The sequence below is a fragment of the Thiocapsa bogorovii genome (assembly GCF_021228795.1).
GTDB classification, from domain to species: Bacteria; Pseudomonadota; Gammaproteobacteria; order Chromatiales; family Chromatiaceae; genus Thiocapsa; species Thiocapsa bogorovii.
In genome coordinates, this window is the sequence record NZ_CP089309.1 from 3328607 (window position 1) to 3386277 (window position 57671).

General features: G+C 63.8%; 47 protein-coding genes and 2 pseudogenes (1 of these 49 cut by a window edge). 26 read left to right on the top strand and 23 right to left on the bottom strand.

The genetic code is table 11. The features are described from left to right. The 5 genes and pseudogenes from LT988_RS14995 to LT988_RS15015 form a co-directional block, all read left to right on the top strand. A pseudogene (locus LT988_RS14995) lies at positions 1-1304 on the top strand (IS1380-like element ISTro1 family transposase) (its annotated part extends 85 nt beyond the left edge of the window); the annotation flags it as partial. 255 nt (positions 1305-1559) lie between these two features. Next, positions 1560-1961 carry a hypothetical protein gene (locus tag LT988_RS15000; RefSeq protein WP_232406360.1) on the top strand — a complete coding sequence of 134 codons (402 nt, stop codon included), beginning with the start codon at positions 1560-1562 and terminating at the stop codon, positions 1959-1961. Continuing rightward, positions 1962-2255: a hypothetical protein gene (locus LT988_RS15005; protein ID WP_232406361.1), complete on the top strand. Its 294-nt coding sequence runs from the start codon at positions 1962-1964 to the stop codon at positions 2253-2255. It begins immediately after the preceding gene. Positions 2256-2374: 119 nt separating this feature from the next. Then, positions 2375-5998, top strand: coding sequence for an NACHT domain-containing protein (locus LT988_RS15010; protein ID WP_232406362.1), 3624 nt, complete (start codon positions 2375-2377; stop codon positions 5996-5998). A 61-nt stretch (positions 5999-6059) separates the two neighbouring features. Next, positions 6060-6743, top strand: coding sequence for an AAA family ATPase (locus tag LT988_RS15015; protein ID WP_232406363.1), 684 nt, complete (start codon positions 6060-6062; stop codon positions 6741-6743). Here LT988_RS15015 and LT988_RS25580 read toward each other — a convergent pair. The 5 genes from LT988_RS25580 to LT988_RS15035 all read right to left on the bottom strand — a co-directional run bounded on the left by LT988_RS25580 (position 6677) and on the right by LT988_RS15035 (position 10579). Beyond that, on the bottom strand, positions 6677-7051 hold the full coding sequence (locus LT988_RS25580; protein WP_408648007.1) for a group II intron maturase-specific domain-containing protein: 375 nt from the start codon (positions 7049-7051) through the stop codon (positions 6677-6679). The genes LT988_RS15015 and LT988_RS25580 overlap by 67 nt on opposite strands. Positions 7052-7638: 587 nt before the next feature. After that, the gene (locus LT988_RS15020) at positions 7639-8652 is read right to left on the bottom strand and encodes a tyrosine-type recombinase/integrase (protein ID WP_232406354.1); all 1014 of its coding nucleotides are present in this window, start codon (positions 8650-8652) and stop codon (positions 7639-7641) included. Beyond that, positions 8645-9619 (bottom strand): tyrosine-type recombinase/integrase, encoded by a 975-nt coding sequence (locus LT988_RS15025; RefSeq protein WP_232406353.1) that lies wholly within the window; start codon positions 9617-9619, stop codon positions 8645-8647. The genes LT988_RS15020 and LT988_RS15025 overlap by 8 nt, the downstream gene beginning before the upstream one ends. Beyond that, on the bottom strand, positions 9616-10032 hold the full coding sequence (locus LT988_RS15030) for a tyrosine-type recombinase/integrase (RefSeq protein WP_232410596.1): 417 nt from the start codon (positions 10030-10032) through the stop codon (positions 9616-9618). Before LT988_RS15030 ends, LT988_RS15025 begins: the two co-directional genes overlap by 4 nt. Beyond that, positions 9920-10579, bottom strand: coding sequence for a tyrosine-type recombinase/integrase (locus LT988_RS15035; RefSeq protein WP_232410675.1), 660 nt, complete (start codon positions 10577-10579; stop codon positions 9920-9922). Before LT988_RS15035 ends, LT988_RS15030 begins: the two co-directional genes overlap by 113 nt. A gap of 187 nt (positions 10580-10766) precedes the next feature. Between LT988_RS15035 and LT988_RS15040 the strand changes: the two genes are divergently transcribed. Continuing rightward, positions 10767-12334, top strand: a protein-coding gene (locus LT988_RS15040) for an IS3 family transposase (RefSeq protein WP_408648008.1) whose coding sequence is annotated in 2 segments (ribosomal slippage) — positions 10767-11214 and positions 11214-12334 — 1569 coding nt in all. Because the reading frame shifts where the segments join, the coding sequence is not laid out codon by codon here. Positions 12335-12786: 452 nt separating this feature from the next. On the opposite strand, the gene LT988_RS15045 is transcribed toward LT988_RS15040, so the two are convergent. Together LT988_RS15045 and LT988_RS15050 are read right to left on the bottom strand one after the other, a co-directional pair. Beyond that, positions 12787-13281 (bottom strand): anthrone oxygenase family protein, encoded by a 495-nt coding sequence (locus LT988_RS15045; protein ID WP_232406365.1) that lies wholly within the window; start codon positions 13279-13281, stop codon positions 12787-12789. Positions 13282-13372: 91 nt separating this feature from the next. Next, entirely contained in the window at positions 13373-14227 is an 855-nt protein-coding gene (locus tag LT988_RS15050; protein WP_232406366.1) for an NmrA family NAD(P)-binding protein, read from the bottom strand. Positions 14228-14399: 172 nt separating this feature from the next. Between LT988_RS15050 and LT988_RS15055 the strand changes: the two genes are divergently transcribed. Continuing rightward, positions 14400-15419, top strand: coding sequence for an AraC family transcriptional regulator (locus tag LT988_RS15055; protein WP_232406367.1), 1020 nt, complete (start codon positions 14400-14402; stop codon positions 15417-15419). A gap of 527 nt (positions 15420-15946) precedes the next feature. Here the strand turns inward: LT988_RS15055 and LT988_RS15060 are convergent. Continuing rightward, positions 15947-16657: a Crp/Fnr family transcriptional regulator gene (locus LT988_RS15060; RefSeq protein ID WP_232406368.1), complete on the bottom strand. Its 711-nt coding sequence runs from the start codon at positions 16655-16657 to the stop codon at positions 15947-15949. A gap of 390 nt (positions 16658-17047) precedes the next feature. Here LT988_RS15060 and LT988_RS15065 point away from each other — a divergent pair, with 390 nt between their 5' ends. The 6 genes and pseudogenes from LT988_RS15065 to LT988_RS15090 all read left to right on the top strand — a co-directional run bounded on the left by LT988_RS15065 (position 17048) and on the right by LT988_RS15090 (position 28210). Beyond that, on the top strand, positions 17048-17236 hold the full coding sequence (locus LT988_RS15065) for a Thivi_2564 family membrane protein (RefSeq protein WP_007192470.1): 189 nt from the start codon (positions 17048-17050) through the stop codon (positions 17234-17236). A 40-nt stretch (positions 17237-17276) separates the two neighbouring features. After that, complete coding sequence (locus LT988_RS15070) at positions 17277-17495, top strand: hypothetical protein (RefSeq protein WP_232406369.1); 219 nt, start codon at positions 17277-17279, stop codon at positions 17493-17495. Positions 17496-17600: 105 nt separating this feature from the next. Further along, the gene (locus tag LT988_RS15075; RefSeq protein WP_232406370.1) at positions 17601-18188 is read left to right on the top strand and encodes a carboxypeptidase-like regulatory domain-containing protein; all 588 of its coding nucleotides are present in this window, start codon (positions 17601-17603) and stop codon (positions 18186-18188) included. Between the two features lie 440 nt (positions 18189-18628). After that, positions 18629-18886, top strand: coding sequence for a sll1863 family stress response protein (locus LT988_RS15080; protein WP_232406371.1), 258 nt, complete (start codon positions 18629-18631; stop codon positions 18884-18886). Between the two features lie 232 nt (positions 18887-19118). Further along, positions 19119-27835, top strand: a pseudogene (locus LT988_RS15085) (GH36-type glycosyl hydrolase domain-containing protein). A gap of 117 nt (positions 27836-27952) precedes the next feature. Then, entirely contained in the window at positions 27953-28210 is a 258-nt protein-coding gene (locus tag LT988_RS15090) for a hypothetical protein (protein WP_232406372.1), read from the top strand. Between the two features lie 40 nt (positions 28211-28250). Here LT988_RS15090 and LT988_RS15095 read toward each other — a convergent pair whose 3' ends face one another. The 6 genes from LT988_RS15095 to LT988_RS15120 form a co-directional block, all read right to left on the bottom strand. Further along, positions 28251-29324 (bottom strand): DUF2333 family protein, encoded by a 1074-nt coding sequence (locus tag LT988_RS15095; RefSeq protein ID WP_232406373.1) that lies wholly within the window; start codon positions 29322-29324, stop codon positions 28251-28253. Between the two features lie 95 nt (positions 29325-29419). After that, a complete protein-coding gene (locus LT988_RS15100) occupies positions 29420-29866 on the bottom strand; it encodes a BON domain-containing protein (protein ID WP_232406374.1) in 447 nt (148 codons plus the stop codon). Positions 29867-30111: 245 nt separating this feature from the next. Further along, complete coding sequence (locus LT988_RS15105) at positions 30112-30270, bottom strand: DUF3309 family protein (protein WP_232406375.1); 159 nt, start codon at positions 30268-30270, stop codon at positions 30112-30114. Between the two features lie 74 nt (positions 30271-30344). After that, complete coding sequence (locus LT988_RS15110; RefSeq protein ID WP_232406376.1) at positions 30345-30572, bottom strand: CsbD family protein; 228 nt, start codon at positions 30570-30572, stop codon at positions 30345-30347. A gap of 546 nt (positions 30573-31118) precedes the next feature. Next, entirely contained in the window at positions 31119-33488 is a 2370-nt protein-coding gene (locus tag LT988_RS15115) for a putative bifunctional diguanylate cyclase/phosphodiesterase (protein ID WP_232406377.1), read from the bottom strand. Further along, complete coding sequence (locus LT988_RS15120; RefSeq protein WP_232406378.1) at positions 33485-36685, bottom strand: chemotaxis protein CheB; 3201 nt, start codon at positions 36683-36685, stop codon at positions 33485-33487. Before LT988_RS15120 ends, LT988_RS15115 begins: the two co-directional genes overlap by 4 nt. A 231-nt stretch (positions 36686-36916) precedes the next feature. Between LT988_RS15120 and LT988_RS15125 the strand changes: the two genes are divergently transcribed. Beyond that, entirely contained in the window at positions 36917-37654 is a 738-nt protein-coding gene (locus tag LT988_RS15125; protein ID WP_232406379.1) for a Crp/Fnr family transcriptional regulator, read from the top strand. 34 nt (positions 37655-37688) lie between these two features. Here the strand turns inward: LT988_RS15125 and pdxA are convergent, their stop codons facing one another. From pdxA to lptD, 3 genes are read right to left on the bottom strand one after another with little or no spacing between them, the layout of a single operon-like run. Further along, complete coding sequence (pdxA, locus tag LT988_RS15130) at positions 37689-38741, bottom strand: 4-hydroxythreonine-4-phosphate dehydrogenase PdxA (protein WP_408648009.1); 1053 nt, start codon at positions 38739-38741, stop codon at positions 37689-37691. Then, the gene (locus tag LT988_RS15135) at positions 38675-40030 is read right to left on the bottom strand and encodes a peptidylprolyl isomerase (protein ID WP_232406381.1); all 1356 of its coding nucleotides are present in this window, start codon (positions 40028-40030) and stop codon (positions 38675-38677) included. The genes pdxA and LT988_RS15135 overlap by 67 nt, the downstream gene beginning before the upstream one ends. After that, positions 40011-42602, bottom strand: coding sequence for an LPS assembly protein LptD (gene lptD / locus LT988_RS15140; protein ID WP_232406382.1), 2592 nt, complete (start codon positions 42600-42602; stop codon positions 40011-40013). Before lptD ends, LT988_RS15135 begins: the two co-directional genes overlap by 20 nt. A 169-nt stretch (positions 42603-42771) precedes the next feature. Here lptD and LT988_RS15145 point away from each other — a divergent pair, with 169 nt between their 5' ends. Then, positions 42772-43788, top strand: coding sequence for an aminoglycoside phosphotransferase family protein (locus LT988_RS15145; RefSeq protein ID WP_232406383.1), 1017 nt, complete (start codon positions 42772-42774; stop codon positions 43786-43788). Between the two features lie 46 nt (positions 43789-43834). Here the strand turns inward: LT988_RS15145 and LT988_RS15150 are convergent, their stop codons facing one another. Then, positions 43835-44959, bottom strand: a complete 1125-nt coding sequence (locus tag LT988_RS15150; protein ID WP_232406384.1) for a S1C family serine protease — start codon at positions 44957-44959, stop codon at positions 43835-43837. Positions 44960-45049: 90 nt separating this feature from the next. Here LT988_RS15150 and LT988_RS15155 point away from each other — a divergent pair, with 90 nt between their 5' ends. The 6 genes from LT988_RS15155 to LT988_RS15180 all read left to right on the top strand — a co-directional run bounded on the left by LT988_RS15155 (position 45050) and on the right by LT988_RS15180 (position 49912). Beyond that, on the top strand, positions 45050-45802 hold the full coding sequence (locus LT988_RS15155) for a Nif3-like dinuclear metal center hexameric protein (protein ID WP_232406385.1): 753 nt from the start codon (positions 45050-45052) through the stop codon (positions 45800-45802). A 180-nt stretch (positions 45803-45982) separates the two neighbouring features. Further along, the gene (petA, locus tag LT988_RS15160) at positions 45983-46576 is read left to right on the top strand and encodes a ubiquinol-cytochrome c reductase iron-sulfur subunit (protein WP_232406386.1); all 594 of its coding nucleotides are present in this window, start codon (positions 45983-45985) and stop codon (positions 46574-46576) included. Further along, on the top strand, positions 46576-47820 hold the full coding sequence (locus LT988_RS15165; protein WP_232406387.1) for a cytochrome b: 1245 nt from the start codon (positions 46576-46578) through the stop codon (positions 47818-47820). The genes petA and LT988_RS15165 overlap by 1 nt, the downstream gene beginning before the upstream one ends. Next, positions 47817-48545: a cytochrome c1 gene (locus tag LT988_RS15170; RefSeq protein ID WP_232406388.1), complete on the top strand. Its 729-nt coding sequence runs from the start codon at positions 47817-47819 to the stop codon at positions 48543-48545. The genes LT988_RS15165 and LT988_RS15170 overlap by 4 nt, the downstream gene beginning before the upstream one ends. A 213-nt stretch (positions 48546-48758) precedes the next feature. Continuing rightward, the gene (gene sspA / locus LT988_RS15175) at positions 48759-49394 is read left to right on the top strand and encodes a stringent starvation protein SspA (RefSeq protein ID WP_232406389.1); all 636 of its coding nucleotides are present in this window, start codon (positions 48759-48761) and stop codon (positions 49392-49394) included. 11 nt (positions 49395-49405) lie between these two features. After that, on the top strand, positions 49406-49912 hold the full coding sequence (locus LT988_RS15180) for a ClpXP protease specificity-enhancing factor (RefSeq protein WP_232406390.1): 507 nt from the start codon (positions 49406-49408) through the stop codon (positions 49910-49912). A gap of 175 nt (positions 49913-50087) precedes the next feature. Here LT988_RS15180 and LT988_RS15185 read toward each other — a convergent pair whose 3' ends face one another. Further along, positions 50088-50402 (bottom strand): DUF3301 domain-containing protein, encoded by a 315-nt coding sequence (locus tag LT988_RS15185; RefSeq protein ID WP_232406391.1) that lies wholly within the window; start codon positions 50400-50402, stop codon positions 50088-50090. Between the two features lie 224 nt (positions 50403-50626). On the opposite strand from LT988_RS15185, the gene LT988_RS15190 reads away from it, so the two are divergent. Together LT988_RS15190 and LT988_RS15195 are read left to right on the top strand one after the other, a co-directional pair. Further along, positions 50627-51049 carry a hypothetical protein gene (locus tag LT988_RS15190; RefSeq protein ID WP_232406392.1) on the top strand — a complete coding sequence of 141 codons (423 nt, stop codon included), beginning with the start codon at positions 50627-50629 and terminating at the stop codon, positions 51047-51049. Between the two features lie 191 nt (positions 51050-51240). Next, a complete protein-coding gene (locus LT988_RS15195) occupies positions 51241-51567 on the top strand; it encodes a DMT family transporter (RefSeq protein WP_232406393.1) in 327 nt (108 codons plus the stop codon). A 25-nt stretch (positions 51568-51592) separates the two neighbouring features. Here LT988_RS15195 and LT988_RS15200 read toward each other — a convergent pair whose 3' ends face one another. Together LT988_RS15200 and LT988_RS15205 are read right to left on the bottom strand one after the other, a co-directional pair. Continuing rightward, entirely contained in the window at positions 51593-52660 is a 1068-nt protein-coding gene (locus tag LT988_RS15200; protein WP_232406394.1) for an AI-2E family transporter, read from the bottom strand. Between the two features lie 8 nt (positions 52661-52668). Further along, positions 52669-53106 (bottom strand): hypothetical protein, encoded by a 438-nt coding sequence (locus LT988_RS15205; protein WP_232406395.1) that lies wholly within the window; start codon positions 53104-53106, stop codon positions 52669-52671. A gap of 303 nt (positions 53107-53409) precedes the next feature. Between LT988_RS15205 and LT988_RS15210 the strand changes: the two genes are divergently transcribed. Continuing rightward, on the top strand, positions 53410-54615 hold the full coding sequence (locus LT988_RS15210; protein WP_232406396.1) for a TraB/GumN family protein: 1206 nt from the start codon (positions 53410-53412) through the stop codon (positions 54613-54615). A 38-nt stretch (positions 54616-54653) separates the two neighbouring features. Here the strand turns inward: LT988_RS15210 and LT988_RS15215 are convergent, their stop codons facing one another. Further along, positions 54654-55247, bottom strand: coding sequence for a YqiA/YcfP family alpha/beta fold hydrolase (locus tag LT988_RS15215; RefSeq protein ID WP_232406397.1), 594 nt, complete (start codon positions 55245-55247; stop codon positions 54654-54656). A gap of 53 nt (positions 55248-55300) precedes the next feature. Continuing rightward, on the bottom strand, positions 55301-56278 hold the full coding sequence (locus tag LT988_RS15220; protein ID WP_232406398.1) for a hypothetical protein: 978 nt from the start codon (positions 56276-56278) through the stop codon (positions 55301-55303). Positions 56279-56601: 323 nt separating this feature from the next. On the opposite strand from LT988_RS15220, the gene LT988_RS15225 reads away from it, so the two are divergent. Next, entirely contained in the window at positions 56602-57345 is a 744-nt protein-coding gene (locus LT988_RS15225) for a spermidine synthase (RefSeq protein ID WP_332460486.1), read from the top strand. A 137-nt stretch (positions 57346-57482) separates the two neighbouring features. Beyond that, positions 57483-57617: a hypothetical protein gene (locus LT988_RS25280; RefSeq protein ID WP_269752050.1), complete on the top strand. Its 135-nt coding sequence runs from the start codon at positions 57483-57485 to the stop codon at positions 57615-57617. Positions 57618-57671: the final 54 nt, after the last annotated feature.

The following is a 57671-nucleotide window of genomic DNA, read 5'->3' on the forward strand; positions in this document are numbered from 1 at the left end:
CGTCTGACTTTGGCCCCATGATTCTGCGCGGGGTTGATCGGCAGATCGGCCTGACCGAGCGGTTGAGCGCAGCGATCGATGATTGGCGCCATCCGTCCTACACCACCCATCCGATGCGTGAGCTGATCGCGCAACGGGTCTACCAGATCGCCTGTGCTTACGAAGACGGCAACGACGCCAATGCGCTGCGCCGTGATGCGCTGTTCAAGCTGGGGCTGGAGCGCAAGCCGCTGGATGCGACGACGGACCTGGCCAGCGGGCCGACCTTCTCGCGTTTGGAGAATGGGGTCGGCGCGCGCGACCTCTACCGCATGGCGCAGGCCTTCGTCGAGGCCTTCATCGCCAGCTACCCGAAGGCGCCGCAGGTGATCGTGCTCGATATGGACCACTCCGAAGACGCCACCCATGGCCAGCAGGAGTTCGCGTTCTACAATCATCACTACGGCAACCATTGCTACTTGCCGCTGTTTCTCTTCGAGGGCCTCTCGGGGAAGTTCATCACCGCGGTGCTGCGTCCCGGCAAGCGCCCCACCGGCGCCGAGAACGCGATGATCCTCAAGCGCGTGCTCAAGCGGCTGCGGGCCGCGTGGCCACGCACACGCATCATCCTGCGCGGCGACGGACACTTCTCCAACCCCGAGTTGATGGCCTTGGCGATGGCCGATCCGTTGACGGATTTCATCTTCGGCCTGGCGGGTAACCGGGCTCTCACGCCACGGGCCGAGCCGTTCTTGGCCGACGCCCGCAAGCTCCATGCGCTGCGCATCGAGAACGCCCGGCGCGCCGACGCCGACGTACCCGAGCGGACCCGCACCTACCACGAGGTTGACTACCGTGCCGGTTCCTGGCCCGGCGCGTGTCGGACCATCCTCAAAGTCGAGGTGACGGCGCGCGGCGACAACCTCCGCTTCGTCGTCACCTCCTTGGACTTGCCCAGTCCCGAGTGCGTCTACCGCGATCTGTACTGCGCGCGCGGCCAGGACGAGAACTTCATCAAAATGATCAAGAACGATCTGGCCAGCGATCGCACTTCCGACAGCACCTTCTTGGCCAATCAGATGCGCTTGTTCTTCTCCTGCGCCGCTTACGTCTTGCACCAAACGCTGCGCACCGAGGTCCTCGTCGGCACGGAACTGGCCAACGCCCAGCCTGCCACCGTGATCATCAAACTGTTCAAGCTCGCCGTGCGCGTGGTGCAGTACAAAGACCGCGTGCGCCTGCACCTGCCCTCGAGCTGTCCGGTCAAGACGCTGTTGCAGCAGGTCACCGAGAGGCTCTTCAACGCGCAGCCCCGGCGGCGCCCGCCTAGACGCACATACATCCCCGCACGGGGATTTCAGCACGCGCACGACGACTATGCCCACCTCGGGCAGGGCATCGTACGCCTGCGCGGCGACAAAACTACTCGTGCCCCGTTGATCAAGCCCGTTGCCGCTCGGTATTTCCACCATTCAACCCCCGCGGCGTCCCGGTCATCGCCCTCGGTGACGCCCAGCGCCGCGCAAATCCGCGAGGCCAGTGTCGGCTGTGTCGGTTTATGAAACATCCGGGTTAGATCTTTGCTCGACTCTGACGAGCACAAGGAGCAGAAGCGCAGCATCCTGAAAGCCACGCTCTATGATCTGCTCGCCTCCGAAACCGATCCCGACCGGCGATTCCGACGGCTCTTGCGCAATCTGCCCGATCTCGCCCGAGAGTTTCGCGAGCGCTATCAGCTCTTCGTTTGCGAGTTCGATTTTGAGGAAGTCCGAGAGGAGTTGGAGGAGAAGCGCCGCGACTATCTCGTGCGCCTGAACGCCGCGTTCCACGACATGGGCGCGAAACTGCTGAGCGTCCCGGTCGCTTTCTACATTGCCGTCTCGAAGATGGCGCCACTAACGAGCACTGCTAGCACGTTCGAAACGCTAGTGCTCAATACGGTCGTCGCGCTCGCCGTGGTTATCGTAAGTCTCTACATCTGAATGCTCCTGAACAGCCACAGACAAACCCTGGACGCAACCGGCGAAGAGTACACGGCCCTGTTGAACCGTTGGCAGTCCCGCTTGCGGTTCGCTGAGCAGAAAGGGGAGGTCGAGGAAACGCGCCAGACCCTCGACAAACGTCGACGCAGACTGCTCGGTTACTTTCGCATCACCTCGTTGACGGTGGTCGGAACGGTCGGAATTACGCTCGGACTCTATCTGATGCGCCTGTTTCGATGGGAAACGGCCATTTGGGACGCGCTCAGGTCCTTGAAGACAACGCTGTTTCCCTAAGCGCCGACCTCATGATAGACGGCGCCGCAACCTTTCGACTGCGATAGTCGCCTCGGAGACTTCGGAATGTTTCGGCGCGCCGTGGCAGCATCGCGATACCGACGCAAGGAACTTCCCCCATGAGCCATATCCCGGAAACCCGCACGCTCTACGAAATCCTGCCAGCGAAGAGCCCTGCCAGCGGCAGGGAGTTTGCCCGCATCGTCAATCTGCTGCTGTTTCACGATGCCCGCCGCCGCGGCGAGAGCCTGACCTTGTTCGATGACCGTGCCGGCGACTTCCGTGGGCTCGATGCCTTTCAGCAAGGGGCCGCCTGTATCGCCGTGGGCTATCAGCACAAGTTCTATCCCACCCCACTGAGCAACGCCCATCGCAAGGAGATTGAGGAGTCGCTGCTCAAGACACGCGATCAGCTCCTGAAAAAAAAGACCGAGATCGAGAAGTGGGTTCTGGTCACCCCCCAAGACCCGGTGGAGTCAGCCACCCGCAAGACTGGGGGTGACGTCGCTTGGTTCGCCGGGCTGCGCGAGAAGCACGCAATCGATTTCGAGCTCGAGCATTGGGGCCACACCCAGCTCCAGTCCCTCTTCGTCGAAACCCCCGCCATCGGTCTCTATTACTACCCGGAGCTGTTTTCCGACGGCACGCTGCGCCGCAGGACCATCCAGGAGCAGCGCATCCGCTACGACAAGGCGATCCGGAACGAGCACGGGCGCATCGAGTTCGTCGGCATGTCCGTCTACAAACAGGAAGCGGCACGGACGGTGCCGATGGAGCACATCTTCATCCCCCTCGCCGTGGTCCCCGAGGGCGCGGAGGACGAAGATCGTGCCGACGTCCGCCATGATCCGAAGGGGCTCATCGCCGGTCATGGCCGCCACGTCATCCTCGGTGATCCAGGCTCGGGCAAAACGACATTGCTGCGATTTCTCGCCCTGGTTGGCCGTTCCGAGGCGCTGCAGAGGCGCTACCGGTCCCACGAACAGGGTTCGGCCTTCACCTTCGAGGAAGACGAGCGCCTGCCTGTCCTGATCACTCTACGCCGTTACGCCGATGCCCTGAAGCAGGACGACAACCTTTCGCTGCTCGACTACATCCGGGCCAACATCGCCGCGGACTTCTCCATCGCTGATCTATCGGCTGAGTTTCTGGACTACCACCTGGAGTCGGGCAAGGCCATCCTGCTCTTCGATGGGCTGGATGAGCTGCCCAACCCCGCGTTCAAGCGCAAGGTACGCAACCGGGTGCAGAACCTGGCCGAGGGCTATCCCGGCAACTGTCTCCTGGTCACCTCACGCGTCTACGGCTATGACGGCGCCTTCCGCTTCGACGACTCGGCTTGGCAACATCACCGGGTCGCCAGGCTCGGCATGGCCGAGATCGAGCGCTTCGTCGACGACTGGTATCGGGTGCGGGTGGAGCGTCCAAAGGACCGTCAGGACTACCAGCAGAGTCTCCTCGCCATCCTGCGCAACGAGGAGCACAAGGCGATCCGCGAGCTGGCGCGCAATCCGCTTCTGCTCACCATCATGGTCCTGGTCCACCGCATCGACGCGGTGCTTCCGGACGAGCGTCACGTGCTCTACCAGAAGTGCACCGAGACACTGCTCAACACCTGGCACACCTGGAAGTTCCACGAGATGGACCGGCTGCATCGCGCCAAGGTGGATCGGCTGAACATGCAGCGCATGCAGGCGATCGCCTGGTGGATGCAGCGGCGCATGGGCGAGACTGAAGCCGGTCGTCAGGCCGTCGTACCCTACTTGGATCTGCATGGTGAGCTCAGTCGGCACATCGCCGATGAGAAGCCGCCGAACCCGGACTATGCCCCAGAGGACATCGCGACCGCCTTCATCGAGTTCGTCCAGGATCGGGCCGGGCTGCTGGTGGAGATCGGCGACCGCCAGTTCAGCTTCGTCCATCTCACCTTTCAGGAATACCTCACCGCCGGTCACATCAGGACCCTGACCGAGCCACTCTCGCTGCGCGAGGCCTGGGAGCAGGAGATCGCCCCCTATTGCACGGATCCGCGTTGGCGCGAGGTGATCCGCCTGCTAGTGGCCAGCTATGGCGCCAATCGCAGCCAAGAAATGATCCTGGATTGGATGCTCGAGCTACCGCCCGATCCTCATCTCAGCCTGTTGCTGGGTGGACTCTACCTGGATGGGGTGGCGGCGGCTCAGATGGAGCTGGAGCAGGTGCTCGGGCGCTTGCTGGAGACCAGTATCGGAACGGATGAGCCCAAGCTGCTTGCAGACCAAGTGCGTCATCTCCGTGCTTGCCTTGACCGAAACGAAGGGTGCACCGACACCTTGATTAGGTCTGCCCGTTCCGTTCGTGGTTCGCTAGACGAGGATGGTCTGACGCGACTGCGGCTCGCCTTGGCGGCATGCGGCGTTGTACCGGATGGCATCGCGGATATCTGCGGAGCTGGCGCGCCTAAGGAGCAGGCATTCATTGCGCTCTTTTTCGGAGATGGACTGGATCCAGGTCTCCAAAATGAGATAGCCGATGATTTTGAATGGCTGTTAACCGCTAATGATGCAACATTGCTCCAAGATGCAGGCGGCAGCTTTCTTGCGGCAATTGGCTGGAGTCTTCTGGATCGAGCCGGCTACCAGCCTTTCAAAAAGGTGTTCAGGACACTGCTTGCTTGCCTCTCCTACTCGCCATCGGGCGGTCCCTTGCCCTTCCTAATCAGCTATTGCGGGATGTCATCGCGGTTACAAGAGATCAGGCATTTCTGTACTGCGATGACTCGGGCTCGGGCTCGGGCTCGGGATCGGGATCGGGATCGGGATCGGGATCGGGATCGGGATCGGGATCGGGATCGGGATCGGGATCGGGATCGGGATCGGGATCGGGATCGGGATCGGGCTCGGGATCGGGCTCTGGATCTGGATCGGGCTCTGGAGCGGGCTCGGGATCGGGATCGGGCTCGGCATCGGGCTCGGGATCGGGCTCTGGATCTGGATCGGGCTCGGGAGCGGGCTCTGGATCTGGATCGGGCTCGGGCTCGGGCTCGGGCTCTGGATCTGGGTTTGTGGAATCTTATCGACGGGCTCTTGTCTCGCTCCCCGCTTCCCTTTCTTCCGGAAGTGTTTCGCGATTACCTGTGGCGCGAATCGTATGTGCTGGAAGCTACTGCGGAGCATTTGGCCGTCGCCCTCGACCTTAGGCCTCGTCCGATCTGGCTGGAAGCCTTAAAGGTTTCGCGGTTGCGCACGCTCCCCGACGGACAGCCACTCATGGATCCTGATCAATGGCGCTCAACCCTCGGGACCATCAGTACCGGCACTGCGAACGATCAGGCGGTCTGGTGGGCAGCCTCCCAGCTTTTCCTTGACGGTGCACTCTTCATGATGGGGTTCCACCAGCCGGACAAAGCCTGGTTGGGCGAAATGGGATATTCGGACGACATGATCAAGGCGCATTTGGCGTCCGCTGCCGAAACGCAATCCCTGTTCGCCGAGCTAGCCGAAAAGACCCGCGACCGTTCCGATCCTCCGCTGCGCATCGCCCACTGCATCCGCGACCTCACCTACGGCGACGAGTCCAGGGCTGACGACCTCAAGGCAATGGTGGAATCCGACGACCCGGAGTACCACAGAATCTTCGTGGACTGCTGTTGGCTCCCCACCGAGGAAGAGCGGATCAAGGAGGAAGCGGAGGAGGAGGAAAAAGACCGCCAGCGTCAGTCGACTCGCTTGCGACCCAAGAAAAAGCAAAGCGCCGAAGAGTAGGCAATCCCTGACCTGTTTACATCCTCCATGATCCAGTGGTCACTTCCCACGGGGCCTCATCATGTTCCTCAAGCAGCTCGCTCTGCAGAACATCCGCAGCATCAAGGAATTGGGGCTTTCCTTCGACACGGACGAGGGTCGGGTGCGCAAGTGGACCCTGGTTCTCGGCCAGAATGGCGCCGGCAAAAGTACGATCCTTCGTGCCGCGGCCCTCGTGACCGCCGGCAGCGAGGCGCTGCCAGAGCTACTGAAGAGCCCCGATGACTGGATCCGCATCGGCAGTGAGGCTTGCTCCATCGCGGCCGACCTGGTGACCACCGACGGCGAAGAGCGGCAAATCGCTTTGACCTGGACACGAGGACAATCCATCCGCGACATCTTCGACAGGAATCGCGAAATCCTGGACCAACTGGACGCGGCGCTGAGCCACGCCCACCGGAACTATTTCACGGTCGGCTACGGAACCTCTCGTCGTCTACCGGGCACCCGCTCGTCAGGCCCCGTGCGTGAGTTAAGTAGAGTCGACGACTGGCGCGGTAACCACAGGTCTCGGGGAGTAGCTGTTGCCGGCGGCTTTCGCCGGTGCCGGTGCCTCAGTCCGGACCATAGCCCCGTTTCCAGTCGCCGCTCGTCGCACCGGACGTGCGGATTTCCCGCATCCGGCGGTCGGACGAGGTGTCATGCGTTCGCCCACCGAAGGTTGCGCGTACGCACCGACAACCGCTGCAGCCCCAACACATCGTAGAGGTGCGCGTCAGGGAAGCGTGCGGTGCCCTGACCCGGCTGTTTGTGCTTCTTGCGTAACCACCAGCGCAGCCGCCCGCGTGCATGCTGATCGACAGCTCTATACGCACTACTCACCGGCCCGAGGGAGAAGTAGTTGGCCCAACCGATCAATGTCCGGTTGAGACGTCCCACTCGCTCTTGCGGGTCCAGCAGCAGCCATCGTCGGCTGGTCAGACCACTGCACGGCCAGCCCCCGACCAACTCTCGCCACTGCTCGCGACCGCGCCGCTTCTCCGCCATGCTGCTTCCCCTCGGTCCGTGGAACATGGCGGCATCTTGCAGATCGCGCAGCGCGCGGAATAGATGTAGTTCGCTGGACGCTTACTTACAGCCGAAAGGTGAGACAAAGGGCCGACCGCATTCTCGTCCGCATGCGACGGCTGCCCAGGCGACGCGATGATTATATAAAGGTCGGGGCGGCTGGGTGGCCTAAAAGATTCCAGTCCGACATCGGCTCGGGCGCATCGTCTCCGATGGGAGGGCCTCGGGCAGGCGCGATCAGGGACCTCAGTGCCGCAGACAGTGATCGCCGCAATGTCCGCTACGAAGCGCATTGCCGCCGTCGTTGTTCGGAGAGCCGATGTCTCCTCTGGGTCGGGAACGGCCTGTTGCCCCAGCGGGGATTTCTGGAGCGCCACAGGGTGGAACCGTCAGGGGGAGATCACCGAGCGATGTCCGCTTTCTGGAATCCCCGCCGGGTCGTCGCCTCGGCGGCCAGTGACGGTATAACGCGCTTATGGAAAGCTTTCCATAAGCGCGTTTATGCAAAGCTCGCGATTATGCAAAGCGGGCTTTGGCAGGACTCACTGACCGCCGTCGGCAGGCGGTCAAGGTACGCTGCGAGCTTCTCATAATCACAGGGTCGTCAGGAACTCGATCAGGCTGTCGGGTGCCCGGTAGCGATGGAGCACCGTGTCCGGCTCCTGGAGCTTGGCCAGCGCGTGCTCTTTCATCGCCAAATCGGCTTCGATGTACTGATGCGTTGTCACCGGGCTTTCGTGTCCGAGCCAGAGTGCGATGACACTGATGTCGACGCCCGCCTGCAACAGGTGCATGGCCGTCGTATGTCGAATCGTGTGCGGCGAGATGGCGCGACTAGCCAATGCGGGATAGCGCTTGGAGGCTGTCTGCACGGCCGCTTCCAAGCGTAGCGAGACATTCGTCCGCGTCATGGCCTGCCCGTTTCGGTTGGGTAGTAACGGAGATCCGGCGCCAAGGTCGGGGTTTTGTTTCAGCCAGGCGCGGATGGCCTTGATGGTGGAGCGCCAGAGCGGAACGCTGCGCTGCTTGCGCCCCTTGCCATGCAGATGCACGCAGGCGGCGTGTTCCTCCAAGACGACGTCGCCGACGTTGACCTGCGTGATCTCGGAGACCCGTGCCCCGGTATTGTAGAGCAGCTGCAGGAGCAGGTGATCACGCTGACCGAACCAGGTACTCGGTGGCGCATGGATCACGGCCTGCATTTCCTCCGCGGAGAGGTAGCCGAACATGGGGCGTTCGAAACGCTTCACGGGGATGCCGAGCGCGCGCTCGACGATCTGTAATGACGCCACATCCCGGTGAGCGGCGAATTTTAAGAAGGAGCGCAGCGCCGCCAGGCGGGCGTTTCGGCTGCGCACGCAGTTCCGGCGTTGTTGCTCAAGATGATCGAGGAATGCCGTGAGCAGTTCCGGGGTGATCTCCGCGAGGGTCATCGCAACCGGTGCCTTGCCCAGGTGCGACTGCGCGAATTGGAGAAAGAGCACCATGGCATCACGGTAGGCGGCAACGGTCTGTGGGCTCAAGGCCCGCTGCCGGGTGAGATACTCGGTGAAGTAGGCTTGCACGAGGGCGGCGAATGAGGGAGCTGGCGACGCAGGCTTAGGCATCCCGGCACTCCTCGAGCGCGGCGAAGCGCTCGAATTTCGCACCGGCCACGGCCATCAGCTCCGGAACCGCAGAGAGATACCAGTAGGTACAGCCAATGTTGGCATGGCCCAGATAGGTCGAGAGGGCCAGCATCTTCCGGTCAAGATCGCAGCCTTCGCGCTGCCACGCGATCAAGCGTCTGACGGCAAAGGTATGCCTCAGATCATGCAGACGCGGCGCGGCATGGGCGCCGCGATTGGCCCAGTGGAGCTGCTCGCGCAACTGACTGAAGACACGACGGACTTGGCGTTCGCCGAGGGGTTGCCCCGGGAGCGACCCACGCGCGCCGGTGAAGAACGCCGGATCGGGCGTCGTTGGGATCTCGCGCCGACGCCGTTGGCGGAAGCGGGTCAGCGCCTCGACGGTGCTGGGATGCAAGGGTACTTGGCGTGACTTGCCACACTTGCTCTCGCGCACGGTCAGCAGGCCGCGCTTGAGGTCGACATCGGCCTCGCGCAGGTGAATGGCTTCGGACACGCGCAGCCCGGTTGCCGCCATCAAGCCAAACAAGGTTTCATAGGTCGCGGCACGCAAGCACCCGGGTGGACCGAGCGTGCGGGTGGCGGCAAGAAGCGCGACGATCTCCTCCTCACGGTAGATGTGGGGTGCTACGCGGCCGGGCGCCGGGCCGAAAAGCGTCTCCTCGGGGATTTCGGTGTCCGGCTCGAACTGGCGCAGATAGCGCAGGAAGGGGCGTAGATTGGCCAGGCGCCGATACCAGGTTTCCCGTGTTCCCTGACCTCCTTTCCCTTTTCGGGCCCACTCGACCATCAGCTCGATGCTCAGCGGTCCGTCGTGATGGCGCTCGGCGACGAAGGTGGCGAAATCGGTGAGCAGCCCGTGGAGCGGGCGCAGCTCGAAGCCGAGCCGACGGCGTTCGGACAGATAGTCGTCGACGCGCTGCTGAAGAGGGATGGTCGTGCTCATGACACACTCCCCGGCCAGGGCAGCGCAACGCCGATCAGCTGCGGCGTGTCGAGCTTGGCGTAGATCTGCGTGGTTCGCAGCGAGCGGTGGCGCAGCAGATCGGCGATCTCCTTGAGAGAGCTGCCTCGCTCCAGGAGATCCGCCGCAAAGGTGTGCCGCAGCACATGCGAGCCGGAATACGGCAGCCCGCTGCGACGCAAGGCGCGGGTGATCACCTTCTGGACGGCAGTCGAGGTCACGGGGCGATCGTACGGCTTGAGCGCACGGACAAAGACCGCCGCGCCGGCACTCCCGGGGCGCTCATGCATCAGATAGTCGGCCAGTACCTCTCCGGTTTCGACCGGCAAAGGCAACACATCCTGTCGTCGCGACTTGGTGGCCCGCAGCGTGACCGTCCCGGCCTGCCAATCGATGTCGCTGATCATCAAAAGGGGCGATCTCTCCCGCCCGCAGACCCAGGTCCAGCGCGCAGCGTGCCATGGCATACCCACGTTTCGGCCAGCGCTGGACCGCTTGGCAGGCGTCGAGCAGGCGTGCGGCCTCCTCGCGCGAGAGCGCCTTCGGCAAGTGCGCCAGTGTCCAGTGCGCCGGGGAGGCGATGACGGCGGTCAAGGGCTCAACCGCATCTCCCTGCGTGCTGCGATAGCGCAGATAGCTGCGCAGCCCGCCGGTCACGCTGTGAGCATGAGAGGGGGTGTGACGCGCGATCAATTCGTGGGTGAGAAACCGGCGGATGTCGGACGGCTGGAGCGTGGCGATATCGACGTGATCACCATCAAAATGTTGATGCAGCAACCGGCCCGCAATCCGTAAGTAGCCCCTTCGGGTGCCGGGTGCCAGGCCATGCACGTCACGCAGATGCGCGTCGTAACGCTGCAGTTCTGCGCCGATGGGATCGGAAGCGGAAGTGAGGGCCTGACGATCTGCCTTCGAGAGCGGAAGCTGTGTATCGTTGCTCATGCGAACCTCCCCCAGGTGTCAGGATAGATGTCGCCTCCCTTTGGGAGAATGTGTGGGAGGATGGGGCATCACCGACCCGGGGCTTTGCGCCCTCCGGAGTCAGCCGGGAAGGAGCCCGAAGGGCGACTGAACGGCTGACCCCGGAGGGCGCGACGCAAGCGCCCCGAGGCATGACAAGGCGACCGACATGACGACCTATTCGAGTGAGCTGAAAGACAGCATCCTGACGAAGCTGCTGCCGCCCAACAACGTCGGCGTGCCGCAGTTGGCCGCGCAAACCGGCATCCCGCGCGACACCCTCTACGGCTGGCGGCGCGAGGCGCTGGGTCGGGCCCGTCGACCGCGGGCATCGACGGTGCCTGACGCAACGCTCGACAGCGAGGAGAAGTTTGCCGTGGTGGTGGAGACCGCCACCCTCAACGAGTTGGAGCTGGGCGCGTACTGTCGACGCAAGGGCCTGTTCGCCGAGCAGATCAGCGCGTGGCGCACGACCTGCCAGCACGCCAATGCGCCCTTGGCGAGCAAGACCGAGCGGGCCGAGCGGCGCGCCGAGCAGGCGGAGATCCTGCGCCTGGGTCGGGAGTTGCAGCGCAAGGACCGGGCCTTGGCCGAAGCCGCCACGTTGCTGGTACTCCAAAAAAAAGTCCGGGCGATCTGGGAGGAGCCAGAGGACGCTCGCTCACCTATGAGCGGCGCGTACAAGTGAGCGAGTACATCGAGCAAGCCTGTGCCGAGGGCGCCCGCCTGAGTCGCGCCTGCGCCGCCGTGGGGCTGTCCGAGCGCACCCTGCAGCGCTGGCGTCGCGACGGCGCGATCGGCGGCGATGGGCGCACGCGCGAGCACCGGACCGAAGGCGCCGTGCGCACCCCGGCCAATCGGCTCTCGCCCCGCGAGCGGCAAGCCGTCCTCACAGCCGCCAACGCGCCCCGGTTCGCGAGTTTGAGTCCGCATCAGATCGTCCCGGCGCTGGCCGACGAGGGCTGCTACCTGGCCTCCGAGTCGACCTTCTACCGCGTGCTGCGCGACGCCGGGCAACTCGCCCGCCGCGGTCGCGTCAAGGCGCCGGCACGCCTGCGTCCGCAGCCGTTGGAGGCGACCGGGCCGAATCAGGTCTGGAGCTGGGACATCACCTACCTGGCCAGTACCGTGCAGGGGATGTTCTTCTATCTGTACCTGATCATGGATGTCTACAGCCGCAAGATCGTCGGCTGGGAGGTCTACCCGCAGGAGTCCGCCGCGCACGCCGCCGGCGTCTTCCAGAAGGCCTACCTGCGTGAAGGCGTGCACCCAGGCACACTGGTCCTGCACTCGGACAACGGCTCGCCGATGAAAGGCGCCACCATGCTGGTGATGCTCCAACGCCTCGGGGTCGTGCCGTCCTTCAGTCGCCCGGCCGTGAGCAACGACAACCCCTACTCGGAGTCGCTGTTCAACACCGTCAAGGGTCGCCCGGACTTCCCCTCCGATCCCTTCGACGGCGTCGAGGCGGCACGCCGCTGGATGACGACATTCACCGCCTGGTACAACACCATCCACCTGCACAGCGCGCTGAAGTTCGTCACCCCGGCACAGCGCCATCGCGGCGAGGATGTCGACCTGCTGGCACGGCGCGACGCGCTCTATCAAGCCGCCAGAGACGACAACCCGACGCGCTGGTCCGGACCCACCCGCAATTGGACGCCGCCCGCTTCGGTCTTGCTCAACCCGGGAAAACCCCCTCGTGAACAGGAGAAGGCCGACACGAACATGACATGATTGATGCGACAACTACCTTGACACTTACCGCCTCCTGACAAGTGGGCCGACCACTTCAGGACGTCGCAGCGATTATGTCGAGGATTCAATGCCCATCTTGCCCGCCAAGCCGCACCTTGCCTCACTCGGCACGCGCTTCACGATCTAAACTCCGCATAATCGCGAGCTTTGCATAAGCGTCCGAAGCGGTCGCTCAGGTCGAGGCGCCGAGCGGCAGGTCTGGGTCGCTTACCGCCACAAGCGGCTCCTCAAAAGCAGCGCTAAATGCCGCCAAACGACCGATCGATGATTGGGCAATCTGGGAAGCAGGGTGTTTATGTTCGCGATGCCCTCGGATTGCCTTACCGCAAAAGAACGAAGAGCGCGCGCCCAGGGGGTGAATCGGAGTGTCGAGCAGCGCAGCTTCGCGCCAGTGCATGCCCGAGCGTCCCGTGAGCGCCGGGCGAGTCAGGTTAAAGCCACAGCAAGACGAACATCAATGCCACACTGATCAGCGATGCGATGACGGTTCTGATCGCGTTCCATCTGACCCAGCGGGCTTCGAAGTCGCGCCGGGCTGGTGCCAGCGCATCCTCATCCATCGCGTCGACATCCAGCCTTTGAAGCGCGTTGTTCAGCGGCACATTGATTCTGAACGTCGGCACCTGCACGCCTACGACGTAGATGAGCGCGCTGCCGACAAGGAGAACCCGCTCGATGCCGTCAAGTTGCAGGGCTCCCATCACCGCCGACAGCAGCAGCGCCACCGTAGAGCCTATCCAGACCAGGCCGAAGACGGGCTGGCCGGCCTGGATGACGCCGTCGATCACCTGAAACCCTCGGATAAATGCTCGATCGCCCAGCTTTCCGAGCCCGGGCATCACCACGGTTGCGAAGGCGAAGGCGAAACCTGCTGTCAAGGCACAGAATAACGTCGCCAGGATCAAGATAAGTTCCAGTACAGTCATGATGCACGCTCCGATCTGATGTGGCTTGAGGTTTGGGAAACATTCGGGCTTTGCACCGTTGCAACGCCCGCCCTGCCATCACGCCCCGGTATCACGCCGCGGCGTTCCAGGTCTCGGTTGCGGCGATCTCTCTGGCGTAGTCGGCGAAGTCCTTCGGCTCCCGACCGAGGGCACGTTGCACACCGTCTGTCAGGTAGGCATTGCGCCCGTCCAATACCGTCGCGAACAGATAGTCGAGCATCCACAACACATCCTGTGGTGCACCAGAATCGGCGACGCCTTGTACAAAGGCGTCGTGCGTTACCGGCCTGTACTGGATCGTCCGACCGGTCGCCTTCGAGAGCTCTTCGGCGACCTCGGCCAGGGTCAGCATCCGTGGCCCTGTCAGTTCATAGAGCTCGCCGGCGTGACCTGGCTGGGTCAAGGCCACAACCGCAACCTCTGCAATGTCATCGACATCCACAAAGGGCTCCGGCGTTGACACGTCGGGCAGGGTGATCTGCCCGGCCCGCACCATGTCGATAAACGTCCCTTCCGAGAAGTTCTGGTTGAACCAGCTCGCGCGAACGATGGTCCAGTCAATGCCACTGTGCTGGATAATCGCCTCGCAGGCTTGGGCTTCCGCTTCGCCACGACCCGATAGCAGCACCAGGTGCTTCACATCAGCCGATCGTGCCCGGCGGACCAGTTCGCTGATCGCGTCGGTCGCGCCAGGCATCGCCAGATCGGGTGCATAGTTGATGTAGATCTTGGTCACTCCCTCGAGACATTCATCCCAGTTAGCGGCATTGTTCCAGTCAAAGGAGGGCGAGGCCGATCGCGAGCCTAGCCGCACGGGGACGCCCAGGTTCTTCAGTGAAGGAACGATACGGCGACCTGTTTTGCCGGTGGCGCCCAGGACGAGGACGAGGTCATTGCTGTTGGCGCTGTCGGTTTGCGTGTTCATATGGTTGCTCCCAGAGGTTGGCGGACGTGCGAGCACATGATCGTGAGCCCGCGGGTTTCGTTCTTTGCCGGTGCTGCCAACGTTTTGGCCAAGTGCGCCAAGTCGGATTTTGAGCCGTCTGTTCTGAAGCGTCAGACACGAACCTGTTGTCTCTCTTCGCCCGGGTATTCGAATGAGCCAGCTCACCGCTCTCTATGTCTATAAAGTCGTCGGCCAGGCGAGCCCCGGTGTTGACACCGCGGACCTTGTCGAACAGCTCGGCCTTGACCCGGAGGGGTCGATCGATCCGACCCGCATGGTGTCGTCGGCTGCGTACTACGACTTCTTTGCCGTACTGGCCGACCGCGATCCCAATGGTCTCTCGCTCCCGCTCCGAATCGGTGCGGCGATGCGCAGCGACGAGTACGGTGCCTTTGGTCTCGCCTGGAAATCGGCGCCAACGCTGCGTGGCTCCTTCGCGAGATCAGAGCGGTATGGCCATGTCCTTGGCGCTGCAGAGACCTACTCGCTTGAGCGCACCTGCGACGGTTTGTTTTTCAACCTTGAAAAGGCTGGCGATGGCCGGATAGGCATGCTGCTGTCGAACGAGGCGAGCCTGTCGGCCGTCGACACGATCAGCAGAGAGGTGAGCACTAGGGCCTTCGTGCCGCTGGCAGTCCATTTCAAGCATGCACCGAGAGGCGATGTCTCGGTTTATGAATCACATTTCGGCTGTCCGGTTCACTTCGAATCCGGGCGCGATGCGCTCTTGGTCAGTGATGAGAGTATCGATGCGCCAAATCGACTCGGTGACGAGACGATTGTTGGATTCTTTGATCGTCATCTCGAGCAGCAACTGGCGTCGCTGACACAAGAGGTTCACCTCGAACTTCGCGTACGGCGCGCCGTTGCGGCCGTACTCAGTGAAGGTGTGCCCACGGTGTCGTCCATCGCCTCAGAGCTCGCGGTGAGTGCCCGAACGCTGCAGAGACGACTCTCTGAGCAGGGACATTCGTTTCAGAGCGTGGTCGACATGGCTCGAAAGGATCTTGCCCAAAGATTGCTTGCTGAAACTGACTACAGTCTTGCCGAAGTCGCATTCCTGACGGGTTTCGCCGAGCAAAGCGGCTTCACAAGGGCATTCAAGCGCTGGGCAGGCCAGACGCCTCGCTCCTATCGGTTGGGCGCCCGCACGCCGCCTGCGGGGACCTGAAGCCTGAGGAGTATCCGGCGAGGGGAACGAGCGGCCGAGATCTCCAATGATGTGTCGAGCAAACCAGGGGATACTTCGACGCTGTAGAACCAACCGCTTGGTCCAAAAAGCACTCAGCTCGTCGCGATGGGTGCGACCTGAACGGGCGTTGACGCGGGACTGTCCGCCGCGGAAGTGTTCAGCACCATTGCGCACTGATTACTCTCATCAACGCGCCACGGCGGGAACCCTGAATTCAGTCTCGCCGCCGTTCGGCTCGGGTTGCGGTTAGCGTTATGGCCGGTTTGGGGCAAGAACGGACCCTTCCGCCGCCTCTCGGCCGGTGCCGCAGTGCGGAAAGATCGGCGGGAGTCAGGTGAGCGAATCTTAGAAATCTGTGACGAGATAATTTTGGAAACAACAACCGTTCCTAACGCTAAACCGAGTCTGGTGCGACACACGTCGGCATCCGCTCGGTTCCCGTGACACCCTGCCGGTTCAACCGCCCGCGCGCGACTCCGGATCGCGCGCGGGTGACCTATCGTCTCTCAGCCCATGAATCGCTCGTACAGGGCTTCCGACTCCCCGTAACACCCGCAGGCTGCTGCTTTCAGGCCGGCTCGATCGAGAACGCGGATGTCGCCGCGGCTGTAGTGAATGAGATTGCGCTGTTGCAGCGCCGTCGCGGCCTTGGTGACACCGACCCGGCGCACCCCGAGTAGAAGGGCCAGGAACTCGTGGGTGGCATGGAAGTGATCCGAATGCGCCCGGTCCTGAGTCATCAGCAACCAGCGGGCGAGACGCGCTTCCAGCACATGGAACCGGGTGCAGGCAACCATCTGCTCGACCTGGTTCGTCACCACGAAGAGATAGCGGTTCAGCGTGATTTGCAGCGCCGTGCTCTTTCTGAGTGCTTCGGGAAACCGCTCCGCGGTCATGCGCCAAGCGGGACCCGCGCCGCGGACAACGGTGCGCAGCAGCGTCACGTCGATCCCCAAGACCAGCGGTGTCCCGACCATTCCCTCCCTGCCGACCAGTCTGACCTCCAGACCGGCGTGATCGATCGGTCGCGTCACCAGCGAAAAGTAGCAATCGGTGGGGAAGTAGACGTGGCGGATCTGCTCGCCGGGTTCGTTGATCACCTCGTCGCGCGCAAGCTCGACCGACTCGCAGCGTTTCAGCACCTGCCGATGATCCTCGTCCGGCAGCGAGGCGAGAAGACGATTGTCGAACAGAGTGGAATTCTTCTCGGGTTGCACGGGCGGTCTCCTCTTAGGCCGGTTGGAGCGGAAACACTCGGCAAGCGCGGCGCGTTGCCGTGGGACACTGGGGGCGAAGGTTTGCCGTCCAGCGCCAAGCCATGATCCCGATGGGTCGCTGAACCCCGTCTCGGCCTGCGGGGCTCCGTCAGCTTTCGAGCTTTAGCATTTACGTCAAAAAGCGCCCGTATTCAGTGCGCCAACAAACATAGCGCGTCGATCGGCCCCGTTATGTGCGATGGCGTACAGACCGGGTCGGCAACGCGTGTCAACCTGTCTTCCATCCTGTATGACCCTCCTCGACCGTGAGCAGAGGGGCGCCGTGAAAACCGGCCGGTTCGCGACGGTACCACGTCCCGAGGGCTTCTTAACCATCATGGGAGAATAGACATGAATTTAATCAACTTGGTCGTCGTTTTGGTCGTCATCGGGGTCATCCTGTGGCTGATCAACAATTACATTCCGATGGATGGAACCATCAAGAAGATCCTGAATGTGGTGGTCGTGATCTTCGTGGTGCTTTGGCTGCTGTCCGCTTTCGGGCTCCTCGGCTCCATGTCCGGAATACGCATCGGCTAATCGTGCGGACAGCGAACGCATATCCAGAGCGGGAGATGAGATGAACGCACTCAAGACGGTCGGTGTCGTGCTGATAATCGGCGGTGGTCTGGGATTGGCCTATGGCGGATTCAGCTATACGAAGGAGACCACGCAGGCCCAACTGGGTCCGCTGGAGTTGACGGTTCAGGACCGCGAGACGGTCAATATCCCGATTTGGGCCGGCGTGGCCTCGATCGTGGCCGGCGCAGCGCTATTGCTTGTGCCGAGAAACACTTGAGGTTCATCCCTCGGAAGGCCGGAATCTCGGTCTCCCGTCCGGTGCAATGCAATCTCCGGAAAGCGTGTTTCCGGCCCTTTTACGTCGGCAAACGAGCCCTTTAACATGACCAACAGAAATGTGCAGTTCCTGACGGCGATGGTGTTGATGCTCGGCGGGGCTGCGGTGCAGTCCGCCGAACCGGTCCAATCGGGCAACAGCGAGACGCCGACTTCCGGTGCCCGGGACGTGCAGCTCGCGGAGGCGCCCGCGGAGTATGGGATTCGGCCGGCCGAGGCCCTGGGCTCGCCGACGTCGCCGGATGCCGCTGCACAAGGCCGGGAGTCGTCGGGGGAGAGCGCATCGGAGATCAGAACCGACGGCGATGTTCGCTACGTCTCGGGCGGCATCGGTGTGAGTGAGCGAACCGAGCTCGAAGCCCTGTCCAGTCAGTTCAACCTGCGCCTGCTCTTCGCGACGGAGGGCAGCGGCGAATATCTCTCCTCGGTCCAAGTGAACATTCTGGATGCACAAGGGGGGGCGGTCTTGAGCGCCCAATCGAAAGGCCCTTGGTTCCTCGCCCAACTGCCGGCGGGCGACTACAGCCTTGAGGTCACCCCGAGCGGGGTGCGCGGTCAGGACGAGACTCAGCGCAAGACCTTCAAGGCGGATGGTTCCGGCCAAACGCGTTTGGACTTCTACTGGAAGAAGTAGGCGCGGCGAGCTCGACGGCCAAGGGAATGGCCAGCGGATACTTGAATTCCGGCGTTTCGCCGGGTTGACGATCAGGAACAGGAGCAAGAACCCATGCTGACGAAAGACGAATTTATTTCGATATCCAAGGTTAAAACCCCCGCCTTTCAGGCGGGCAGATTTCATCCAGGCTGTTTGCGGGCCATCGGTAACAGCGACGTCGGCCACCGTTAAGGACCGGTCTCGGTCTGATGGACCGCCGACATGGTCGGGCATGCCTCCGGTTCGGCTGGCCGTGTGGTTGTTGTGGCAGTCGTCCGGCCAGAACTCACCCTCGCAGGGAGGTGTAGAGGATTGCTCGAAGTGCCAGCCCTCGACGCGTCGTTCAGTCGACGCGTATCCGGACTTTCAGTCCGTGAGGCAAACCCACCGGCTTTAGCCGGTGGTTGTTTAGTGCAGACATGAAGACGCGGATCGACGCCTGGAATGCCGAAATCGACGTGTTTCAGGAAAAGGCGCACGACATCAAGGAAGAGGCCAAGGTGAAATACGAGGAGCAGCTCGTGTCGTTACGCGCTGCGCGTGTGGAAGGCGAAAAGCGGCTGGAGGAGATGCAGGCCGCTACGGAAAGCAACTGGGAGCAGCTCAAATTGGAAACCGAGCGGGCTTGGGATGCCTTCAAGGACTCCTTCAATACGTTCAAGTCGCATTATAAGTAAAACGTCAGTCCATCGCGTTGCATGAAACGCAACCGTAGGGTGGACCGGCGCAGCGCAGTCCACCAGTCAGTCCACCAGTGTCGGTGCATGGCTCGGTGGACTGCGCTGCGCTTGTCCACCCTACAGCGGTTGTCCACCCTGGCCGGTTGGATGAACAGGCCGTCGAGCGTGACCTTCGTCCGCGGAGGATGGCCTCTCCGCGTCGGAGATCGCACGTTTGAAGGAGAGTCATTTGGCGATTCGCGACACCCTGCTCCAATTCAGGAGATGGCTTCCCGGTAGGGGTTTGACCAAGGCGTCTGTCGGCGACGAGCCGCCGTTGCGCTCGGAGCTCTTCAGCGCCGTTCAGATGGAAGAGCACGGCAAGCGCCTCGCCGATGCGCATACCTTGATGCCCGGACATCCACCGGACCGTCTGCTCGCTCGCCTGACCGAGAACGAAACCATCCTGATCGGTGTCTGCCCATTGCTCATGGCCGCCGTCACGGAGAACCGCCGGATCGCGCCGGCCGGTGAATGGCTGCTCGACAACTTCTATCTGATCGAAGATCAGATCCGCACCGCCAAGCGACATCTCCCGAAGGGCTACAGCCGCCAACTGCCGCGCCTGCTTCACGGGCCGTCCGCCGGACTGCCGCGCGTCTATGACCTCGCGCTCGAGATCATCGCCCATGGCGACGGTCGGGTCGACCCGGAGAACCTCAACCGTTTCGTCGCGGCCTATCAGACGGTCACCACCCTGCGGCTGGGCGAATTGTGGGCCATCCCGATCATGCTGCGACTGGCGCTGATCGAGAATCTGCGCCGCGTTGCGGTCCTCATCGCGGCCAGCCGGACGGACCAGAACCTGGCCGATGTCTGGGCCGATCGGATGATGGCGATGGTCGAGCAGGATCCGAAGAATCTGATCCTGGTGATCGCCGACATGGCGCGCTCGAACCCGCCGCTGTCGAGCGCCTTTGTCGCGGAGTTGGCGCGCCGACTACAGGGCCAGAGCTCCGCCTTGGCGCTACCGCTGACCTGGATCGAGCAGCAGTTGGCCGAGTCGGGTCTGAGGATCGAACAGCGGGTGCAGTCGGAGAACCAGCAACAGGCCGCCGACCAAGTCTCCATCGGCAACAGCATCGGCAGTCTGCGTTTCCTCGGGGCGACGGATTGGCGCGAATTCGTGGAAACCATGAGCCTGGTCGAGCAGACCTTGCGCGGCGATCCGGGCGGGATTTACGGCCGGATGGACTTTGCCACCCGCGATCGTTACCGGCACGTCGTGGAGAAGGTCGCGAAGAACAGCGCCCTGTCCGAGGCGGAGGTGGCTCTCCAGGCGGTCGAGCTGGCACGCGAAGGCGCGGTCGCGAACGATGGCGCCGAGCGTGCGGCGCACGTTGGGTTCTATCTGATCGATCGCGGATTGCCGCGGCTGGAGCGCCGGGCGCGGGCCTGCCTCTGCACCCTGGAATCGCTGCAACGGCGGGGTCGGCGGTTTCCCTTGTTCCTCTATTTGGGTGCGATCTTCCTGTTGACGGCGCTCTTCACCGGCGGGCTTCTGGCGCTCTCCGATAGCCTGCCGGATTGGCTGCTCCTGCTCCTCGCGGTGCCTGTCGTGCTGGGCACCAGTCAGCTCGGTGTGGCGCTGGTGAACTGGCTGGCCACCTTGTTCGCGACACCCTATCCGCTGCCGCGCCTGGATTTTTCACTGGGCATTCCGACTGAATCGCGCACCCTGGTGGTGACCCCGACCCTGCTCACCGGCGCGGCGGGCATCGAGGCGTTGCTCGAAGGGCTGGAGGTGCGGTTCCTGGCGAATCGGGACGACCGCCTGCACTTTGGGCTCTTAACCGATTTTCGCGATGCGCCGGAGCAGACGCAGCCCGAAGACGAGACGCTCGTCCGGCTTGCCGTCGAAGGGATCGAGGCCCTGAACGCGAAATACCCGCGCGACGGTGGCGATGGCTTTTTCCTCTTCCACCGCCCGCGCCGCTGGAATCCGCAAGAGCGGATCTGGATGGGTTACGAGCGCAAACGCGGCAAGCTCGCCGATTTGAACGCACTGTTGCGCGGCGGGGACGCCGATCGCTTCGCAACGATCGTGGGCAAGACGAGGATCCTGCCGAGCGTGCGCTACGTCATTACCCTGGACACCGACACCCAACTCCCGCGCGATGCCGCACTGGAGCTGGTCGGTACCCTGGCACATCCGCTCAATCAGGCACGTTACGATCCCGACCGACAGGTGGTCTCCGAGGGCTACGGCATTCTGCAACCGCGCGTGGCCGTGAGTCTGCCCGGTGCCAATCGGTCGCGGTATGCGCGGCTGTACGGGGACGACGCCGGCATCGATCCCTATACCCATGCCGTTTCCGATGTCTACCAGGATTGGTTTCATGAAGGCTCCTTCATCGGCAAGGGCATCTACGATGTCGATGTCATCGAGCAGGCGCTGACGGGGCGTTTCCCCGAAAATCGCATCCTCAGCCATGACCTGCTGGAGGGCTGCCATGCCCGCTCCGGGTTGGTCTCCGATGTGCAGTTGTACGAAGACTATCCCGCCTGTTACAGCGCGGACGTGACCCGCCGCTACCGCTGGATGCGGGGCGACTGGCAAATCGCCCGCTGGCTCTCGCCGCGTGTTCCCGGTCTCGACGGCCGCCTGCGGCGGAACCCCCTCTCGGCGCTGTCGCGCTGGAAGCTGGCCGACAATCTGCGGCGCAGCCTCGTGCCGGCGGCCCTGACGCTCCTCTTCGTGCTGGGGTGGACGCTCACGGCAGCCCCCGGGCTCTGGACCTTGGCCGTGCTCGGGATTTCGTTGATCCCCTCGTTGCTGACCGCGCTCCTGAACGGCCTGCAGAAGCCGGGCGACGTGCGCTGGCCCGATCATCTTGCCGCCGCGCTCCGCACGGCGATCCGTCAGCTGGAGCAGGCGCTGTTCACCGTCGCCTGTCTTCCGTACGAGGGATACATCGGCCTGGATGCCATGGTCCGCACCCTCTGGCGGATGCGGGTCAGTCATCGACGACTGCTCGAATGGACCTCGTCGGGTGATCCGGAGCGCTCGCGCCGGGACCTCGTCGCCTTTCACGGGAGGATGTGGATCGCCCCCGCGCTGGCCCTGGTCACCGCGTCGGCGCTGGCCTGGCTCGATCCCGCCGTGTTGCTCGTCGCGGGACCGATCTTGTTGCTCTGGCTGGCCGCGCCCGCCATCGCCTGGTGGATCAGCCGCCCCTTGGCGCCTCGCGAGGCCCGTCTGACGGCCGAGCAAGTGCGCTTCCTCCGCACCCTGTCCCGCAAGACCTGGGCCTTCTTCGACCGCTTCGTCGGCCCGGAGGACCATTGGCTGCCGCCGGACAACTACCAGGAACATCCCGTGGCCGTGGTCGCGCATCGCACCTCGCCGACCAACATGGGCATGTCGCTGCTCGCGAATCTGGCCGCGTATGATTTCGGCTATCTGCCGGCGAGCGGATTGATCGAGCGCACGACCCGCGCGCTGGACACGATGGCCGGCATGGAGCGTTATCGCGGCCATTTCTTCAATTGGTACGACACCCAAACCCTCAAGCCGCTCGCCCCGCTCTATATCTCGTCGGTAGACAGCGGCAATCTCGCGGGTCATCTGCTGACCTTGCAGCCGGGTCTGCTTGCGCTGATCGACGCGCCCGTGCTCAACCCGCGCTGGCTGGACGGGATCGAGGACAGCTTCGGGATCCTGGCGGACGCGCTCGACGCCGGTCCCGAGTCGCATCGATACGGTGTCTCGCAGGCCGCGCTCGCGCCGTTTCAGCAGATCCTGGAGTCGGCCTCGCGCTCGCCCCCCGCCACGCTGGCGGCGGCATGCCGGTGTCTCGAGTCGCTGACGGCGGCGGCCGATGCCGCGGTGTCGGCGTTGGATGCGGACACCACGGGTGCCGCGAGCGACTGGGCCGGGGCCTTGGCCCGCCAATGCCGCGCCGTTTTGGATGATCTGCTGTTGCTCGTTCCCGCGCTGGCGACCCCGGTTGCGACTTTGGTTGAGACTCCGGTTCCGGTCGGCGCGGAAGGCTCGTATGCGTTGTCCCTGACGCTGCGTCAGCTCGCCGGGCTCGAGGCGGACCACAACGCCGGCGGTGCGGCGCGCGAGCGAATCGGCCGGCTCGAGTACCTGGCCATGCAAGCCGGCGAGCTGGCCCAAGCGGACTACGATTTCCTCTACGACCCGTCCCGGCATCTGTTGGCGATCGGCTTCAACGTGGCCGAGCGGCGGAAGGATGCGAGCTTCTACGACCTGCTGGCCTCGGAGGCGCGGTTGGGCAGTTTCGTGGCGATTGCGCAGGGCGATCTGCCGCAGGAGAGCTGGTTCGCCCTGGGGCGCCTGCTGACTGTTGCAGCCGGCGATTCGACGCTCCTGTCGTGGAGCGGCTCCATGTTCGAGTACCTCATGCCCTTGCTGGTGATGCCGACCTACGACAACACCCTGCTCGACCAGACCTATCGGACAGCGGTGGCTCGGCAGATCGAGTACGGGAAACTGCGCGGCGTGCCCTGGGGGTGTCCGAGTCCGGTTACAACACCGTCGATCTTCATCTGAACTATCAGTACCGTGCCTTCGGCGTGCCCGGTTTGGGGCTCAAACGCTGGCTGGCCGAGGATCTGGTGATTGCGCCCTATGCCTCCGCACTCGCGCTGATGGTGGCGCCCGAGGCGGCGTGCCGGAATCTCCAGCGGCTCGGTGCGAGCGGATTCGAAGGCCGTTACGGCTTTTACGAGGCGATCGACTACACGCCGTCCCGGTTGCCCCGCGGGCAAACAAGCGCGGTGGTGCGCTCCTTCATGGCCCATCACCAAGGCATGAGTTTCCTGTCGCTGGCGTACTTACTCCTGGACCGTCCGATGCAGCGGCGCTTCATGGCGGCACCGATGTTTCAGGCGACCGCCCTGCTGCTGCAGGAGCGCATCCCCAAGACACCCTCCTTCTATCTGCACGCGACCGGCGAGCCCACCGACATCCGCACCACCTCCAGCGGCCAGGAGGCGGAGATGCGCGTGTTCACCAGTCCCGACACGCCCATTCCCGAGGTGAAGCTGTTGTCGAACAGCCGCTACCATGTGATGGTCACCAACGCGGGCGGGGGCTACAGTCGCTGGAAGGATCTGGCCGTCACCCGCTGGCACGAAGACACCACCCGCGACCACTGGGGCACCTTCTGCTACGTGCGCGACCTGGCGAGCGGCGACTTCTGGTCGACCGCCTATCAGCCGACACTCAAACAGCCGGACAGCTACGAGGCGATCTTCTCGGAGGGTCGCGCCGAGTTTCGTCGCCGCGATCGGGGGATCGAGTCCTATACCGAGATCGCCGTCTCGCCGGAAGACGATATCGAGCTGCACCGGGTGCGCCTGACCAATCGCTCGCGCAGCCGTCGGGTCATCGAGATCACCAGCTACGCCGAGGTCGTGCTCGCCCCGCCCGCCGCGGATGCGTCGCATCCGGCCTTCAGCAACCTCTTCGTGCAGACCGAGCTGCTCGACCCGCAACCGGCGATCCTCTGCACCCGCCGGCCGCGCTCGCGGGAGGAGTCGACGCCCTGGATGTTCCACCTGATGGTGGTCCGTGGGGCCGAGTGCGGCACACCGTCCTACGAGACGGACCGGATGCGCTTTATCGGGCGCGACCGCAGCGCCGCCGATCCGCAGGCGATGCACGGGTACGAGACCCTGTCGGGCAGCGCCGGATCGGTGCTGGATCCCGTCGTCGTCATCCGCTACGCCATCACACTGGATCCGGATCAATCCGCGACCATCGATCGGGTCACCGGCATCGGCGAGGATCGCGAGGTCGCGGTGAGCCTCGTGGAGAAATACCGGGATCAGCGACTCGCCGATCGCGTCTTCGATCTGGCCTGGACCCACAGTCAGGTGGTGCTGCGCCAGATCAATGCCAGCCAGTCCGACGTGCAGCTCTACGGACGCCTGGCCAGCTCGATCCTCTACGCCAATGCCTCGCTGCGCGCCGAGCCGAGCGTGCTCGTGCAGAACCGGCGCGGGCAATCCGGGCTCTGGAGCCATGCGGTGTCCGGCGATGTGCCGATGGTGCTGGTGCAGATCGGCGACCCGGAGAATATCGAGCTGGTCCATCAATTGGTCCAGGCGCATGCCTATTGGCGCCTCAAGGGATTGACGGTGGATCTGGTGATCTGGAACGAGGATCGTGCCGGTTACCGCCAGCAGCTCCAGGATCAGATCCTGGGGCTGATCGCCGCGGGCGCCGAGGCGCACGTGATCGATCGGCCCGGCGGCATCTTCGTCCGCCCGGCGGACCAGATCTCCAACGAGGACCGCATCCTCTTCCAGACCGTGGCACGGGTCATCCTCAGCGATTCACGGGGCACCCTGGTCGAACAGCTCGGTCGGCGTGCTCCGCCGCAAGCGCTTGTCCCGCCCCTCCGCCCGACCCGCGGCCGTGTCGCCGAACGGAGTCCCGGTGTCGAGCCCGAATCCGCCGGTGAGGCCACGCAGGCCGGGCGTCCGCCGCTCCTCTTCGACAATGGCCTGGGCGGCTTCACCCCCGACGGGCGCGAGTACATCGTCACGACCCTGCCCGGCCGAAGGACGCCTGCACCCTGGGTCAACGTCCTGGCGAATCCGCACTTCGGGACGGTCGTCTCGGCGAGCGGCATGGCCTACACCTGGAGCGAGAACGCCCACGCCTTCCGCCTCACGCCCTGGCACAACGACCCGGTCGGCGATGCGAGCGGCGAGGCCTTCTATCTGCGCGACGAGGAGAGCGGTCACCTATGGTCGCCCGCGCCGCTGCCCGCGGGCGGTGCGTCGGAATACGTCAGTCGGCACGGCTTCGGCTACAGCGTCTTCGAGCACGTCGAGGACGGCATCGCCTCCGAGTTGTGGGTCTATGTCGCGGTGGACGCACCGATCAAGTTCTCGGTGCTCAAGCTGCGCAATCGTTCGGGTCAGGCCCGCCGGCTGTCCGCGACCGGCTATGTGGAATGGGTGCTCGGGGATCTGCGGCCCAAGTCGACCCTGCATGTCATCACCGAGATCGATCCGATCAGCGGCGCGCTCTTCGCGCGCAACCCCTACAACACCGAGTTCGCCGATCACCTCGCCTTTTTCGACGTGGACGATCCGACCCGGACCCTCAGCGGCGACCGGACTGAATTCATCGGGCGCAACGGGACCCTCGGCGCACCGGCCGCGCTGACGCGATCGCGGCTTTCCGGGAAGGTCGGCGCAGCGCTCGATCCCTGTGCCGCACTCCAAGTCATGGTCGATTTGGCCCCCGGGCAAACCCATGAGATCGTCTTCCGGCTGGGCGTGGTCGGTCGGCGCGGTGCCGACGATGCCGGTGCGCTCTTGCAGCGCTACCGCGGGGCGTCCGCCGCCCGATCCGTCCTGGAGGCGATACACGCGCATTGGACGCACACCCTGGGCGCCGTGCAGGTGGAGACCCCGGACGCCGCGCTCGACGTCCTGGCCAACGGCTGGCTCCTCTATCAAACCCTGGCCTGCCGGTTGTGGGCGCGCAGCGGTTACTACCAGTCCGGCGGGGCCTTCGGGTTCCGCGACCAGTTGCAGGACGCGATGGCGCTCGTCCATGCCGAGCCGTCACTGCTTCGCGAGCACCTGCTGCTCTGCGCCGGGCGCCAGTTTCCCGAAGGCGATGTCCAGCACTGGTGGCATCCGCCCTCCGGCCGCGGGGTGCGCACCCGGTGCTCCGACGATTATCTCTGGCTCCCGCTGGCGACCTGCCGCTATGTGCTGGCCACTGGCGACACCGGCGTCCTGGACGAAACGACCCGGTTCTTGGAGGGCCGCCTGGTCAGCGGGCAGGACGACTCCTATTACGATCTCCCCGCACAGTCCGAGGAATCGGCGAGTCTCTACCGGCACTGCGTGCGTGCCATCCTGCACGGTCTTCGGTTCGGCGAGCATGGACTGCCGCTGATGGGATCCGGCGACTGGAACGACGGGATGAACCTGGTCGGGATTCAGGGTCGAGGCGAAAGTATCTGGTTGGGCTGGTTCCTGTACGAGGTCTTGACGCAGTTCAGCGCCGTGGCGCGATTGCAGGGCGATGCGCCCTTCGTCGAGCGCTGCCTGACCGAGGCCGCCGAGCTGCGCAGCAACATCGAGGCGCACGGTTGGGATGGCGACTGGTATCGGCGCGCCTATTTCGATGACGGCACCCCGTTGGGCTCGGCGAGTCAGGACGAATGCCGGATCGATTCCATCGCCCAAAGCTGGTCGGTGCTGTCCGGGGCCGGCGATCGGCAGCGTTCACGCGCGGGGATGGCGGCGCTGGACGCGCGCCTGGTGCGCCGCGACGCCGGGTTGATCCAGCTGCTGGACCCGCCCTTCGACACCTCCGATCTGAATCCCGGTTATATCAAGGGGTACGTTCCCGGAGTGCGGGAGAACGGCGGCCAGTACACCCATGCGGCGATCTGGGCGACGATGGCGTTCGCGCGTTTGGGCGATGCGGCCAAGGCCTGGGAGCTCTTCTCCCTGATCAACCCGATCAACCACGGACGCTCGCCCGAGGACATCGCCATCTACAAGGTCGAGCCCTATGTGGTTGCAGCGGATGTCTACGGCGTCGCGCCGCATATCGGCCGCGGCGGCTGGAGCTGGTATACCGGCTCGGCGAGCTGGATGTATCGGCTGATCCTGGAATCGCTGTTGGGGCTGCGGCTGGACGTGGACACACTTCATCTTTCGCCCTGCCTCCCCGCCGATTGGGCCGGGTTCAAGCTGCGTTACCGTTATCGGGAGACGCTCTACCGGATTGCCGTGACTCAAACGGCAGAAGGCCCGAACGCGGCGCGGATGATATTGGACGGCGTCGAGCAACCGGGTCCGGCGATTCCATTGGTGGACGATCGCCGTGAACATGCCGTCGAGGTCAGGCTGTCACGTCGGCCCATCCGCCCGCCGGCGAGCGCGCCCGAGCGCTGTTGATCCGTCGGGCCGCTCCGATCGGCGTGGCGTCCGTGTTGATCCGTGCGGCCCGTCGCGGCATTCGCCGAGATTGGTCACGATCGAAAACAGGTTCAATTCGGAAGGAGGGCGACTGCGATGATGAGGTTATTACATCCCAACTTGATGAGTGGTCGTGGAAATATCCTGCCCAATCAATCCATGGCCGAATCGGTCGACGCCCCTGTCTCGCAGGTCACGGGTTTGATCCGCGAGCGCCGCAGAATCGCACTTGCATATCGACGCAGTCGGAGTGAAGTCGACCGCGATCACCTGGCGAGGATCGACCGCGAGCTGACCGCATTCAACATCGATATCCCGGCGATCCTGGAATCTGTCGCCCGACGCAAGACCTGAACCCTCCGTCCGATGGAGGGCACATTTGCCGGGATTTTCGCTAACCCTCGATCAAGAGCCGACGAAGATCGATGATCGCCGCATTGGCGCGCGAGATGTAGGAGGCCATCACCAGGGAATGGTTACTCATGGGTCCGAATCCGGTGCCGTTGAGGATCATCGGGCTCCAGATCATGTCTTGGGTATTCTCCAGTTCCCGCACGATCTGCTTAAGCGACACGAGAGCGTTCTTGTCCTCGAGCACCGGGCCGAAGTCTGCCTCCATGGCGGTGAGTGTGCGCAGCAGTGCCCAGGTATAGCCCCGTGCCTCGAAGAAGACGTCGTCGATCTCGAGCCAGGGGGTCTTATTCCAGGTTTGCCTGGCGCCCGGCGATGCCTGCGTTGCGGCCGCGTCGCCGGCCAAGGCGGTATCGAGCGGGGCTTGGCCGACGGCGTAGGACAACCGCTGTGCAAGACTGCCGAGCCGCTTTGCAACGACTTGCAGATAGGCCGCCAGATTGTCGGCCCGGGCGAAGAATTCACCGTCGCCGTTTTTATCGTCGCCGAGTCGTGTCAGATAGCGGTGCAGAGCCGCGATCCCGTCACGATACTCGGACTCGGATGACGGGAAGATCCAGGATTGTGAATCATAGTTGAACTTCGGCTCCGCGATCTGGAGATCCACGTCTTCCACCGATTGCGTCTGCGCACGGCTGAAGTCATTGCGTAAAGCGCGGGATAAATCGCGAAGCTCGGTTAATGCGCCGAATTCCCAATTTGGGATATTGTCCAGAAAGATCCCCGGAGGCGCAATGTCGTTCGTCAGGTAGCCACCCGATTTATTCAAGAGTGTCTCGGCGATCCCGATCGCCGCGGTCGTGGTCATGGTTCCGGGCACCAGCTTGGTCGAATCCTGTTCGACCTGCTGCATGGCGATTTCATTGACATCGATCGATCCGGGCGAGCGCGACCATAGGAGGCTCAGGATGACCATGACCACCAGGTAGGTCACCAGGAATAGCCCCGCCGTCCACCACAGACCCTTCTCCTTCCAAGTGTGTGGATGATAGTACTTGGCGACCTTTACGACCCGATTCTTCAGTTGCGGGGTTCTCGTTTTGAATTCGGCGTCCATCTGCGTTTCCTCTCGTGGGTGTCGGGGCTCCTCGGACGCCCTGGGCGTTCCGAGGAGCGGTTCGTTCCTTCTGTTTTTCAGATGGAGTCGCAACGCTATTCGGCGGCCTTGACCATCAGCGCGTTCCGCACCGATTTGACGTTCTCGACTCCGCTTGCGATAGCTTGGCTCCTGTCGATACTCGCCTGCGAGTCGACTTCGCCGCTGAGGGTGACGACGCCGTCGGTCGTCGTGACACTGATCTGAAACACCTCGAGCGACGGATCGGCTAAGAAGTCCGCCTTGATCTTGGCGGTGATCGCCGCGTCGTCGATATAGGCACCTGCCTCCTCCGCCTTCTCGGAAGCGGCTTCCTTGGCCTCCTCCATCTTGTCGCCGGCCTTTTCAGCCGTTCGATCGATCGATTGCCCGGCCCGTTCGGCCGGACCCTCTTGCTCGCAACCGAGCAACCCCAGTGCAAAAACCAGGATCAATGAGGTCATCAGGCCGACGTTGTAGGGTCGTTTCATCCCGGCACGCTCCTCGCTATTTCGTGGCTGCATCCTTGATGTCCTCCATCTTGTCCCCTGTCTTCTCGACGGTTCGATCGAGCGTTTGTCCAGCCTGCTCGGCCGGGCCCTTTTGCTCGCAACCGACCGATCCCAGCGCGAAGCCAAGGACCAATGACGACATCAAAATTGCTTTATAGGTCATATGCACGGGAACAGGTGCCTCTCTCGGTGGTGATAGGGGGCGGATCCGTCGGGCCGTTCAGCTTGCGGCCAACGGACCGACGGCATCTGCAGATTCAGAGTCGACCCAACAAAAACAGGATCAGCAGAATGACGAGGATGACGCCGATCACGCCGGACGGGGCGTAGCCCCAAGACCGGCTATGGGGCCAGGTCGGGATGACGCCGACCAGGATGAGGACCAGGACGATGATGAGAATCGTGCCGAGTGACATGTGATTGCTCCTCTAGTGCGTGAGACCGAACCCCCGTTCGCGGCTCGGTAGCCGTCTTGAACGAGGCCGAATGCTCAGGTCTGTGAATCGACCCGCTCGTCGAGCTTGTTGGTCTCCTCCCACTCCTTGACCTGTTTTTCGGCTTCCTCCTGTGCAATGCCGTATTTCTCCTGAATGTGCCCGACAAGAACGTCACGTTTTCCGGCGATGCGGTCGAGGTCGTCGTCCGTGATGTCTCCCCATTTCTCCCTGACCTTGCCGGTGAATTGTTTCCAGTTGCCTTGGACTTGATTCCAGTTCATTAGAACGACCTTTTGGGTTGATATGATTGACCGGTCGGGTGGACGAGCGAGAACGAGGTCCGCTGAATCCTGCGACGGCTTTGGTGGACTGCGCTGCGCTTGTCCGCCCTACGGCGCTTGTCTACCTTGCGGCGTTATGAGCACGACCGGAATGGCGTGCTCTGTGCTCCATCACATTCAGTATAGCTTCTCTTGACGTCTTTGCTGTGTTTATTGGTATCGAATCGCGAGAAGAGAGATGCTCCGTCGGGTGCTGCGTGGACTGCGAGATCATTGCGCGCAACCGTGGATGGGGTGAGTGACGGGATGGGTTTCGCTGCGCTCTTCCCATCCTGCATATTTTGTGGTGTTTTGAATCGCTCTTTATTAAAATGGGTTAATGAAAAAGCAAGAAAAAGACCAAGTCGTCGATACGCGACGAGCAGTCATCGTTGAGCGTAGGGCGGGCCTTTCTCATCAACCCGGCCATGTCCCCGATACGATCCGTAGGGTGGACAGGCGCAGTGCAGTCCACCAGCGCCGGCCGCGCCGGTATCGCGCGTTAAGTCACCTTTCATCGGCCGCGGCGTCGGACGGGTCGCTTCCGGGAACAGGCGGCCGGCTGCGATACCAGGCGGCCAGCCCGTCACCGGTCATGGGTTTGCCCAGATAGAACCCCTGTGCCCGGTCGCAGCCCAGATCGCGCACGGCGCCGAGCTCCGGCTCGGTCTCCACGCCGATCGCGGTGACCTTGATCTGCATGGCATGGCCGAGACGCACGATGGTCTCGACGATGGCCGGCGCTCGCGCCTTGTCGTCCAAACCCTTCACCAGGGTCCGGTTGATCTCCAGTGCGTCCAACGGCAGGTCTTTGATCTCGCCGAGGCAGGAGGCCCCGACGCCGAAGTCGTCCAGTGCCACCCGCACGCCGAGCGCATGCAGCTTGTCCAGAAGACGGCGCGAGGTCGAGGTGTCCTGCAGCAGCGTGGCCTCGCCCAGCGCCAGCGATACCAGGGCCGGGTCCACCCCGCCGTCGTGCAGTGCGTCCGTGATGCGCTGCAGAAACGACTGATGCCGGAACTGACGCCCCGAGACGTTCACCGTCACGGCGATCGGCGGCAATCCCTCGGCCAGCCAAGCGCGGTGTTGGCGCAAGACCTCCCGGAGCACCCAGGCGCCGAGGTCGTGAATGATTCCGATCGATTCGGCGATCGGAAGGAACACCAAGGGTGCGATCTCGCCGCCGTCGGCTTGCGGCCACCGCAGCAGTGCTTCGACCCCGATGACGGCGCCGCTGCGCAGGTCGAGCGTCGGTTGATAGAGGAGTCGAAACCCGTTTTGCGACACCGCTTCGCGCAGGCCGTCCTTCAGTGCCGCGACGGCGCGCGACTGGCGCTCGAGCGCGGCCGTGGCGAACTGAAACTGCCCCGGACTGACCTGCTTGGCGTGGTACATGGCCAGATCCGCACACTTGATCAGGGCGTCGATCGTCGTGGCGTCGTCGGGGTAGAGGCTGATCCCGATCGTGGGCAGGCAGGTCAATTCCTGCTGAGCAACCCTGTAAGGGCGCGAGAGCGCGGCGACGGCCGTGCCGGCGGCGATCGCGGCGTTGTCTTCGTCCCGGATGTTGGACAGGACGATCACGAACTCGTCTCCGCCGAGTCGGGCCACCAGGTCGTCGGCGCGGAACGACGCGCGCAACCGTTGCGCGGTTTGCCGCAGCACCTCGTCGCCGGCCGCGTGTCCGTAGTTGTCGTTGATGGGCTTGAACCCGTCCAGGTCGACGAACAAGACCGCCAGGCGTTTACCCGCACGGCCGGCGCCGGCGATCATCTGCGCGGCCATCGGCGCGAGCAGGCTGCGGCCGGGCAACCCGGTCAAGGGGTCGTGCTGCACCAAGTGCAGTGCACGCGCCTCGGATTCCTTGCGTTGGGTGACGTCCTGGTGAACGACGAGGATCCGATCGAGCCGGCCCCGGTCATCCATGATCGGCTCCAGATAGGCCGCGAACCAGCGGTAATCGCCGTTCTCGCTGTGTTGATGCCCCCGTCGGCGATAGTGGAGTTCAGGGGGCGCCTCGCAATCGGTAGCGAAGCGGGCGAAGGCGGCTTGGACAGGCTCGCGATCCTCCGGATGCAGCCGGGCCAGCCAAGCGTCCAGGGTCTGCGGGGCCGCGGCGTCCTGCGCATCGCTGGTCGGGGAGTGCACGGCGGGTGGCAGGACGACGGCACCGGTGCGCGGATTCCACTCCAGGAAGCCGACGTCGGCGATCCCTGCGACCCGTTTCAACCGGGTCTGTGCGTCGAGCAGCCGCTGCTCGCCCTCTTTGCTCGCCGTGATGTCGCTGATGGTGGCCCGCCAGTGTCCTTGACTGCCGATCCGATGGGGCTCGAGACATCCGTCGAGACGGACCCAGCGCGAGACGCCTTGGCTCTCGCGTAGCCGCAGCTCGCAGGTTTGGGGCTCGCGCGTGGTGTGAAGCCGGTGCCTGCACCGATAGAGGATGTCCTGGTCCTCCGGACGGATGAAGCGGGTCAGTGGACGGCCGGCCAGGCCGACACGCGGGGTTTCGAGCAGGGCGGCGGCGGCGATGTTCGCCTCCCGGATCATGCCCTCTTCGGTCAGGGTGACGTAGCCGATCGGCGCCAGATCGTAAAGATCGAAGTAACGCGACCGGGCGGTTTCCAGCGCCTCTTGGGTGCGCAGCAGCTCATCGTTTTGCAGCTCGAGCTCGATCTGATGCACGTGCAGCTCATGGATCAGGCGTTTGGCCTCTTCGAGCGCGAGCGCCCGGGGTGCCGATTCATCGGCCGTCTGCAGGCGCTCTTCGGCCTGTCGACGCAGCCGTGCGGAGGTTTCCTCGCGAGAGGGTGCCCGCGGCGGGCTGCCAGTATCGCCCGGATCCTTGCCGTTTTCAGAATCATGGGGAGCGGTCATGGTCGATCCGGGCTTGTCGGGGCGTCGATGTGTTCGGGTGACGGGGTGTCCGCCGCGGCAGGCGCGCCGCCGGCCGTGACGTCCTCGAGTGCGAGCAGGATCATGCTCGGCTGACCCTCGCCGGGGTCGATGCGCCGGGCGTTGAGCCGCAGCGAGCGCGCTCCGATGTCCGGAAAGGTCTGCTCCACCGCAAAGTCGTCGAAGCTGCCGCCCTGCGCCTGGATCTCCTGCAGGAGATCCCGTAGTGCCGGGATGTCCCAGCGGTGATGGCTCAGCGTGAACAGCCGGCGGTCTCGGGTGTCCGCTTCGTTCAGACGGAAGTGGCGGTAAAAGGCGCGATTGGCCGAGACCACCCGCAGGTCCGCATCCAGGACGACCAAGGGCTCGCGCACCGCATCCACGATCGCTTCGGCGAAGGCACGGGCCGCGCGGATCGCGTCCTCGCTGCGCTTGCGCTCGGAGATGTCGATGAAGGTGATGACGGCGCCCTCGATGACGTTCTCCAGGGTGCGATAGGGTCCGATCCGCATCAGGTACCAGGCGCCCTGCCGGGTCTGGACCTCGTGCTCGCGGGGCATCAGATCGCTCAGAACGCCCTGCACGTCGTCCGTGAGATCGGTGCCGTCGACCAGGTTGGAGACGATGTCGCCGACCGGGCGGCCGATGTCGGTCTGGATCAGCTTGATCAGCCGGGTCGCGGTCGGCGTGAAGCGGGTGATCCGCAGTTGGTGGTCGACGAACAGGGTCGCTACCCCCGTTCCGGCGAGCAGGTTGTTCATGTCGTTGTTGGCGCGCGAGAGATCGGCGACCTTGGTCTGGAGCTCGGCGTTGACGGTGGCCAGCTCTTCGTTGACCGACTGCAGCTCCTCTTTGGAGGTCTCCAGCTCCTCGTTGGTGGATTGGATCTCCTCGTTGACCGACTGCATCTCCTCGTTGGTCGATTTCAGCTCTTGGTTGGAGGTCTCCATCTCCTCGCGCGTGGATTGCAGATAGTCCTCCTTCGCGCGCAGCTCGAGCTCCAGCTCGGCGATGCGCACCTTCTGCTCCGTGTCCCCGTCGCCGCTGGCCGGGGCGCCCTGCGCTGCTCCCGGCGCGGTCGTGCCCGGAGCGACTGCGGCAGTCGCCTCGATGACGACCAGGTAGAAGTCCGTCATCAGGATCCCGTCCAGCTGCGTCTGCTCGGGGCGCACCGTCAGATCGACGCGGCTGAAGTCGCCGTTGGTCTTCACCCGCAGTCCCCTGCGACGGACCGGCTCGCGGTGCGTCACCGCGCGGTGCAGCGCGGTCGTCAGATCGCGTCGCAAGCCCTCGCGCGCCATCGCGAAGATGTTCATGGCGGCATCGCCCGGGGCGGGCTCCAGGTACTGCCCGGTGCGACCGTAGATATGCAGGATCTCGCCGCGGCCGTTGACGAGGATGCCCGCCGGGGCACAGTGACGCAGCAGGGCCTGCTCGGTCAGCGCGCGCAGATCGAGTTTGCCCTTGTCCCGGCCCGACGTCGCGGGCGGCAGGGGATTCGCGACGCCGGTCGACGCCGGCGGGACGATTCCGCGCATGACCGAGCTCGGGACGAAGGCGCCGCGAGGTCGCTCCAGACGGCTGTAGAGCTTCCATTTACGGTTGAGCGGAGCAAAGAGGTTCGGGACCTCGCCGACGGTCTCGGAGTTGCCCAGAAAGAGCACGCCGTCCGGATTCAGGGCATAGTGAAAGAGCGCGATCAGGCGCGCTTGTCGATCGCTGTTGAGATAGATCAGCAGGTTGCGGCAACTGATGAGATCCATCCTGGAGAAGGGCGGGTCCTGCACCAGGTCCTGCTCGGAGAACACCAGGAGATCCCGCACCACCTTCTGAACACGGTAGCCCCCCTGCGCATCCTCCGAGAAGAAGCGCGCCAGCCGTGCTGCCGAGACGTCGGCCGAGATGCTGGCGGGATAGAGCCCGGTGCGCGCCTGCTCGATGGCGCGTGGATCGATGTCGGTGGCGAAGACCTGCACCTTGTAGGTCTGTTTCAGGGTTTCCAGATGCTCGCGCAGCAGGATGGCGATGGAGTACGCCTCCTCGCCGGTCGAGCAACCGCAGACCCAGACCCGCACGGTCGCGCCCGCGGGCTTGCCGGCAAACAGACGCGGAATGACCTCCTGCTCCAGGGCGGCGAAGGCCTCGGGATCGCGGAAGAAGTTGGTGACGCCGATCAGCAGGTCGCCGAACAGGGCCTCGATCTCCCCCGGGTCCTGACGCAGGAAGCTGACATAGTCGGCCTGGCGCTCGATCCGATGCAGCGCCATGCGCCGCTCGATCCGACGCCGCAGGGTGGTCTCCTTGTACTGGGAGAAATCATGGCGGGTCTTGTCGCGCAGCAGGATGCAGATCTTCGTCAGCGCATCCTCGGGCGTGGCCGACGGCACGACCGGCCGGGTTGCCTTGCCGAAGGCCTGTGCCGCATAGGCGATGAGGTGCGCCGGCATCTCCGCCGGGGGCAGGACGTAATCGGCATGACCGCTCGCGATGAGGCTGCGCGGCATGCCGTCGTAGGCCGCGGTCTTGGGGGCCTGGGCAATGACCAGACCCCCTTCGCCCTTGATCGCCCGCGCGCCCAGGGTGCCGTCGCTGCCGGTACCCGAGAGCACGACGCAGATGGCACGCTCATGCTGGTCTTGTGCCAGGGACCGAAAGAAGAAGTCGATCGGCAGGCGCAAGCCGTGCGGTGCGGTGGGCTCGAGCAAGCGCAGCGCGCCGTTGAACAGCGCCATGTCGTGGCTGGGCGGGATGATGTAGGCACAGTCGGGCTCGACCCGCATGCCGTCCTCGACCTCTTGGACCTGCATGCGGGTGTAGCGCTTGACCAGCTCGGTGAGGATGCTCTTGTGGTCCGGCGCGAGATGCTGCACCAGTACGAATGCCATGCCGGTCTCGATATCGCGCGGAATGGCCGAGAAGAAGGCCTCGAACGCGGCCAAGCCGCCGGCGGAGGCACCGATGCCGACGACGGGGAAGGGTGGCGCGGCGCTCCGCGCGGGCGGCGGCCCCGTGGCATTCGGGTCTTCGGTCGCGTCGGTCGCGATCGGCGATTCGGGCGACGACGACTCCGCGTACTGGTTCGCGCCGGCCGTTGTCGGCTTCGGCTGCGTGAGCTCCGGCGCCGCGACTTGCAACGCAGGAATGAGCGCGGCGTCGTCCCCGGTCCTCGTCTTGGTCATGGCTTTTCTCCGCCGGGTCGGTGATGACAGCGTCGGCACGCTTGCCGCACGGTCGTCGGGCGGTCTTTCGGTCAGGTGGCGCGGCCTTGGCAAATCTGCTCTCGACCTTGCCGACAAGTGTAGCGGAGACACCTGAGGATCTCTGTTCGGAATCGTACATAGCGCGGCGATGCCAAGCGTGCCGTGCTATCGTTTTCCGATGATCCAGAGTGAGGTCGCCGCAGAGCGCTCATGCCCATCGCCACGCCGAGCCCGCGCCAAAACCATCTGCTCGCCGCCTTGCCGGAACCCGAGTATCGAAAGCTGCTGACGCACTTGGAGCTGGTCCAGCTGGAACTCGGGCAGACACTCCACGAGTCCGGGGGCAAGTTGAACCATGTCTATTTTCCGACGACCGCCATCGTGTCCCTCCTCTATGTCATGGAGGACGGCGCATCCGCGGAGATCGCCGTGGTCGGCAATGACGGCATCGTCGGCATCGCCCTCTTCATGGGCGGGGAGACCATGCCGAATCGTGCCGTGGTGCAGAGCGCCGGGGAGGCGTATCGGCTTGGCGGACAGCTGCTCAAGCAGGCTTTCGCGCCTACCGGAGGGGATCGCCAAGGGGTGTTGCCGCCGCTGTTGCTGCGCTACACCTTGGCGCTGCTGACCCAGATGGCGCAGACCGCCGTCTGCAACCGTCATCACACCGTGGACCAGCAGTTGTGTCGCTGGCTTTTGCTCAGTCTCGATCGCCTACCCTCCAACGAGCTTCATATGACCCAGGAGCTGATCGCCAACATGTTGGGTGTGCGGCGCGAAGGCGTGACCGACGCCGCCGGACGCTTGCAGCGTGCCGGGTTGATCGACTACCGCCGGGGCCGGATTACCGTATTGGATCGGCCGGGGCTGGAAGCGCGGGTGTGCGAGTGTTACGAGGTGGTCAGGAAGGAATTTCGCCGACTGCTTCCCGAGGTCTCGTCACACTGATGGCTCGGCGATCCATCAACAACGAACCCGTGAATCAGGGTGTTCGCTTTGGTTCCGAAACGTTACCGGTCAAAGATCGGGCCATGTCGAGTGCCGCCTTCAGGCTCCCGAGATCCGCCCGATCCGTGCCCGCTAGATCCAGCGCGGTGCCGTGATCGACCGAGGTGCGGATGATCGGCAGTCCGAGCGTGATGTTGACCGCCTGCCCGAATCCAAGGTGCTTGAGCACGGGCAATCCCTGATCGTGGTACATCGCCAAGACCGCGTCGGCATGGGCGAGCTTGTCCGGGACGAAGGCGGTGTCCGCCGGCACAGGCCCTATCAGGCGCCATCCTGATTCGCGCAGCGTGTTCAGGACGGGCGCGATCACCTCGATCTCCTCGCGTCCCAGGTGACCGCCTTCGCCGGCGTGCGGGTTCAGCCCGCAGACCAGGATGCGTGGATCGGGGATCGCGAATCGACTCGACAGATCGCGGTGGAGGATCCGGATCACCTCGGTCAGGTGCTCGCGGGTGATGGCGGCACTCACATCGCGCAGCGGCAGGTGTGTCGTGACCAAGGCCACGCGCAGACCGGGCGTGGCAAGCATCATGACCGGCTCGGCTGCGCAGCGCTCGGCGAGGAATTCGGTGTGGCCGGTAAAGGGCAGTCCGGCGTCGTTGATCACGCCCTTGTGCACCGGACCCGTCACCAAGGCGTCGAAGGTCCCCTCCAGGCAGGCATCGCAGGCGATGCGCAGCGTGTCGAGCACGTACGGCGCGTTGGCGGTGTCCAATCGGCCCGGCATGACCGGCTGCCGCAAGGAGACCGGCAGGACGGCCAGATGGCCTGCCTGCACCTTAGGAGCCGCATCGCCGGGCTCGAAACGGTCGATGTGTAAAGGGAGCCCGAGCCGTTGCGCGCGCTCGGCCAACAGCTCCGGGTCCGCGATCGCCACCAGCGGTGCGTCCGGGGGATCCTGCGCCAGGCGCACCACCAGATCGGGACCGACCCCGGCGGGTTCGCCGGGTGTGACGGCGATCACGACTGCCCGTCCTCGTCGAGTCTGATCTCCACATAGGCCTCGTCGCGCAGCTGACGCAGCCATTCCTCGGTGGCCTCCTCCGCCTTGCGCCGCTGCAACGCCTCGCGGGCCTTGATCCGCATGAATTCGCCCTCTTGGTCTTGGTTGCGTCGCTCGATCACCTGGACGATGTGCCAGCCGAAAGGGCTCTGGAACGGCTCGCTCACGCCGTTCGGGGGCAGGGCGTTCATGGCCTCCTCGAAGTCCGGTACGGTGTCGCCGGGATTGACCCAGCCGAGGTCGCCGCCCTTCAGCGCGGAGCCGGTATCGTCGGAGTTCGACCGGGCGAGGGTCGCGAAGTCTTCGCCGCCGATGATGCGCATGCGCAGCTGCTCCAGACGCCGTTTTGCTTCGTCGTCGGAGACCAGCTCGTTGGTGCGGATCAGGATGTGGCGGGCGTTGGTCTGTACGACATCGTCCGGGGTGGCGGCCTTGATCTCGGTGAGCTTGATGATGTGATAGCCGCTGGGGCTGCTGAGCGGGTCGCTGATCTCGCCTTCGGCCATGGTGAAGGCGAGCTCGCTCACCAGGCTCGGCACCGCGCCCATCTCGAACCAGCCCAGATCGCCGCCCTGCAGGGCGTTGCGTCCGTCGGACTCGGCGGCGGCGACCTTGGCGAAATCCTCACCGCCGCGCAGCCGCGTGACCAGGCGGGTGGCCTTGGCCTCGGCGGCTTGGACCTGGGCTGGGGTCGCGTTCTCGGGCAGTGCGATCAGGATGTGCTGCAGCTTGACCTGCTCGCGCTCGATGAGGCGGCTCGACTCGCGCTCGAGAAAACGGTCGATCTCTTGGTCGGTGATCTGGATCTTGTTGACCACCTCCTGGTTTTGGAGGCGGCTGGTGACGATCTGAGAGCGGGTGTCTTCGCGGAAATCGGTGAAGCGAATCCCGCCCGCTTCGAGCGTGGCCTGTAGCTCTTCGAGGGTCAGCCCGTTGCGCTGGGCGATGTTGGTCAGGGCCTCGTTGAGTGTGGCCTCCTCGACCTGGATCCCCAGATCGCGAGCGCGCTGTGCCTGCAGGCGTTTGAGAATGAGCCGGTCGAGCACCTGCTTTTCAAGCTGAGGACGCGGCGGCGGAGGCGTACCGGCCTTCTGCATTTGGGGCAGGATCAGGTCGATTTCGGTGTCGAGCTCGCTGCGCACGACCACATCGTCGTTGACCACGGCGACGATGGCGTCCAGCTCTTGGATAGGCACCTGGCTCGTTGCCGGCGCCGATGCGATCAGCAGACACGCGAGGAGCGACCCGACAGCGGCGCGGCGGCGAGAGGCGCTCGCTCGATGATGTCCGTGTCTAATCCGAGTGATAACCATAGATGCCTCGTTCCAGGAGTGTGTCGATCTGGTTTCCGAATGAGCCGAGTCCGGCAAGCTCGACCTGCAGCATCAGGCTGGTGCTGCCGCTGTCGTTGCCGGTTTGCAGATGTTGACCCAATAACCTCAGGCGCCAGCAGCAGCGACCGAACTCGATGCCGGCGAATGCCTCGACGGTCTCCTCGTTGAGCAGCGAGTAGAGCCAGCGCCCGACGAGCTTGACCTGTGAACCGATAGGTACCTGCAACGAGAGGTCGGTGTCCTCGTAGCGCAGGTCCGGTTGGTCGCCGTAATTGAAGCGATAGGCGAGGTTCAGCCGGCTGCCTTCGGTTGGCGCATATCTCAGTTGCAGGACCCGTTTCTCCCAGGGTGCCTCGGTATCGTTGGGGTTCCATTGCAGGCTTGCCCGTGCGCTCCAATCGTTACTGATGCGGGCAGCGAATTCACCGGCGACGGAGGATTGGACATCGTCTTCCACCGAATCGCCCGTCAACTGCACGCGACGATCCTCGAAGTAGTAGATTTGACCGACACTGGCGCGAAACAGCTCCCGGCCGGTTTGATTGGCGATGGTGCGCGAGGTTAGACCCACGGTGAGTCTGTTTTCGTCGCCGATTCGGTCGTAACCGGTGAAGCGGTTGGGGCGGAACAGGCTGGCGAAGGAGAAGTCCAGCGGGGTTGTGTCGAACAACGGGGCGTTGGATTGGTCTTCGAAGGACGTCAGCACATAGTAGATCCGCGGCTCCAGGGTCTGGAGTGTCGGCGTGCCGAACCAACCGGTATTGCGCTCGAAGACAAGGGTGCCGTCTATGTCGAAGCTCGGGATCGCATAGGATTGTCGCGACGGGACACCCTCGGCTTCGTCGACCAGGTCGTAACCCGTGTAGTAGAGTCGTGCGCGCGGGAGGATATGCCCGAAGCTGCGACGCAGCGGCATGCGCAGGGTCGGAACAGCGACGAGTCGATTGCCGTGGACGCGCGCCGAATTGTCGAAGAAGTCGTACTGACCCTCGAGCCCGTACTCGACCAGGTCGTTCCAACGCCGGGGATGAAGGTCCAGTTCGACGTGCGGCAGCTGTCCGTAGGGGCGGTTGGCCGGCGTGATGGCAGCATCGATGGTCTGGAACTGCTGCACGCGCGCGAGTGCGCGCCAGCCCTTCCCGGAGTAGTAGAGATCGCCGCGCTGCACCAGGTTGCGCAGGCTCGTGGCATCCAGACGATTGCCGAAATCCTGCAGATACTGATCATCCGAGACCGATGCGAAATCGATCGCGCTCGCCCAGCGCGGCCCGAGCCGCCCGGTTTGCTCGATCCGCACCGCACCGCGCGTGCCGAGCTCGGTGGCGCGACGGTCCTCGGGCAACACCTCGGCGTTGATCTCCACCTGCTGGAAGCGATCGAGATAACGCAGCTGCGTGCCCAGCATCAGGCCGCGTGTGCTCATGATGCGCGGTGCGATGGTCGCGTCGATGTTCGGCGCAATGTTCCAATAGTAGGGGATGCTGATGTCGGTGCCGGTCGTGTTGGACGAACCGAAGCTCGGGATCAGAAACCCGCTGCGACGTCGATCGTCGATCGGAAAGAAGATGTAGGGTGTGTAGAGCACCGGAATCTTGCCGATGCGGATTCGGGCATGATGGGCGTAGCCCATTCCGCTTTCTTGATCTAGCTTGAGATCGCGCGCCTTGATCGACCAATCCGCGTTGCCGGGCGGGCAGGTCGAGTAGGTGATATTGCGAAAGCGGCTCTGCTGCTCGGAGAGGATCTCCGCCTCCTCGGCAGTGCCGAGCAGATTCGCGCTGCCGGAGAGGCGATAGCGTGCCGTGCCGATCGTACCCCGGCGGGTCAGCACGTTGTAATCGGCTTTGTCCCCTTGGATGCGCAGCCCCGGCGTTTCGAGAATGACATCCCCGCTCGCGTCGAGCCGACCGCTGCGTCGATCGTAGGTCGATCGATCGGCCAGCATTCGTTGATCGGCCTGCACGACGTCTACGCCGCCTCGCAGCTCAATGACCTCTGTGTTGCGGTCGTAGTCGACACGATCGGCGACGATCGCGACAGGGATGCCCGCGGTCCCCGTCGGCGCCGCGGGCCCGGTGAACCCGGCTGCGCCGGAGCGGGGCCCGCAGAACTCCCAGGGAAGATCCGCATGCAGTCGCGGGTCCCAGGCCGCGGGCAGCTCGAGTGCGCGCGGTGCGAATTCGACGGTCGGTTCCTCCGCGTCCCCGGTTTCGGGGGACGCGAGCAGAGGCAGAGCTTCATCCGTGTCGCCTTGCGGATCCCGGCGGTCCAGCTCCTGCAGCACACCGTCCTGCGGATCCGGTATCAGAGGCTGCAGCGGTGGCAGGGTCACGGGAACGGCGACGGTTGCGACACTCGACGCCGGAGTACTCGGATCCGAGATCCCGACATCGGGCGCGCCATCGGGTTGGCCGGCGCTGGCACCGACCGTATCGAGGACAAGGCTCGGGCCGGCCTGCGCGGCCGCGTTCGTCTCGTCCGCCGGGCGGTCGTCGGCGCCCGCAGTCGCGGCGACGGCATAGAGGATGATGGCCAGGGAAGCGAGGCGCACGATGGATGTCAGGTCGACTCTAGCCGGCGGCGGTCCGAGGTCCGGGCCTCGGATCGGTGGACGGGTTCGCGTTAACCTGCAACCATGGCACATCTGTAGAAGCTCAGCAATCTTGAACCTGTCGCGGGCCGGTCGGTCCGCGGCGCCGACGCGACTGATCGGGGTGTCCGTGTCTGATCGATATGAGTCTATACGCCGCTGGGCGGCGGGGATCTTGGGGTCGGAGGACTTCGAGTTGCAGCCCGCCTCGTCGGACGCGAGTTTCCGTCGCTATTGGCGGCTCTATCATGGCGGTACGACGCGCGTGTTGATGGATGCGCCACCCGATCTCGAGGACTGCGGTCGTTTCGCCGATCTATCGCGACGGTTGCGGGCGGTCGGACTCAACACGCCCGAGATCCACGCGGAGGATCGCGCGGACGGTTTTCTCATGATGACCGATTTCGGCGATCGTCTGTATCTCGGCGAGCTGACCGACGACACGGCCGACCGGCTCTACGGCGACGCCTTGAACGCCTTGGCGATTATCCAAACCCGTGGTCCGACGGAGGGCCTGCCGAGCTACGACGAGGCCTTTCTGCGCCGGGAGCTGGGTCTTTTCAGCGAGTGGTTTCTGGGGTTGCTGCCGGATCCGGTGCTCGCCCCGGAGGAGTCCGAGGCGCTCGCGCGCGTCGAGGATCGGCTCGTGGCGAGCGCCTTGGAGCAGCCGCGGGTGTGCGTTCATCGCGACTATCACTCGCGCAACCTGATGCTGACCGACACCGGGAATCCGGGCATCCTCGATTTTCAGGACGCCGTGGTGGGACCCGTCACCTACGACTTGGTCTCCCTGCTGCGCGACTGCTACATCGCCTGGCCGGCCGAGCGGGTGACCGATTGGGCTTCGGGCTATTTCCACCTGGCCGCTCAAAGCGGCGTGCTCGAAGACGAGGATCTCGGGCGTTTTCTGCGTTGGCTGGACTTCATGGGCGTGCAGCGTCACCTCAAGGCCTGCGGGATCTTTGCGCGGCTGCATCGTCGCGACGGAAAATCGCACTATCTCGCCGATATCCCGCGTACCCTCGGTTATGTGCGCGCGGTGTCTGGCCGTTATCCCGAGCTCGATGCCCTGTCGCGCTTGCTCGACATGCGCGTGCTTCCGTCCTTGGATGGCCTGGTCGCGATGGCGCCGACCAACGGGAGCTGATGCCCTCGCGAGCGCTGCGAGCGGGGCAGATGGCCTCGGGGCCGGATCACTCCGCGGGCGTCGGACGGGTGTCGGTGGTGGCGCGGGTCAGGATGCGCTCGCTGCCGCGCCAGACCTCAAGGCTCAATGCGGCATGAGGGCCGGCGCCGGCGACCGCGTCGAGCAGATCCTGCACCGTGGCGACGTCTCGGTCGTCGATCCGGGTCACCACGTCTCCGGGACGTAGACCGGCCTGCGCGGCCGGACTGTCGCGTAGGGTCGAGGCGACGAGTACTCCGTGTCCGGCACGCAGGCCGAAGGACTCGGCCAACTCCGGGGTGACGCTTCGCCCGCTCAGACCGATCCATCCGCGCGTGACCTGACCCTGCGTGGCGAGCGAGCGCGCCACGTCGATCGCGATCTCGGTCGGGATGGCGAAGCCGATGCCCTGGGCGGTCCCGGTTTCGGTGAAGATCGCGGTGTTGATGCCGACGAGCTCGCCTTGCGCATTGATCAATGCACCGCCCGAATTGCCGGGGTTGATGGCGGCATCGGTCTGAATGAAGCGCTCGATGGCGGTGATACCCAGCTCGCCGCGTCCGGTCGCGCTGACGATCCCCATGGTGACGGTTTGACCGACCCCGAAAGGATTCCCGATCGCCAAGGCGAGATCGCCGACACGGAGGGACTGTGCGCGCCCGATCGGCGCCGCGGTCAGTCCCTGCGCATCGGCCTTTAGAACCGCGAGGTCCGTATCCGCATCGACTCCGACCAGGGCGAGCTCAAGCGAGCGCCCGTCTGCAAGCACCGCGCGGATACGATCTGCGTCCTGGATGACATGGCGATTGGTCAGGATGAAACCATCGGGCGACAGGATGACGCCGGAGCCTAGCCCGGTGCGGGCGGGGGCTGCCCCCGATGGCCCGTGGCGGTGTCCTTGATAGGGCGGCAGGGTCGCACGCGGTGCAGCGGGCTCGGCCTGTGTCGCAAAGATGCTCACGACGGCGGGGGCGACCCGCGACACCGCCGTTGCGAAGGTCGGCAGGTCGCTGCCGGTCGCTTCTGCGATCTTTGTCGTTTGCGGCGACGACTTGTTCGCGCCGGGCGGAGCCAGCGAGAGCGTGAGCACCGAACCCGAGACTCCGCCGATGACGGCCACAATCAGAAGGGTGGTTGGACCTGTCTTGATCATCCGATTAAGCTAAGCAGCCATTGGGCAGCCGTGGGGTCTCCGGCGATGGAGCCGAGAGATCGGCTGTTCCTCCGAGCGTGATTCTAAACGATGGTCGATCCTGACGCATTGGTCGCCTACTGCGACCGTCTCCTCGCCGCGGGTGATTTCGACGACTACGCACCGAACGGCTTACAGGTGGAAGGCGAACGCTCGATCACGCGGTTGGCCAGCGGCGTGACGGCAAGCGCCGACTTGATCGAGGCTGCGACCGCATGGGGTGCGGACGCGATTCTCGTCCACCACGGGTGGTTCTGGAAGAGCGAGCCTCCCTGTCTCGTCGGCATGAAGGGGCGGCGTGCAAGGCAATTGTTCAAGGCCGGGGCCAGCCTGATCGCGTATCATCTGCCTCTCGACGCACATCCGGTGTTGGGCAACAACGCCGCCCTGGCTCGCCGGCTCGGATGGGTCGATGCCGAACCCGCGGCGGACCGCCGAGGACTGTTGTGGTCCGGGCGCTTGAGTCTCGGGTGCTCGCCGGATGCGTTCGCCGCGCAGGTCTCGGAGCGTTTGGGCCGCCACGCGACGCTGATTGCGGCGGGTCGCGAGCGAATCGATCGAATCGCCTGGTGCACCGGCGGCGGGCAAGGATACATCGAGCAGGCGGCCGCGCTGGGTGTCGATGCCTACTTGAGCGGCGAAATTTCGGAGCAGACGACTCACGCCGCGCGTGAGCTCGGGATCGCCTTCGTCGCGGCCGGCCATCATGCGACCGAGCGCTACGGGGTCCAGGCCTTAGGCGGGCACCTTGCAGAACGGTTCGGGTTGGAGCATCGGTTCATCGACATCGACAACCCGGCCTGAGCGGAAAACGGCTCTGAGTCCGTGCGGCTTTGTCTTGACCGATCCGACCGGAATACAAGACAATGCCCGGTCGATTTTGCAGAGAATCGGTATATTCTGATCTTCCTTATTCATGATCATGCGTGAGCCGTCAGCGGATCAGCTGTTCAGGGGGCTCGCGCCAGCCGGGGGTAGTGGCTTATGAGCGCACAAGGCGTGAACAAAACCAGGCGGCGCGTGCTTGTCGCCGCGACCAGCGTGGTCGGAGCCGTCGGAGCCGGCTTCGCCCTCGTTCCCTTCATCGCGTCGATGAACCCGAGCGCCAAGGCGCGTGCGGCGGGTGCGCCGGTGGAGGCCGATATCAGTCAGCTGGAACCGGGCGCGATTCTTCGCGTCAAATGGCGCGGTAAACCGGTCTGGGTCGTGAGCCGCACGCCGGAGATGCTCGAGGCATTGCCGACACTGGACGGCCAGTTGGTCGATCCGGCATCCGCCGTGCCGCAGCAGCCCGAGTATTGTCAAAATGCGACGCGCTCCATCAAAGAGCAATATTTTGTCGTCATCGGGATCTGCACGCACTTGGGCTGTTCCCCGACCTTTCGGCCGGAGTTCGCCCCCGACGATATGGGAGCAGCATGGCGCGGCGGCTTCTTCTGTCCCTGCCACGGCTCCAGGTTCGACCTTGCCGGCCGGGTGTACAAGGGTGTTCCGGCCCCCACAAATCTGGTGATTCCTGTGCATACCTACATCAATGACACCACCATCTTGGTCGGTGAGGATCGAGGAGCTGCTTGATGAGCGCAGAAAAGTCCGAGAACCTCAGCTGGATCGACAAGCGATTCCCGCTGACGGAGACCTGGAAGGCACACCTTTCAGAGTACTACGCCCCGAAAAATCTCAACTTCTGGTCGTTCTTCGGCTCGCTGGCGATCCTGACGCTTGTTATCCAGATCGTCTCGGGCCTCTGGTTGGCGATGAGCTACAAACCGTCTGCCGCCGAGGCGTTCGCGTCGGTCGAGTACATCATGCGCGATGTCGAGTGGGGGTGGTTGATCCGTTACATCCACTCCACAGGTGCATCGGCCTTCTTCATCGTGATCTATCTGCACATGTTTCGTGCCTTGCTGTGGGGCTCCTATCGCAAGCCGCGCGAGCTGCTCTGGATCATCGGCGTCGTGATCTATCTGGCGATGATGGCTACCGCCTTCTTCGGCTATCTCCTGCCGTGGGGACAGATGTCGTTCTGGGGTGCACAGGTTATCGTGAATCTGTTCGCGGCGGTCCCGGTGGTCGGCGACGATCTTGCCGTCTGGGTACGCGGTGATTACGTCATCTCGGATACGACGCTCAACCGCTTCTTTGCCTTCCACTTCCTCTTACCGTTCGTTTTGGCGGCCTTGGTGTTTCTGCATATCGTCGCACTCCACCATGTCGGGTCCAACAACCCGGACGGCGTGGAGATCAAGGAAGGTCCGAAGGGCAACCGCTGGAGCGACAAGGCACCGGCGGACGGGATCCCCTTCCACCCCTACTACACGGTGAAGGATCTCGTCGGCGTGGTCGTGTTCCTCGCGATCTTCTCGGCCATCGTCTTCTACGCCCCGACCATGGGCGGACTCTTCATCGAGGCGCCGAACTTCCAGCCGGCCAATCCCTTCCAGACCCCTGCGCATATTGCGCCGGTTTGGTATTTCACGCCCTTCTACGCGATGCTGCGGGCAGTGCCGCCGATGTGGGGGTCGCAGTTCCCCGGCGTTGTCGTGATGTTCGCGGCGATCTTGATCCTTTTCGCGCTGCCTTGGCTTGACCGCAGCAAGGTCAAGTCGATGCGCTATAAGGGTCCGATCTTCAAGGTCATGACCGGGGTCTTTGCGGTGTCCTTCGTCGTCTTGGCGTGGCTGGGACTGCAACCTGCGGATCCTTTCTTGACCCTGCTGGCGCAGATCTTCACGTCGCTCTATTTCGCCTACTTCCTGCTGATGCCGATCTATAGCTCGATCGACAAGACCAAGCCCGTTCCGGAGAGGGTGACCTCATGAGAAAGCTGATCATTGCCACCTTGGCGCTGTTGATGCCCGCCGTCGGCTTCGCCGCGGGCGGCCATGTCGAGTTGGAGAAGGCAGACATCGATCTCAGCGATCAAGCATCACTCCAGCGCGGGGCGAAGTATTTCGTCAACTACTGCATGGCGTGTCACTCGCTCAGCCACATGCGTTACTCACGCATGGCGGACGATCTGGGAATCGATGACAAGTCGCTGCGCGAGAACCTCTTGTTTGGTGACGCACAGCCGACCGACATGATGAAGAACGCGATGCGGCCCGCAGACGGCGAAGTCTGGTTCGGCACCGCGGTTCCCGACCTCACGTTGGTGACGCGCTGGCGCAGCCCGGACTGGGTCTACACCTATCTGAAGAGTTTCTATGCTGACCCTACGCGGCCGTACGGCGTGAACAACGTGATCTTCCCTCTGGTGGGCATGCCTCACGTTCTGGGTGATCTGCAGGGGACGCAGGAAGCGATCGTGGAAGAGCATGCCGGTCACGAGCCGACCATCGCCGGTGTGAAACTCACCCAGCCCGGAAGTCTGGCCCCCGAGGAATACGACAACATGGTGAGGGACATCACCGCGTTTCTGACCTACGCGGGCGAGCCGAGCCAGATGGAGCGGCGCAGGGTGGGGATCTATGTCTTGCTGTTCCTGGGTCTCTTTTTCATCGTGGCCTATGCTCTGAAGAAGGAATACTGGAAAGACGTTCACTGAGAATCGTCGCGCGCCGCATCGGTCTCGATCCATCGAGGCCGATGCGGCTCCTCTCTTTTTGACGGTTCGGGCCGGAGCACCCGGTTTCGGGCCGCGACCCGCGATGCACTGTTCACTCATGAGCGCAATGCTCAAGGCAGCTGACCCGGATGGTCGGCGATACCTGTTCCTCGGGCCCGACCGGGCTTTGTCCACACGCTGGAGAAGGGAAGAATGGCTGTGGCTGCGAGTAGACGATCCGTGATGACGCTATTTTCCGATCCCACCTGTCCCTATTGCCACCGTGTTCGGATGGTGCTCGCCGAGAAGGGTATCGCGGTCGACGTGGTCGATGTCGATGCAAACGACCTGCCGGACGAGGTGATGGACTTCAACCCTTACGGGACCGTGCCGACGCTCGTCGATCGGGATCTGCGACTCTACGAGTCGCGGATTATCATGGAGTATCTGGATGAACGCTTCCCTCATCCTCCTTTGCTGCCCGTCGATCCGGTTTCGCGTGCCAGCGCCCGGCTGTTCATGTATCGCATCGACCGCGATTGGTACACCCTGATGGGTCGTATTCGGCTGGGGAGCCCGGCGGAAGCGGAACAGGCGCGCAAGGAGCTGCGCGAGAGCCTGGTTGTGACCGCGCCGGTGTTCGGTGCTCACACCTTCTTTATGAACGACGAGTTCTCTCTGGTCGATTGCTGCATCGCACCGCTGCTGTGGCGCCTGCCTGTTCTCGGCATCGAGCTGCCGCCTCAGGCCGAGGCGTTGCGGGTTTACATGCGACGCATCTTTGCCAGCGACGCCTTTCGCAAGAGCCTCACCGAGGCCGAGAAGGAGATGATCGCGGACGTGTCCTGATGGAGGGCTCGATGGAAAGTGAGATCGACACGATGACCTCGACCAAACCTTATCTGATCCGGGCGATCTACGAGTGGATCCTGGACAACGATATGACGCCCCATTTGGTGGTGGATGTCCGTTACCCCGGTGTCCAGGCGCCGAAGGAGTTCGTCGAGGACGAGCGTTTGGTGCTGAATCTTTCGCCGAGTGCGGTGCGTTCGCTGGTCCTGGGAAACGATCAGATCGAGTTCAACGCGCGTTTCGGCGGTGTGGCACGCGACGTCTATTTTCCCGTCGAAGCGGTGCTGGGTATCTTCACGCGCGAAAACGGTCAGGGGATGGTCTTCCCCGAGCTGGCCTATCCGCTTCCCGGCGAGCCCGAGATCGATTCCGATGCGACCCTCGAGCAGGGCCCAAGCAAGCCGCGATCGGTCGGTCGGCCTCAGGGCATGATTCAGGAACCCAAAGGGCCTAAATCACCGTCGGGAAAAGGAAAAAAGAAGGCTGGCGGTCCGACGCTGAAGGTCGTCAAGTAAGCTCTTCACCTCGTCTTTGCCCCCTTGGTCGACGCGACCCGGATTCCCACGTCAAGCGTGACCCGATGAGCGCTGCGGCCGACACAGCCCCAGCACCCTGAACCGCGTCGCGGCGTACCGGGTGAACGCGAAGCCCAAACCCCGTGGAGGCGCCGCGTGTCCCTCTCGGAGCGGGTCAGGCGTCCTGCGTCTGTGTCGGCAGGCCGAAACTGAGATCCTCGAGCGCCATTCCCCGCATCACGAGATAGCCGCTGCGGCGTCCGACGCCTTCCTCGCTGAAGTCGAAGCGATAGACGCGCCGCAGCCTCAAGCCTTCCGACCGCCAGGCGAGACCAAGTCGCCGCAAGGCGACCGTTTGATCTAGAAATTGAAGCTCCCGTTGTTTGCACGCGCTTTTGCAGACCTCCGTTGCGATTTCGCGTGCGCGCATACTGTCGAGCCAGAACCAGCCGAGCAAAAGAAGGAAAAAGACGGCGAGCAGGTTGCTCATGAAGGCAGGTCCTCGAGTGTGGCGAACGGGCAACGGTGATCTCATGCTCGCGGGGTTCCGACGTACTCGCCGTGTCGGGGTGGCGCACCCGACGCCCGCGCCCGGCGAAATCCGAGCATGTCGCCATCATGCGCGGTCGCGGCGGCGAGCGATGTGTCCGGCTGCGCGGTGACGGGTGGTTTCAGTATACTGACCGTCCCTCAACAAACGCGGGAGTGACCGAGATGAAGAGACAGATCCTCACGGCCGTCATCGTGTCATGCACGACCATCGGGCTCGTTGCTTGCGGACAAGACCAAGCGCCGGTCGAGGAGGCTGCCGCTCCGCCCGCACAGGAGCCGACGATGCTCGATCGGGCGGTCGAGACGGCCAAGGATGCCTCCGATCGTGTCGGCGCGGCCGCGACTGCCGCCAAGGATACCGCCTCTGAGGCTGCGGCGTCGGCGATGGAACAGGCCTCGGTCGTGGGCGAGCGCGCCGAGACGGAAGCCAAGGAGATGATCGAGCAGGTCAAGAGCTTCCTGGCGGAGGATAAGGAGGACATGGCGCGTGAGCTCATGAGCAAGTTGTCGGCCATGAAGGATTCGGTCTCCGAAACAGTGCGCGCCGAGATCGAACGTCTCGAGGCGATGTTCTCCGACGCCTGAGCAGCGGGCTGCAGAAACCCTTCGGGACACCTTCCGCGCGGGCGTCGGGCGGGCGTCATCCGGTATACGTTGCCGGCGCGGCGACGCGGACTCGGTTTCCTCCCCGCTCCCGCGTGGAAGGCACTTCAGGGCCGTTCAGCTGCCGGATCCAGGTTGCATCGTTGCGTGAAGATCTCGGTAGGGTGTCGCTTATGGCTTGGCTCTTTCTTGTTGTTGCCGGTATCTTCGAATGGGGCTGGCCCGTCGGCTTGAAGCTCGGGATGACCGAGTCGGGGCTCCGCTGGGGCTGGATCGGTTTCGCCGTAATCTGCATCGTGGCCAGCGGCGCCTGCTTGCTCGTCGCACAGAAGAGCATTCCCATGGGCACGGCCTATGCCGTCTGGACGGGTATCGGTGCTGTCGGGGCCTTCGTCATCGGTATTGTCCTGTTCGCCGAGCCGGCGACTTTCCTGCGGTTCTTCTTCGTCGGCATGATCGTTCTGGGCATCGTGGGATTGAAGTTGGCCTCCGGTCCTTGAGATGACGGAGCGCCCTGCCCGGTGCTCAATCGAGATGCCGGATCTGAGGATCGCGCTGCGGCTCCCTGATCTCGGGCCCCAGCAGGATGGCGATCGGCCGCGTTTGCGGGTTGGTGTCCAGCGCGATCTTGAGCGACATGGTCAGCGGTACCGACAGAAACATGCCGACCGGTCCCAGAACCCATCCCCAGAACACCAACGAGACGAAGACCACCAGGGTGGAGAGTCCGAGCCCGTATCCCATGATTTTCGGCTCCAGGATGCTCCCGACCAGGGTGTTGACCACTAAATAGCCCAGTGCAACAAGCAGTGCGCTCTGCAGATCGATTTGAACGAGCGCAAGCAATACGGCCGGAATCGCGGCCAGGATGGAGCCGATGGTGGGGACGAAGTTCAGCAGAAAGGCGATCAAGGCCCAAAGCACCGCATAATCCACCCCGAGGATTGTCAACCAGGCCCAAATCACGAGGCCGGTTCCTAGGCTGGTCAGGCTCTTGATCCCCATGTAGCGGTTGATGCTGTCGAGGACGACTCGCAGCTGCTTGGTCGAGGTCTCCGGCGAGGTGAGTGCGGCCCGCAGCTTGGCCGGCAGCCCGGCCGCTTCCAGCAGGATGAAGACCACGGTCAGCAGGATGAGAAAGGCATTGGCAAGGACCCCGCTGAGTCCGGATACCAGGTCTCCCGCCATCTCCAAGACACGTGCGGGGTCGATATAGGTCTGCAGCGCCTCCCGCGAGGTATGGAAACCGATGCCGTCGAGCCATCGTGCGAGGTCGTCGATCAACAGCTTCAGGCGGTCCTGATACTCCGGGAGGCTGGCATTGAAGCCGTCGAGCGACCCCGCGACCAGGATCGCAAGAACGCTTCCCAGGCCGGCAATCGCCAGGACAACCAGCAGCATCGCGGCCCAGTTTGGCGCACCCCGCTCGCGCAGCGTGCGCAGCGGCGGCGTCGCGATGACGGCGATAAAGACGGCGAGCAGAAAAGGCGTCATCAGAGACGCCGCCGCCCGCATCCCCGCGACGACGATGATGAAGGCCGCGAGGGCAACCAGGAAACGCGTGGCGGGCCCGAGGCCGGGATTGGTGCCCATGTGTCGCGCTAGCGGGTGGCTCGGCTTTGGCCGACCGAGGCGAACCTCGGTAGGCCCGATTCCAGCCACCAGGTGTTGGTCGCCGCGTCCCAACGCCACACCTGTCGGTCTGTCAACTGCTTGACGACCTGCGCGTCTTCGAACAGATAGTCGATGACGACGACCTGAGTGGCGCTGTCGTCCGCTTGGACGACCGGAGGTAGGGTCACGTCGTAGCCGGTGATGCGCAGCTCCGAGAATGCCTCGGGAAGCTCCCCGCTTTTGCGTTGATCCGGATGCAGGAATCCGAGCGCCGTCTCGTAATAACCCCAGCGCAGGGCGGATTGATAGCCGGTGGTGGCGGCTTGTAGCGCCAAGGCGCGGCGGTCCTTTTCGACCGCTGCGCATCCGACGCCCACCAGGCTCGTCAAAAGCGCGGCGAGCAGCAGGGGGCCGAAGCCGGGCATGCACCCCGGCGAGCTCGGCCACTGCGTTGATCCTTTCGGCTGCGCCATCGCGCCCTCGGTCATCGATCTCATGTCGGTGGGCATGATATACCGAGAGCACGCGGGTTTGTCGCCGCATTGCTGGCCCCGCGCACGTCGGGCCGGCGTTGCGCCTCTTCGCCGTAGGGACTGCTACGCCTCGTCGATGCACCTTTTTGAGCCGTTCCTAAGCGAAGCCCTGCGCGACCAACGTCGGGGTCCGCTACCTGATCTGGGGTATCATTTCGGGCCGAGATTTCAGACCAGGATCGATCCTTAAACGCTATGCCTGAATCCATCGAGCCGAAACGCGAGATCGCCGTTGCCGATGTGCGGCTCACGCTTCTTGGGACCGCGCACGTCTCGCGTGCCAGCGAGGAAGAGGTCCGTACCTTGCTGCAGAGCGGGGAGTACGATGCGGTGGCCGTGGAGCTGTGTCGCAGTCGGTTCAGTGCACTGATGGATCCCAAGTCGCTGTCCGAGATGGATCTCTTTTCGGTTATCCGACAACAGCGCGTCTATATGGTCGTCGCAAATCTTGCCTTGTCGGCCTATCAACAGCGCCTCGCCGATCAGTTCGGGATCGAGCCCGGTGCGGAACAGCGCGCCGCGATCCGCGTCGCCAAAGAATTGGGTTTGCCGGTCCTGCTGATCGATCGCGAGATCGGCGTCACGCTCAAACGTATCTCGGCGAATCTCGGCTGGTGGAAGCGCTACACCCTCTTCACGGGACTCTTGGCCGCGATGCTGACCTCGGAAAAGGTCAGCGAGGAGGAGATCGAGCGGCTCAAAGAGGGCGATGTCCTGGAGACGACCTTTGCCGAGTTCGCCCATGATCGCCGGGATTTGTTTGTCCCCTTGATCGAGGAACGTGATCGCTACATGGCTGCAAAGCTGCGCAGCGAGCCGGAGCGGACAGGCGTGAAGCGCGTCTTGGCTGTTGTCGGTGCGGGGCATCTGAAGGGCATCGCCGAGTCGTTGGAGACGGATACGGCAGACCCCGCTGCGGTCACGCGAGCGCTCGAGGAGGTCCCCCGGCCGAGCCGTTGGCCGCGGATCTTGGCCTGGTGTCTGGTCGCCTTGATCCTGGGCGGCTTCGCCTTTGGTTTTTCTCAAAGCACGACCTTGGGGTGGGGCTTGGTCGCGGCTTGGGTCGTGATCAACGGCGGTCTTTCCGCCTTGGGCGCGTTGCTCGCCGGAGGACATCCCCTGACGGTGGTTACGGCGTTTCTGGCCGCGCCGCTGACATCGCTGAACCCGACCATCGGCGCGGGTATGGTGACGGGTGCGGTCGAGCTGTCGATGCGTAAACCCCGGGTCTCGGATTTCGGGCGGCTGCGTCTCGATGTCGTGACGCTGCGCGGCTGGTGGCGCAACCGTGTCGCGAGGGTCTTTCTGGTGTTTCTCTTCAGCAGCCTCGGCTCCGGGATCGGCACCTACGTTGCCGGTTTTCATATCGTGGATCAGTTGTTCCGTGTCGGGGTCCCCTGAGATCCTGCCCGTGGACCAGGTGGCCAAGCGGTTCGGAATCAGGGGCGTGTTCGGTCGAGGTCGTCGAGATGCTGTCGAATCGTCTCGATCGCCTCGTCGAGATGCTGAAACGTATGATCTCCGCCCTCCCAGACCATGAGGCGACCGCACTCGGCGTAGAGCCGCTCGGCGATGCGGGAATCGATGACCTCGTCGCCGCGTTCCAGAAAGAGGGTGCTCGGTGTGCCGTCGCAGGGTTCTGTGATGCCGTAGGGTCGTGTACTCTCGATCAATGCCTCGCTGACCTGATAGCGCTCTCCGTCCGCCGCGGTCATGATCTCGCCGATGTATTCCCGGAACAGACTCCAGGGCGTGAGTGCCGGGTTGATCATGTACAGGTGCGAGAAGCGAAACCGGCGGGCCAGATATTGACCGTAAAAGCCCCCCATTGAGCTCCCGACCACGGTCGGCTCGATGCCCCTATGTTGTCCGGGCAGCGTGGCGAAAAAGTCCGACAAGAGGGCAACGGCATCCGCCGGACGGTGCGCCGGATAGTCGATGGCGACGACCGAATGCGGGTCCAGTCGCTCGCGAAGGCGAGTGGCCTTGAAGGATCGGCTGGAGCTGTTGAGTCCGTGAATATAGACGAGCATTGCGTCTTGGTCGTCGCAGGGCAGGAGTCTGAAGGTAAGGCGTTCGCTCGGTGCTAAACCTCAAGGAGGTCATCTTGGCACGAGGCGGGTGGAGGGCGCGTCGTCTCGGCATGGGTTGCGCCCCCGGGAGGACCGAAAAAGGTCAGTCGAAACAAAAGGCAGCGATCGATGAACTCGCGTGTGCTCTTGGGCATCGGCACCCTTGCGCGCACGATCGAGCCGATCAGCTCGATTCCGTCACGCAACAGCGCGACACCTTCCATCGCCTCGCGCGTGGCCTCGGCGCTCGCATCGGGGGGCAGGGCGGGGGCGACGCGGCCGAGTCGATCGATCGCGACCGCGAAGGTCGGCCAGACGTCGAAAATCGCCGGGTCGGTCCGCAGGATCTCGCACTTGCGTTTAGCTGCATCAGCCAACGCGTCGATCTCCGGATCGATGTCGGTCATTTGGCGACTGCCCGCAAAGGTGTCCTTGAGGACGGCCGCGATGCGATCGATGTCGCGCATGGTCATGGCAATCTTCAGGTAGCGGCTGTCGTAGAAGTCTTCGATCGACATGGAAAACGCCTTGAACGGCTCGCCCCACAGCTCGTCGATCCCTTCGTCGCCGCTGCGATGCCGAACCATCTTTCCGAGCTCCAATGCCTCGAGCAGGCAATGTCCGCAGTCACGCATCAGGCTGTTGTCCGGGCCGATCTCGACGCCCGCGGATTGCAGCTCGACGAGACAGGTGAAGATGTCCGCGGCGCGGTTGAAGAGCGCTCCGGCCAACATGGCCCCGTTGACCCGCTTGCGCTCCGGATCGGTTTCCGAGGTGTAGGCCGCGCGTGCCTCGTCGAGCCTGGACCCCGGGATGTTGATGCCGTGCTCGACGTGGTTGAACAGCCGCCGAGTGAGTGCCTGGATCAGGCGCCGTTTGGTCTCGAGGGTGTCGCTGGGCGGCTCGTAGGATTTGATCCAGTAGCCGTCGTAAAACACGCGCTCCTCACCGAGCATCACGCGCCGCGTGCCATTGTCGGGTTTTTTTGACATGCCTGGGTCGGGATCCTGGGCGGGTTGAAACGAGTGATACCGGTTTTCGGCGTGATGCGCAATCTCCCGCCCGGCATCCTTCACCCGCGATTCGGCAGTATCGGAGCCTGTCTTCATACCTTGCAGCCTCTGCGCGTCGGCGTGCCTATGACCTTGAGTCACACTCGACTATAGTGGCGCGATCGGCAGGACGCGCAATACCCGTCTCGATCCCGTTTTCGCGGGGTTCCTCGCCGCCGGGGTGACGGGAGCCGCGCGATGTTCAGGTCATTCTCGAAGCCTTTCACCGAGGGATTATGCGAGCGAAGGACAGGATTGCATCCATGATTACGACACTCTTTATTTGGGGGCTCGCCGGGGCGCTGTTCGGCGCCTTGTTTGGTGGTCTGTACCAGGTCCTCGCTGTTCTCGGGATGGCGGGCTGGGAGCCTTTGGTGATCGCGGCGGCGGCTGCGGCCATGACGACATCGGCCTTTTACAGTGCCATGCCTGTCGCGCTGATGGGTGCCATGGCTGGTGTTTTGGCGTCCATCGGGTATTTGATCGTCAGCGGGCAAAGTGTAGAGCTCGTATGGATTGCCGGGACGGCGGGCGCAGGCGGGGTTCTCGCAGGCGTGTTCTATGCCTGGATGATCACCGACGGAGCGCGGCCGCTCGCCGAGACGCTGACGGGTCTGATCGCAGGCGTGTTGGCCGGCGGCATCATGGCGCTTGTGTTCGGTTCGCTCGGCATCCGGTTCAGTATGTTCGTGCTGTCGGCAGGCGTCGTGGCGCTGGTCGGGACCTTCTTTCAAGTCTCCGAGCGCTGGCTGGTCGCGCGCAGCGCAAGTTGGTTTCCGGCGGTCCTGTCCGCGCCGGTCGTCGCCGGACTCATTGCGGCCGTGGTCGGGGCAAGTGTGTGGATCGTTGGCGGCACGACATCGACCCTCATGAGCGGTGACGCGCAGGACTCAGCGAATCAGATCCTGAGTGCTGTGCCACCCGGATTCCTGGGCGGCATGCTCGGCGGAGCCGTGACGGGCGTGCTGTTGCAAATCCTCGGTTTTCGTCCGGAGCAGCCGCATTAAGCTGCCTTGCGGTGGCGACTCGGTCAGCTTGAAAGGGTATAAGTCCACACGTTTTTTGTGATAATAGCCTTGCAGCCTCATGCAGGATCGGGGGTGTGTGGTTTCGATCGATCCCCAATCGCACTGGAGGAGACCAGATGTTCGCCGTTCTCATCGCACTGGCAATCGGTATCGTTATCGGCTGGAATTGGCCTCAACCCCCTTGGGCCCATGATCTTCAGGATCGCGTTGTCGAGACCTTCCAGTCCTTTGCCGGCAAGGGCCCGAAATAGGCCGTTTGCCCCGACTTGGAGTCGCTCCGGCAACGTTCGGTCTATCGTCCGAGC

Excerpts from the sequence above, each read along its gene's own strand:
- LT988_RS15005 (WP_232406361.1), top strand. The coding sequence starts at position 1,962 with ATGCTCCTGAACAGCCACAGACAAACCCTGGACGCAACCGGCGAAGAG.
- LT988_RS15010 (WP_232406362.1), top strand. The coding sequence starts at position 2,375 with ATGAGCCATATCCCGGAAACCCGCACGCTCTACGAAATCCTGCCAGCG.
- LT988_RS15015 (WP_232406363.1), top strand. The coding sequence starts at position 6,060 with ATGTTCCTCAAGCAGCTCGCTCTGCAGAACATCCGCAGCATCAAGGAA.
- LT988_RS25580 (WP_408648007.1), bottom strand. The coding sequence starts at position 7,051 with ATGTTCCACGGACCGAGGGGAAGCAGCATGGCGGAGAAGCGGCGCGGT.
- LT988_RS15020 (WP_232406354.1), bottom strand. The coding sequence starts at position 8,652 with ATGCCTAAGCCTGCGTCGCCAGCTCCCTCATTCGCCGCCCTCGTGCAA.
- LT988_RS15025 (WP_232406353.1), bottom strand. The coding sequence starts at position 9,619 with ATGAGCACGACCATCCCTCTTCAGCAGCGCGTCGACGACTATCTGTCC.
- LT988_RS15035 (WP_232410675.1), bottom strand. The coding sequence starts at position 10,579 with ATGAGCAACGATACACAGCTTCCGCTCTCGAAGGCAGATCGTCAGGCC.
- LT988_RS15045 (WP_232406365.1), bottom strand. The coding sequence starts at position 13,281 with ATGACTGTACTGGAACTTATCTTGATCCTGGCGACGTTATTCTGTGCC.
- LT988_RS15050 (WP_232406366.1), bottom strand. The coding sequence starts at position 14,227 with ATGAACACGCAAACCGACAGCGCCAACAGCAATGACCTCGTCCTCGTC.
- LT988_RS15055 (WP_232406367.1), top strand. The coding sequence starts at position 14,400 with ATGAGCCAGCTCACCGCTCTCTATGTCTATAAAGTCGTCGGCCAGGCG.
- LT988_RS15065 (WP_007192470.1), top strand. The coding sequence starts at position 17,048 with ATGAATTTAATCAACTTGGTCGTCGTTTTGGTCGTCATCGGGGTCATC.
- LT988_RS15070 (WP_232406369.1), top strand. The coding sequence starts at position 17,277 with ATGAACGCACTCAAGACGGTCGGTGTCGTGCTGATAATCGGCGGTGGT.
- LT988_RS15075 (WP_232406370.1), top strand. The coding sequence starts at position 17,601 with ATGACCAACAGAAATGTGCAGTTCCTGACGGCGATGGTGTTGATGCTC.
- LT988_RS15080 (WP_232406371.1), top strand. The coding sequence starts at position 18,629 with ATGAAGACGCGGATCGACGCCTGGAATGCCGAAATCGACGTGTTTCAG.
- LT988_RS15090 (WP_232406372.1), top strand. The coding sequence starts at position 27,953 with ATGATGAGGTTATTACATCCCAACTTGATGAGTGGTCGTGGAAATATC.
- LT988_RS15095 (WP_232406373.1), bottom strand. The coding sequence starts at position 29,324 with ATGGACGCCGAATTCAAAACGAGAACCCCGCAACTGAAGAATCGGGTC.
- LT988_RS15100 (WP_232406374.1), bottom strand. The coding sequence starts at position 29,866 with ATGCAGCCACGAAATAGCGAGGAGCGTGCCGGGATGAAACGACCCTAC.
- LT988_RS15105 (WP_232406375.1), bottom strand. The coding sequence starts at position 30,270 with ATGTCACTCGGCACGATTCTCATCATCGTCCTGGTCCTCATCCTGGTC.
- LT988_RS15110 (WP_232406376.1), bottom strand. The coding sequence starts at position 30,572 with ATGAACTGGAATCAAGTCCAAGGCAACTGGAAACAATTCACCGGCAAG.
- LT988_RS15115 (WP_232406377.1), bottom strand. The coding sequence starts at position 33,488 with ATGACCGCTCCCCATGATTCTGAAAACGGCAAGGATCCGGGCGATACT.
- LT988_RS15120 (WP_232406378.1), bottom strand. The coding sequence starts at position 36,685 with ATGACCAAGACGAGGACCGGGGACGACGCCGCGCTCATTCCTGCGTTG.
- LT988_RS15125 (WP_232406379.1), top strand. The coding sequence starts at position 36,917 with ATGCCCATCGCCACGCCGAGCCCGCGCCAAAACCATCTGCTCGCCGCC.
- pdxA (WP_408648009.1), bottom strand. The coding sequence starts at position 38,741 with ATGGCTGCGTCAGCTGCGCGACGAGGCCTATGTGGAGATCAGACTCGA.
- LT988_RS15135 (WP_232406381.1), bottom strand. The coding sequence starts at position 40,030 with ATGGTTATCACTCGGATTAGACACGGACATCATCGAGCGAGCGCCTCT.
- LT988_RS15150 (WP_232406384.1), bottom strand. The coding sequence starts at position 44,959 with ATGATCAAGACAGGTCCAACCACCCTTCTGATTGTGGCCGTCATCGGC.
- LT988_RS15155 (WP_232406385.1), top strand. The coding sequence starts at position 45,050 with ATGGTCGATCCTGACGCATTGGTCGCCTACTGCGACCGTCTCCTCGCC.
- petA (WP_232406386.1), top strand. The coding sequence starts at position 45,983 with ATGAGCGCACAAGGCGTGAACAAAACCAGGCGGCGCGTGCTTGTCGCC.
- LT988_RS15165 (WP_232406387.1), top strand. The coding sequence starts at position 46,576 with ATGAGCGCAGAAAAGTCCGAGAACCTCAGCTGGATCGACAAGCGATTC.
- LT988_RS15170 (WP_232406388.1), top strand. The coding sequence starts at position 47,817 with ATGAGAAAGCTGATCATTGCCACCTTGGCGCTGTTGATGCCCGCCGTC.
- sspA (WP_232406389.1), top strand. The coding sequence starts at position 48,759 with ATGGCTGTGGCTGCGAGTAGACGATCCGTGATGACGCTATTTTCCGAT.
- LT988_RS15180 (WP_232406390.1), top strand. The coding sequence starts at position 49,406 with ATGGAAAGTGAGATCGACACGATGACCTCGACCAAACCTTATCTGATC.
- LT988_RS15185 (WP_232406391.1), bottom strand. The coding sequence starts at position 50,402 with ATGAGCAACCTGCTCGCCGTCTTTTTCCTTCTTTTGCTCGGCTGGTTC.
- LT988_RS15190 (WP_232406392.1), top strand. The coding sequence starts at position 50,627 with ATGAAGAGACAGATCCTCACGGCCGTCATCGTGTCATGCACGACCATC.
- LT988_RS15195 (WP_232406393.1), top strand. The coding sequence starts at position 51,241 with ATGGCTTGGCTCTTTCTTGTTGTTGCCGGTATCTTCGAATGGGGCTGG.
- LT988_RS15200 (WP_232406394.1), bottom strand. The coding sequence starts at position 52,660 with ATGGGCACCAATCCCGGCCTCGGGCCCGCCACGCGTTTCCTGGTTGCC.
- LT988_RS15205 (WP_232406395.1), bottom strand. The coding sequence starts at position 53,106 with ATGCCCGGCTTCGGCCCCCTGCTGCTCGCCGCGCTTTTGACGAGCCTG.
- LT988_RS15210 (WP_232406396.1), top strand. The coding sequence starts at position 53,410 with ATGCCTGAATCCATCGAGCCGAAACGCGAGATCGCCGTTGCCGATGTG.
- LT988_RS15215 (WP_232406397.1), bottom strand. The coding sequence starts at position 55,247 with ATGCTCGTCTATATTCACGGACTCAACAGCTCCAGCCGATCCTTCAAG.
- LT988_RS15220 (WP_232406398.1), bottom strand. The coding sequence starts at position 56,278 with ATGTCAAAAAAACCCGACAATGGCACGCGGCGCGTGATGCTCGGTGAG.
- LT988_RS15225 (WP_332460486.1), top strand. The coding sequence starts at position 56,602 with ATGATTACGACACTCTTTATTTGGGGGCTCGCCGGGGCGCTGTTCGGC.
- LT988_RS25280 (WP_269752050.1), top strand. The coding sequence starts at position 57,483 with ATGTTCGCCGTTCTCATCGCACTGGCAATCGGTATCGTTATCGGCTGG.